The 57671-nt window shown below is 41.5% G+C and carries 41 protein-coding genes and 1 pseudogene (1 of these 42 running past the window's edge); 6 read left to right on the plus strand and 36 right to left on the minus strand.

Going from position 1 to position 57671, the window contains the following annotated elements:
* The 6 genes from ACFFK0_RS08110 to ACFFK0_RS08135 form a co-directional block, all read right to left on the minus strand.
* Nucleotides 1–1720, minus strand: a 1720-nt coding sequence (locus ACFFK0_RS08110) for a DEAD/DEAH box helicase (RefSeq protein WP_377469945.1), incomplete at its 3' end; no start/stop codon positions are given.
* 35 nt (nucleotides 1721–1755) lie between these two features.
* Nucleotides 1756–4278 (minus strand): BREX-1 system phosphatase PglZ type A, encoded by a 2523-nt coding sequence (gene pglZ, locus ACFFK0_RS08115; RefSeq protein WP_377469584.1) that lies wholly within the window; start codon nucleotides 4276–4278, stop codon nucleotides 1756–1758.
* 11 nt (nucleotides 4279–4289) lie between these two features.
* Nucleotides 4290–7772 (minus strand): BREX-1 system adenine-specific DNA-methyltransferase PglX, encoded by a 3483-nt coding sequence (gene pglX / locus ACFFK0_RS08120; RefSeq protein WP_377469585.1) that lies wholly within the window; start codon nucleotides 7770–7772, stop codon nucleotides 4290–4292.
* A 15-nt stretch (nucleotides 7773–7787) separates the two neighbouring features.
* Entirely contained in the window at nucleotides 7788–11363 is a 3576-nt protein-coding gene (brxC, locus tag ACFFK0_RS08125) for a BREX system P-loop protein BrxC (protein WP_377469586.1), read from the minus strand.
* Nucleotides 11364–11385: 22 nt separating this feature from the next.
* On the minus strand, nucleotides 11386–11931 hold the full coding sequence (locus ACFFK0_RS08130; RefSeq protein ID WP_377469587.1) for a DUF1788 domain-containing protein: 546 nt from the start codon (nucleotides 11929–11931) through the stop codon (nucleotides 11386–11388).
* A 9-nt stretch (nucleotides 11932–11940) separates the two neighbouring features.
* Nucleotides 11941–12534 carry a DUF1819 family protein gene (locus ACFFK0_RS08135; RefSeq protein WP_377469588.1) on the minus strand — a complete coding sequence of 198 codons (594 nt, stop codon included), beginning with the start codon at nucleotides 12532–12534 and terminating at the stop codon, nucleotides 11941–11943.
* Nucleotides 12535–12824: 290 nt separating this feature from the next.
* Here ACFFK0_RS08135 and ACFFK0_RS08140 point away from each other — a divergent pair, with 290 nt between their 5' ends.
* Nucleotides 12825–14681, plus strand: a complete 1857-nt coding sequence (locus ACFFK0_RS08140; protein WP_377469589.1) for an ATP-dependent nuclease — start codon at nucleotides 12825–12827, stop codon at nucleotides 14679–14681.
* 53 nt (nucleotides 14682–14734) lie between these two features.
* On the opposite strand, the gene ACFFK0_RS08145 is transcribed toward ACFFK0_RS08140, so the two are convergent.
* The 4 genes from ACFFK0_RS08145 to ACFFK0_RS08160 form a co-directional block, all read right to left on the minus strand.
* Nucleotides 14735–18088 carry a UvrD-helicase domain-containing protein gene (locus ACFFK0_RS08145; RefSeq protein WP_377469591.1) on the minus strand — a complete coding sequence of 1118 codons (3354 nt, stop codon included), beginning with the start codon at nucleotides 18086–18088 and terminating at the stop codon, nucleotides 14735–14737.
* Nucleotides 18081–21038, minus strand: coding sequence for a PD-(D/E)XK nuclease family protein (locus ACFFK0_RS08150; protein WP_377469592.1), 2958 nt, complete (start codon nucleotides 21036–21038; stop codon nucleotides 18081–18083). The genes ACFFK0_RS08145 and ACFFK0_RS08150 overlap by 8 nt, the downstream gene beginning before the upstream one ends.
* 21 nt (nucleotides 21039–21059) lie before the next feature.
* Nucleotides 21060–22013, minus strand: coding sequence for a helix-turn-helix transcriptional regulator (locus ACFFK0_RS08155; RefSeq protein ID WP_377469593.1), 954 nt, complete (start codon nucleotides 22011–22013; stop codon nucleotides 21060–21062).
* Nucleotides 22014–22092: 79 nt separating this feature from the next.
* Complete coding sequence (locus ACFFK0_RS08160; RefSeq protein WP_377469946.1) at nucleotides 22093–22437, minus strand: HIRAN domain-containing protein; 345 nt, start codon at nucleotides 22435–22437, stop codon at nucleotides 22093–22095.
* A 630-nt stretch (nucleotides 22438–23067) separates the two neighbouring features.
* Here ACFFK0_RS08160 and ACFFK0_RS08165 point away from each other — a divergent pair.
* The 3 genes from ACFFK0_RS08165 to ACFFK0_RS08175 are packed head-to-tail and all read left to right on the plus strand — an operon-like array spanning nucleotide 23068 to nucleotide 26627.
* A complete protein-coding gene (locus ACFFK0_RS08165; RefSeq protein WP_377469595.1) occupies nucleotides 23068–24588 on the plus strand; it encodes a tyrosine-type recombinase/integrase in 1521 nt (506 codons plus the stop codon).
* Between the two features lie 4 nt (nucleotides 24589–24592).
* A complete protein-coding gene (locus ACFFK0_RS08170) occupies nucleotides 24593–25687 on the plus strand; it encodes a tyrosine-type recombinase/integrase (protein ID WP_377469597.1) in 1095 nt (364 codons plus the stop codon).
* A gap of 13 nt (nucleotides 25688–25700) precedes the next feature.
* Nucleotides 25701–26627, plus strand: coding sequence for a tyrosine-type recombinase/integrase (locus ACFFK0_RS08175; protein WP_377469598.1), 927 nt, complete (start codon nucleotides 25701–25703; stop codon nucleotides 26625–26627).
* A gap of 51 nt (nucleotides 26628–26678) precedes the next feature.
* Here the strand turns inward: ACFFK0_RS08175 and darG are convergent, their stop codons facing one another.
* The 3 genes from darG to ACFFK0_RS08190 all read right to left on the minus strand — a co-directional run bounded on the left by darG (nucleotide 26679) and on the right by ACFFK0_RS08190 (nucleotide 29088).
* Complete coding sequence (gene darG / locus ACFFK0_RS08180) at nucleotides 26679–27710, minus strand: type II toxin-antitoxin system antitoxin DNA ADP-ribosyl glycohydrolase DarG (RefSeq protein WP_377469600.1); 1032 nt, start codon at nucleotides 27708–27710, stop codon at nucleotides 26679–26681.
* A gap of 12 nt (nucleotides 27711–27722) precedes the next feature.
* Nucleotides 27723–28358 (minus strand): type II toxin-antitoxin system toxin DNA ADP-ribosyl transferase DarT, encoded by a 636-nt coding sequence (gene darT, locus ACFFK0_RS08185; RefSeq protein WP_377469602.1) that lies wholly within the window; start codon nucleotides 28356–28358, stop codon nucleotides 27723–27725.
* Between the two features lie 256 nt (nucleotides 28359–28614).
* A complete protein-coding gene (locus ACFFK0_RS08190; protein ID WP_377469604.1) occupies nucleotides 28615–29088 on the minus strand; it encodes a hypothetical protein in 474 nt (157 codons plus the stop codon).
* A 347-nt stretch (nucleotides 29089–29435) separates the two neighbouring features.
* Between ACFFK0_RS08190 and ACFFK0_RS08195 the strand changes: the two genes are divergently transcribed.
* Complete coding sequence (locus tag ACFFK0_RS08195) at nucleotides 29436–33632, plus strand: hypothetical protein (RefSeq protein ID WP_377469605.1); 4197 nt, start codon at nucleotides 29436–29438, stop codon at nucleotides 33630–33632.
* A 281-nt stretch (nucleotides 33633–33913) separates the two neighbouring features.
* Here ACFFK0_RS08195 and ACFFK0_RS08200 read toward each other — a convergent pair.
* From ACFFK0_RS08200 to ACFFK0_RS08235, 8 genes and pseudogenes are all read right to left on the minus strand, one after another.
* Nucleotides 33914–34087: pseudogene (locus ACFFK0_RS08200) on the minus strand (sigma factor); the annotation flags it as partial.
* Entirely contained in the window at nucleotides 34041–35717 is a 1677-nt protein-coding gene (locus ACFFK0_RS08205) for a recombinase family protein (RefSeq protein WP_377469606.1), read from the minus strand. The pseudogene ACFFK0_RS08200 and the gene ACFFK0_RS08205, both read right to left, overlap by 47 nt.
* A 74-nt stretch (nucleotides 35718–35791) precedes the next feature.
* Nucleotides 35792–36043 (minus strand): hypothetical protein, encoded by a 252-nt coding sequence (locus ACFFK0_RS08210; RefSeq protein WP_377469607.1) that lies wholly within the window; start codon nucleotides 36041–36043, stop codon nucleotides 35792–35794.
* A gap of 389 nt (nucleotides 36044–36432) precedes the next feature.
* Nucleotides 36433–38187, minus strand: coding sequence for a DNA primase family protein (locus ACFFK0_RS08215; RefSeq protein WP_377469609.1), 1755 nt, complete (start codon nucleotides 38185–38187; stop codon nucleotides 36433–36435).
* Between the two features lie 438 nt (nucleotides 38188–38625).
* Nucleotides 38626–39573 carry a BsuBI/PstI family type II restriction endonuclease gene (locus ACFFK0_RS08220; RefSeq protein ID WP_377469610.1) on the minus strand — a complete coding sequence of 316 codons (948 nt, stop codon included), beginning with the start codon at nucleotides 39571–39573 and terminating at the stop codon, nucleotides 38626–38628.
* Entirely contained in the window at nucleotides 39570–41057 is a 1488-nt protein-coding gene (locus ACFFK0_RS08225) for an Eco57I restriction-modification methylase domain-containing protein (protein ID WP_377469612.1), read from the minus strand. The genes ACFFK0_RS08220 and ACFFK0_RS08225 overlap by 4 nt, the downstream gene beginning before the upstream one ends.
* A gap of 498 nt (nucleotides 41058–41555) precedes the next feature.
* Nucleotides 41556–43706 (minus strand): WG repeat-containing protein, encoded by a 2151-nt coding sequence (locus tag ACFFK0_RS08230; RefSeq protein ID WP_377469614.1) that lies wholly within the window; start codon nucleotides 43704–43706, stop codon nucleotides 41556–41558.
* A gap of 35 nt (nucleotides 43707–43741) precedes the next feature.
* Nucleotides 43742–45541, minus strand: a complete 1800-nt coding sequence (locus ACFFK0_RS08235) for a WG repeat-containing protein (protein WP_377469615.1) — start codon at nucleotides 45539–45541, stop codon at nucleotides 43742–43744.
* Nucleotides 45542–45792: 251 nt separating this feature from the next.
* Here ACFFK0_RS08235 and ACFFK0_RS08240 point away from each other — a divergent pair, with 251 nt between their 5' ends.
* Complete coding sequence (locus ACFFK0_RS08240; protein ID WP_377469616.1) at nucleotides 45793–46488, plus strand: helix-turn-helix domain-containing protein; 696 nt, start codon at nucleotides 45793–45795, stop codon at nucleotides 46486–46488.
* A 101-nt stretch (nucleotides 46489–46589) separates the two neighbouring features.
* On the opposite strand, the gene ACFFK0_RS08245 is transcribed toward ACFFK0_RS08240, so the two are convergent.
* From ACFFK0_RS08245 to ACFFK0_RS08315, 15 genes are all read right to left on the minus strand, one after another.
* Nucleotides 46590–47024 carry a hypothetical protein gene (locus ACFFK0_RS08245; RefSeq protein ID WP_377469618.1) on the minus strand — a complete coding sequence of 145 codons (435 nt, stop codon included), beginning with the start codon at nucleotides 47022–47024 and terminating at the stop codon, nucleotides 46590–46592.
* Nucleotides 47025–47382: 358 nt separating this feature from the next.
* Nucleotides 47383–47688, minus strand: coding sequence for a hypothetical protein (locus ACFFK0_RS08250; RefSeq protein WP_377469619.1), 306 nt, complete (start codon nucleotides 47686–47688; stop codon nucleotides 47383–47385).
* 349 nt (nucleotides 47689–48037) lie between these two features.
* The gene (locus ACFFK0_RS08255) at nucleotides 48038–48445 is read right to left on the minus strand and encodes a hypothetical protein (protein WP_377469621.1); all 408 of its coding nucleotides are present in this window, start codon (nucleotides 48443–48445) and stop codon (nucleotides 48038–48040) included.
* Nucleotides 48446–48519: 74 nt separating this feature from the next.
* On the minus strand, nucleotides 48520–49224 hold the full coding sequence (locus ACFFK0_RS08260) for a hypothetical protein (RefSeq protein ID WP_377469623.1): 705 nt from the start codon (nucleotides 49222–49224) through the stop codon (nucleotides 48520–48522).
* A 98-nt stretch (nucleotides 49225–49322) separates the two neighbouring features.
* Nucleotides 49323–49772 (minus strand): hypothetical protein, encoded by a 450-nt coding sequence (locus ACFFK0_RS08265; protein WP_377469625.1) that lies wholly within the window; start codon nucleotides 49770–49772, stop codon nucleotides 49323–49325.
* Nucleotides 49773–49873: 101 nt separating this feature from the next.
* Nucleotides 49874–50167, minus strand: a complete 294-nt coding sequence (locus ACFFK0_RS08270) for a hypothetical protein (RefSeq protein WP_377469627.1) — start codon at nucleotides 50165–50167, stop codon at nucleotides 49874–49876.
* Nucleotides 50168–50173: 6 nt separating this feature from the next.
* Complete coding sequence (locus ACFFK0_RS08275) at nucleotides 50174–50932, minus strand: hypothetical protein (RefSeq protein ID WP_377469628.1); 759 nt, start codon at nucleotides 50930–50932, stop codon at nucleotides 50174–50176.
* A gap of 272 nt (nucleotides 50933–51204) precedes the next feature.
* On the minus strand, nucleotides 51205–51900 hold the full coding sequence (locus ACFFK0_RS08280; RefSeq protein ID WP_377469630.1) for a hypothetical protein: 696 nt from the start codon (nucleotides 51898–51900) through the stop codon (nucleotides 51205–51207).
* 244 nt (nucleotides 51901–52144) lie between these two features.
* Complete coding sequence (locus ACFFK0_RS08285; protein WP_377469631.1) at nucleotides 52145–52555, minus strand: hypothetical protein; 411 nt, start codon at nucleotides 52553–52555, stop codon at nucleotides 52145–52147.
* A 236-nt stretch (nucleotides 52556–52791) separates the two neighbouring features.
* A complete protein-coding gene (locus ACFFK0_RS08290; protein ID WP_377469632.1) occupies nucleotides 52792–53463 on the minus strand; it encodes an EAL domain-containing protein in 672 nt (223 codons plus the stop codon).
* 73 nt (nucleotides 53464–53536) lie between these two features.
* Nucleotides 53537–54205 carry an EAL domain-containing protein gene (locus tag ACFFK0_RS08295; RefSeq protein ID WP_377469633.1) on the minus strand — a complete coding sequence of 223 codons (669 nt, stop codon included), beginning with the start codon at nucleotides 54203–54205 and terminating at the stop codon, nucleotides 53537–53539.
* The gene (locus ACFFK0_RS08300; RefSeq protein WP_377469634.1) at nucleotides 54192–54869 is read right to left on the minus strand and encodes a hypothetical protein; all 678 of its coding nucleotides are present in this window, start codon (nucleotides 54867–54869) and stop codon (nucleotides 54192–54194) included. The genes ACFFK0_RS08295 and ACFFK0_RS08300 overlap by 14 nt, the downstream gene beginning before the upstream one ends.
* Before the next feature lie 39 nt (nucleotides 54870–54908).
* Nucleotides 54909–55820: a tyrosine-type recombinase/integrase gene (locus tag ACFFK0_RS08305; RefSeq protein ID WP_377469635.1), complete on the minus strand. Its 912-nt coding sequence runs from the start codon at nucleotides 55818–55820 to the stop codon at nucleotides 54909–54911.
* 619 nt (nucleotides 55821–56439) lie between these two features.
* A complete protein-coding gene (locus ACFFK0_RS08310) occupies nucleotides 56440–56766 on the minus strand; it encodes a hypothetical protein (RefSeq protein ID WP_377469637.1) in 327 nt (108 codons plus the stop codon).
* A gap of 381 nt (nucleotides 56767–57147) precedes the next feature.
* Nucleotides 57148–57671: the 3' portion of a hypothetical protein gene (locus ACFFK0_RS08315; protein WP_377469639.1), read on the minus strand. It continues 757 nt past the right edge of the window; the window shows 524 of its 1281 coding nt (coding positions 758–1281); its start codon lies off the right edge, out of view; it ends in the stop codon at nucleotides 57148–57150.

The following is a 57671-nucleotide window of genomic DNA, read 5'->3' on the forward strand; positions in this document are numbered from 1 at the left end:
ATCCGCTCCTGGATGATCGCCACCGCATTCTTATGCGCTTTCGAAATTCAGGATAATTTATCATTTGGTTGCAGAATTGCAAGTTAATCGATTCTCCACCTGCATCTGTTGCCAACATGATCTGAATGTCTTTTCTAAACTTTTCCACTTCCTCCCGACGCTGATCCATGGAGTAACTGCCAATGATTTTCGCTACATAAGGAACATGCGCGAGCAATCTCCGTTCCAAATACTCAAGCGTATCCTTGGATTCCGTAAAAATGAGAATTTTCTCACCTGATAGGAGTAATCCATTCGCACCAAATAATGTTGACTCCAACTCCAAATATTTCCGTTCGGTATCTGACATACGAACCATTTGAATTTTACGAATAAGACGCGCTAATTCATCGATCTCAAGCTGAAGTTCATCAAGGTCTAAGGCGTCCGTCTCACCTTCAACCAATTGTTCGATAGCTTCGAATTCTTCACTGCTCAGTTCTTCAAACTCCTCAACGGTATCCTGTGTGATTTGATGTTTCTTCAACTCGCCGCACAATACTTGCTCCAGCCTATCTTTACGCCTGACGAGAGAGAGATAAATCGCCTCAATTGATGAAGTGAGACGCCGCTGCAGCAGCATCATAGCAAATGCCGTACTATGATTGTTATTTCTCTTAGCCCGATTAAAATGCTCTCGCACGTATTCTGTAACTTCTTGATAAATCTCCAATTCTTCCGATGACAAATCAAAAGGAAGCGTCTTTGTTGTTCGTTTAGGGAATAATGGAGTGCCATCAAAATTAACCATTGATTCTTTAAGTCTACGGATAACGTATGGATTGCTTTTCTCATACATAGAGTCTCCTGTATTGAGGCTGGAGAACACATCATGATCAATAAGGCTCATCAAATGTCTGAAGTTTTCTTTATCTCCTTTATGGGGAGTTGCCGTAAGAAGCAAACAATGCTCGCTATTACGCAACAACGCCTCTCCAAGCTGATAAAGCTTGGTTCGCTGTACTTTTTTCTTCTTAACACCTTGAGTATATGCAGCCATTTTATGAGCTTCATCAATTATCACTAGATCAAAATTAGCCGTAATGACCAAGTTTTTTACGTCTTCACGCATTGCCCAGTATAGAGAAGCCAGACATTTATCATGTTTTTCAAAGGGATTTCCATCCCCTGAATCTCGGAGTGTAAAACGTGTAATGATCGTGAAGTGTTCGCCAAACTTCTCATTCAGTTCCTCTTGCCACTGTTTAAGGACAAGAGGAGGGACCAGAATAAGAATCCGATCTGCACTTTTTCTTGCGAGCAACTCGCGTATTAACATGCCGGACATAATCGTTTTTCCTGCACCTGGATCATCCGCTAACAAGAAGCGGACTTGACCGTTTTGAAGCATACGGCTGTAAACAGCTTCAATCTGATGCGGGAGCGGAATGATTTTTTTATTCCCCTTTATTCTTGATTTAGAATAGCGTTCTTCGGTTCGTAGCACGTAATATCGCAAATAGTGCAAAAGGCGATGGGGTTCCATCGCCGCTTTCGTTTCTTCTTGTAAGGCTTCCAAAGCTTCTACTTCATGTTTTTCCAGATAGGTCTCATAGTACTGGTTGCTTTGTCTACCCACGGCCTCAATCAGTATCAGAAAATCATCAATAGGTTCACATTTTCTAACTTCAACGATTTCGGCCCAATAAGGGCCTTTAATTTTATCTCCAATTTTTAGCATTCCCATGTTCCTTTCTCTCTTAAAGAAGAAGCTTTCTAGTAAAGTGCCTCGTACATTCGAATAGTGAAGGTTTCCGAACGATATGATTCTGTTTTACCGTCACGTACGGTTTCCATTTTTAATATACAGGTCTCTCCCATTCTGTAATATTTTTCTGCCAGAATGAATTGAACTTGGATATTACGCTGCATCGCTTCTCCCGTTGAATTGAAAGTTTGAATTACCTCATTGGAGATACGTTCATCTCCTTGATAAAATGCCATTCTCAATTGCCGCGGCAAAACGTCAGAAGTTATTTTTTGTTCTTGGTATAATGATACATAAAAACGAACATTCGTAATTACCTTGTCTACCATAGCCACGCTTATACCAACCAGCTCGGCCCTTTCAGTACGACGATAATCAATTAAGGGTACGATAATTTCTTGAGGCATAGCACCGCCATGAATGAATTGCAAACCACCTGATCCAATGAACCGATTTAACCCTTTAGCAATAACAGTCTCGCAAGGAAGTGGAGTATGATCAGGTGGCAGCTTTACTGCCCCTTCTGGTACAGTTAGCTGCTCCCCTACGACAAATCGGCGATTTTTGTCAATAATACTTCCTGTGACAGCATTAACCTTAGAGTCGGCTTCAACTTTATTGTATTGAAACAGGAAACCGTGGTCTGCAGTTATTATGATTCGTTTAGCCTGTAGTCGCGACAACCTCTCTACAGCCTGTTCTAAGGCTGCAATTGTCCGATCCACCGCATCGTATGTTTCTCGTTCCGACTTGGCTGTATCGCCAACAGCATCAATTACATCATGATAGAGATAAATTAATCGTTTTCCTTTCAAACGATCTTCCGCCTCAGTACGAGACCAGTTCATCAAGTCATGCAACGAGTAACAGGCTGCATCTTGATTGTATTTTTTCAAGATGGTTTCACGATTGGACATACCTCTTGTAGAAAGACCATCAGCATAGACTGTTCCGTTGTCATCAATAGTCAATTGCCTATGAGGCAATAAGCTTGCCATGCACAGTTGTGTATAAGAAGGAAGACTTGCCTGCATCGGTGTAATTGCAGCTTCTCCATTAGGTCGGGCGTTCAGTTTACCCGCAAGTTCCTGTCCCACTTCATATCGAAGCGCATCTGAAATAATAACAAAAATCTTTGTTTGTTCTTTGTCTAAGATGGGGCGTATCGTATCTGAAAAAAATCTACGTTGCGGTGGAAAAGCTTTTCCGCCAACTAAGCTTCCGGCAAACAATAATCGATTAACTTGATCCGCTAACCATGTTAAATAAATATTCTCATACCAGTTTGAAAGCTGTTCAACAACCGGTTGAATGGCATCCCGTGCATTCAGTCTCATAAAGGATTGCATCATTTGCCGATAATGCTGGTCAATTTGATAATGTACCTCTACATAGCATCTGAGCATCTCTTCCCATGATTCTGAAACAGTTGAATACCGTTTCCACTGCATACGATACTTAGATAACTCTACAATATGTTGCATTGTTTGGTAGGTTAAGGATGTATCCCCTTTTTGGCCCCAATATGTTTGCATCCTTCTTTGAATTCGTTCCGACCATATGTCTACTTCAGCGGTTTGATTTTGCAGCTCATCTGCAAGCTTTGTAATTATGATTGCATCGATAATTGGTAGCGTTGTTGATTTTTCGTAATTTTCAACAGGGATGGTATGCAGTAAGTTGGCAACAGAATACCGTGTTTCAAAGTCTTTCACGTAATGTTCTAAAATTCGAACTTGGTCAAGTGATTCCCTGAACCAGTCCTCTATAAACAAAGCGCAGATGTTTGGAAGTGATGAAAACCATCCATTATTCGTCCAACCAATATTTTGTGCATTTAGAGACAAGTGCTGATAAATAAAAACATCCATCAACCATTGAAGCTTGTTATTTTCTTGAGGACTAGAAAGTCCAAAATATGAACAAATGATTTCCCAAATTCGATTTATGTAGAACCACTTTGCTAGATTTTTATACGCTTCATTAGAGGATTCATCGAGCCCCGTAAGCAACAAATATCTCGTAAGATCCGAAATTGATGGCGATGGGGAACCTACGCAGACAGCGGCAATTGAAATTTCCAGTCGATTCTGATCTGCTTGAGCCGGTAATAAGCGCTTTAATTTCTGTCTTCGTTCATTACTCCGGAAAAATGCACCATATTGATCGATTAACGGTCGAATCACATAGTCTTCTATCTGCAACTGTTCAGCCAGAGTGGCTACCTCATCTGCTTTAAATTCCGATGCATACAGCAAAATATCAAGTAAATAATTATCATTATCCGAGGGACGTGCGAACGGCGCATACAGAATAAATGATTGATTAGGGTGTTTAATTTCAATATCCACTTTGATACGAAAGAAATTGTCAGGTGTTAAAAGGCAAACTTCAACATCATCTGTTTCAAAGTGGCGGTGGAGCTCATCGAACTCCACCTGTGTATTTGGATCATACCAAAAGACAACCGCACGACCTTTGGCATTTCTTTCAATATCGACCTTATCACGTAAACTTTGAAAAATATCCATTTCAAATCCCCTTACTTTATCTTTGCTAACACACCCTTAAATTTTTCATAATTGACCTTTACCCCGTCATCCAAATCTATTTCGATTTGAGCATTCGCATACTCTGCTAATACCTTATCGAATTCGGTCAATTCTTCAACACGCTTTTGGAAGTCTTCTTTCTTTTTTTCTAAAGTACGTTTCTCTGTCGCAGAAAGTGATGGATTCACGAGACGCTTATCAATTGTCGATACTTCATTCAAATATTTGGCTTGAATGGCTTGCAGGTGCTCAAAACGGATGGTTGCCATTGTATCTGATTGGTAGCGATGCATGTATAATAATGTACGCATGCCTCTATGCTCACCAGAATCTACCAACCAATAGATTGGTCTTCCACTGTAAGTCTTACAATGATCTAAATAAAATTCCTCTAAAAAATATCTGCGTACTCGCTCTTCATGAGTTTCGTTCCTTCTTAGCCCCAATGATTCCGCAATCCATTTTAGGTTTATATCCACTGATTCTTTCCCAAATATAATTGCAATGAATTCATATAATCGATTTATAATGTCATTTTCAAAGTAAGCATTATCTGTAAACAAAATAATCCCATGTTTATTAGGAGCCATTTTTTTATAATGTCCTTGGTTCCAACTACCTCCTGCAAATATCAATCCATTAGTATCAAGCGAATAACGTCCCATTACGCACCCTACAAAGAATGATAAAAAGGACTTTGTATCATATTCTCTATTTGCACGTCGAATTGAAGTGTTATTAACAGATACCTTTGCCTTAAGTTCATTCTCTAGTCCATATAGATTAATAAAAAATTCATTAATTGCTTCTTCATTTGCAATGATTTTATTATTCCTATATTCCGTAATTTTTGCCCATTCATCATAAGCATCAGAAATGAGATTACTATTAGTTTTAGTCAATACGAAGGGATGACTAATAAAATCCCATGAAATTTCACTAGAATCCCAGTCTTCCTTAGACAAACTTATATTTTCATTTACAATTTGGTTTATTTTATCAATTTTGTTTTTATCAGGGTATATGACTGGAACTTTAGCAACATCCCCAACCGTGAAGTTAATAGTCGGAGCTATAGTTTCTAATATTGAATTAACTACTACAGAATTTCCGAGTGCTAGTATATAATTCCTATTTTCTTTGCTAGGGAAACAATTAGGCCCTCCTTGATCAAATAGGGAATTAGGTGAACTGATTCGGAAACTAAAGCTATTAGTGGAAATAACACCATAAGTCAAACTATCCCTAAAATACAATTTTTCATTCCTAATATTTGCTTTCTTAAGTTTGTTTTTTAACTCGAAACCATTATTTTCATAGTTAATAATATCGAGCCTATTCCCATACCATTTTCTAGCCCCCCCACCTTTATCAATTTCAAACCATTTATAATAATCCTTAGAATCACTTTTATTTAACCACACTTTTCGAAAATCAACTTCAAACCACTTTCTAAAAAACTTCCCGCTTTCACCGTTTGTATCGAGACCTTTCTTAGGTGGAGCTGCACTACCAAAAGTATCCTTTGATTCAAAACACTTTTTCAATTTTTCCGAAGCCCAATAAGATATTGGGTGGCCTGTTATATTGGAAAAGCTATCTTGACTTGATACATATTCGCCATGTTTACTTATAAAAGCTTTTTCTTTTTCATCGGCCGTTGAATAATCAGTTAACCTATAATATTTAGCTTTGTAATTAAACAATTTCACTCTCCTAATAATGTAGGAGGTACTTTGGACCACTTCTCCATTAATATCCTCAAATGCATGAGCACCTAAATGTAGCATTGAGATAATAGTATGATCCTGCAACAATTTCTGTCGTAAGCTTTGATAACTACTTAAAAACATCCAAGAATGCTGGTTGATCTGAGCGTGGTATCCACCATTATTTAGAAACTCATTACATCTCTCTATAAAGACTGCAAATAAATCTGACTTTGAATTCGGAAAGATCCCCTTAATATAATTATTAAGTTGATCATTCATTGCCCCAGCCCCCATATAGGGCGGGTTTGTAATGACAACATCATATTTTTCTACAAGCAATTTGGTTTGTCTTAACAAAGATTCAAATTTCGGTAGTTGACATATAGCTTCAACATCAAATAAACTACGAATTCCTTCATCATAAATTTTCTCTATACGTTTCAAGTATTTATCTGAATCTATCTTTTCTGGTACCAATATACTTCCGTAATTTTTTGCATCTTTATAAAAATTTATTAAAATTTTTAACTCTCTCGATTCAGTTTCGTTTACTGATAATAAGCGAACTAAATCATCAACTGACAATTCATTGGATTCTTGAATAGAATATACGTTAATAGTTGGCGGATTTCGAAATATACGTCTTGACTTTTCACGTGCTTTCATTAATAAAGAAAACGCAGATAATTGAGCGGCACGATCATCGATGTCTAGTCCATAGAGATTGTTTTCCAAGATAAGCGTAGGTATTTCGTTTGAAACATAACCACGTTCTTCATATATAGAAAAGAGTATCTCAAACGCATAGACAAGAATATGTCCTGATCCACAAGCAGGATCAATTATTCGGATTTTTTCAGGTTCCAGATTAGTTTGTCTTATCGCATCTAACCGCATCTGCACTTCTTCCGTCTGAGAAACTGGTTCAATATAATATTTCATTTGTTTTTTTAAAATAGATTCTGGATAGGCATTTAACCATTTTGATCCAAGTGAATTTTCTACCATATAACGTACTATCCATTGTGGAGTGAACAACTGAGTCTTAGCTGGGATTTCAAATTTATCGACTCTTTCTCCGTTTTTTACTTTTTTGTCAACCATCGCCTTCGGCTCTATATTATAATATTGATACAACCAACCTATTACCTCTACCTCTGCAAAACTTGAAGTCAATTCATCATTCTGTACAAGCTTATTTATAATGGATTCGCTGTCCAACAAAAAATCAGGCAACAATAATTCAGTGTAATCATCAATCTTCTCAAATAAAAACGGTAAAACAGGTTGCAAAGCGTTACATTGTGCAATAAAGAGTTTACGATATGCTTCTTCATAATTCCCATGATCTATAATGTCTCGGATATGCACTTTGTCTACTGCCAATTCCATGGACTGATAATGCAGCAAAATATCCGGTTCGACTTTTCCAGTACTACTGGAGAGAATGTTAACACGTTCTGGTAAATAATCGTGTACTTCCATATAGCGTATAGCAATAATGCGGTTAAACCAAGTATAAGCTGCTTCCTCAATAAGTTGTTCGTAACCCTTCGATTCATATTGACGTTTTAACGATTCAAATGCATTCCTCATAGTGGAAGGATACTGTTTACCGTTAACGATCAATTGCTCCCCATTTGTTACAATGGATATGTTGCTCTTCTTATCCATCCCAAAGCCTTTAGCACGAAGAGCTACTTTCTCAAGCAGCTCTCTGCGTGCATAAGTAGCAAATGATTTCAATTCAGATTTATTCATAAAAATAAACTCTCCCTATTCTGTCATGTGCAGCGTGTTTTCCTGAAGTTGCTTCATTAATGTTTCACGCAAACTGCGCAGTGCTTCATCCAGCTCATCCAAGGTCTCAATTTTTGTCTTCTTTTGGAAGAAGAAATGATAAAGCTCTTTCTCAGAAATGTATTTAATCTTCTTCTCGCGCAAAGCAAGAGGCTTTGAATTACCCTCTTTGTACTTCTCCTTCTCTCGGGATTTCTGCTCAACTTCCATTCGTCGCGCTTCATCATTCATCTTTTTAGAGCACTCTGAAATTTCTTGTTGTAAAGCACGCATAGCAAGCAATGAGGTCTCGATCGAAATACGATGCTTTAACTGATCATGCTCTGCTATTTGCATTCTTATCATATTTGCTACAGATTCATTATTACGATAGTAATCTAACAAACTATTATTTTGAGTTTCCAGCACCTTAACCTGATTGAGAATCTCTTCCCGCTTCTGCAATACATATTTATCTATAGCTTTCGTTAATTGATCTTTAAGTTCGGGTAATTGCGGGATAAGAGAATAAGGCTTCGGATTTGACAATATATCCGTAATCCTTCTTCGGTATCCGAGAATTTCCTCACTATTCATTAAGGCAAAATCCCGGTCATATTTGCGTAATAACGCAACCGCTCCATCAAAGTATTCAATTGGTTTCTTTTTATAAAATGAATTCAGCCTGCCCAACTCTTCAAGCCACTCATCGAAATCGTCTACCGCTTGAATGAACTGGTTAACTTTTTCTTCTGCATCTAAAATTTGAATGATCCGGAAAACACCAGTCGTAATTCGACTGATTTCAGTATCACCCGGGTAAGGGTAATCGTTTGATTGTTTCCTTCGTTCTTTAATATCGTCAAGAGGGTCTTGAAATACAGATTTTAACGTCTCGTTAATTGCCGCGGCCATCTCTTCATAACTTTCACCTACCTGATGACGACCGAACAACTCCCGGAAAATAGACAGGCAGTCCCTACGAACTTTCGGGTCAACTTCTCCGACTGGTATGACAAGAATGCGATCGCGCTCTTGCAGTTTTGAAAATCGTTCGAAAAATTGCGGATGCTCCGGTATAAAGGCTTCGCGGGCATATGTAAACTTCACCTTTCCCTCGCTAAACAATGCAAAAAGAAGACCAATAATATCGCGATCATTCCAGCCATAAGGAGCAGTGCTATACTTTTCGATTAACGATTTTAAAGGTACATTTTCGTTCAAACGAAAAGCTTCTTCCATACGCATCTTAATCTCATCATAAGCATGTTGATTTTGTACTCCATCCGTCGTCAGTAATAGTCCGTCTTGGGCTAAGCGTTTCCATTCATTACGCTCATCCTTAAGGTTAATTGGTTCATTCACATAGCCGAGTTTGCTATATGTGCTGCGAACAAGCATTTCCATAGCAGAATTTACTTTATTTTCAAATGAGCCACTGAATGTACGTTCTTGGCCTTGAATAAAGAACTTAGCGAGGTCGCAAGCACGTTCTAAAAGACGTTCAGCTTTTTTCTCGAAATCTGTAATTTGCGATTGTTTCGCTTCGTAAATTTTTATTTGATTTTGTGTAGAATTAGGCCCTTTTTTACGCCTTACGTAGGTCTGCACTTGCTGTACGTAACGAACAGCACTTTCGGCTTCAGCAATCAACTCCGGATCCAGACAGAGAACCAGTCTACCTGAATTGGCTTCCAGTGATGCTTCTGCGTCGCTTATGTTCACACTGTATACTTGCATCGTTAAAGGGTTTGTCATCTGGCCATGGATATAATTATCGTAACGTTTATTAAAACTAAATGAAGTATTTTTGTTGTAATCAAACTTCGGTTTTGCATACATTCTTTCATAAAAGAGTTTCCCTAGGTGTTCCCTAACTGCAGTCTCGTTGACTGACTCATTACGAATTTCCCGATTGATTTCCTGCTCTTCATCCGATAAGAATGTGTATGTCTGATCTGCGTTTTGCTCGATTAACATGGCTTGCTGCAAACGGGAAAGCGATTCTTTTACTCGATATTCAAGCGGAGAACGTTCCGTATCAACGGTTGGCATTAATAAGGTGGCTACATTGGTCGCCGTAGACTTTATCACATCGATCCCTTTAATCATATAGAGTACTTTTAATACATCGACATCAAACATCTCTAGGCCTTCATGGTTACGAGCTCGATCTTCTGCTTTTGCGATGGTACTTGTAATTGAGCCTTCAAGGAAATTTCGAATCGATGGATAGAATTCGGCCATTGTGACCAGATTGGTTATATCTTCATCAGCATTCAATTGACAAGCTTCTTGAAATGCCTTTAACAAGGAGCGTTCACCATGGGCCAGGTGCGCCCCACCTTCCCCTTGTGTACGTATTTTGTTAAATACTTCTTTTAGCAGTTCCACTTGATATGGAATGAAGGGATACAGTTCCACAAATTCTTGTGATGTACGGTAAGCATGTCGAAGCTGAGTCGAGTTCGGTTCAAAGGAGAGACGGTTCCGAATCATTTGTTCTTCTTGATCGTAACGCACCTCAAGACTATTTGCTGCAACATCCGTTTTTTCCAGAATGCGCCGTTTGATAACTTCATCTGTGTTGGAGCTCGATAAGTTAATACGGGTTGCAAACCGCCCTTGAATTTTTGAAAAATCGGTTGTGCTATGAAGAGTAGTTACAGACTCGATTTTCTCCTGTGAGGTAACGAAGACCCATGCTTGACCTCGGCAACGATTGCCAATATCCTCGACAACCGTTTGCAAATTCAACATTAATGCAGAATCCGTTCCAATATATTGACCTACCTCATCAACAAGGAAGATAAGCCGATATTCCGGTCCACGCGCTTGACAATACTCTGCAATTAACTGCGAAAGTTTCTCGGATGTCATTTCGAATGATTCTTTCCCGGTATCCAGCAGTTTTCTTGCACTTTCTTCATCAATTCCAATATTAACGAGCGATTGAATAATAACTTTCTGCTTCAAACGAAATTTAACACGTATCTCCTCCCACGGAGAACCCGAGCATTTTTCAATTTCGCGTTTAAATTCTTCATATTTCCCTTCACTATCAATCTGTCTTTCAATTTCTGCAACCCAAAGTGTATCGGAGTAGCCAAGATGGCCATTAAAAACTCGTAAAAATACTTCAACTATTCTTTCTTTATCAGTAGAGTTTGCGGACGATTTAGAATCAATGTTAAACAGAATGGCATCGCTAGGTTTCGCCGCGGCAAAATGCATCATATCCAGTAACTCAATGTCAGAAGTTTTTTCAGTAAAATAATCAACTGGACGACGTCCGGCTACTTCTTTGTTATCCAACAAGTATGATAGTATTTTCAGAAAGTGTGATTTACCTGAACCAAAGAAACCGGAAATCCAAACACCAATATTCGTACTTGGCTGGTTATAAACGGCTAAATAATTTTTATAAAAGGTTTTGAGATAATATGTACCTTCCTCCGTCATGACATATTCATCAAGTTCGTTTTTTATAGTATCAAGGTCGACTTGTCCAGCCTGAACAACCCCGTTAATATTGCGAAATATATCCTTTTTAAATATTTGAGCGATTTTCATTGTTTATTCTCATCTCCCATTACTAAGAAATTCTCGATAACTGGTATTGATCTTCATTCGTTATTCGGTTAAATAAACGAAGCTGCAGACCCGTAAAGTACCCTGGATAAAAGAGAACGATAGGTCTTCGATATGCATTATTAGCTAGCAACTTCAGCAACTGACTGGAGCGAATAAAAGGAAAAGCCGATCCTACCCCCGTTATAAAAACAAGTTCGGCGTCCTGCACTCGATCCATAAATGCATTAATCAACGTTTGCTGATGATCAAGTACGGTCTCTGTTGCCTCAATTAGTCCTTCGTACCCTTCTTCGTCTCCTAGTTCAATTAAGTCATCAATTTCGTCTTCGAATAATTGAAGGAAGAGTTCGAACAGATTTACGTTACAGATTTTCAAGCTGGATTGAGCAACTAATCGTTTTACGAACGAACGCACTTCCAGTTCGTCTTCTGCTGGATAGTCAAAGACAAAGTGGGGGATCTCACTTCCTATTCCTCTCGGTGTCGTGAAGCCAGGTTCGTGGATTCGACCCTCCAATTTGCAAAGACGTTCATAAGTTGTGGCCAAGCAATTCACCTACCTTAATGTCGTCAGCTTATATAGTAACGGGTATTTTTCTTCGACATATTGCTTCAATTCCAAACTAATGTGAAGTGGGTTTACTTGATATTCGCCATTTCCGATATCGACAAAAAGTCCACATTCTCTAAAAAACATCGTGATGGATTGTCGCATCCTCTTTTTGGTTTGTGGAGTCCAGTTTTTCACTTCATTCGACTCCGATTCTTTACGTTCGAAAAAATAATCCAAATCGCTCATTCGGATTACTGTTTTGCCCTCATTGTAGTTATACAAAACAGATTCTATAAAGAATTCATAAGGGAAACGATACGTAACCAGATAGCTGTACAAGATTAACGCATTTTCATCATAACGGGTACCGTGTAAATAAGCATGAAGTAGAGTCTTATCAAATGTCTTTATACGCTGATTCACTTTTTGTAATCGTTCTTTAATTCCTGATTCACTTTGCAGGTGAAATGGATTATGTTCGATCAGATAATCTAGTATTTCACTGTGAGAGAGACCTTGATTCTTCAAACGCAAAACTTCTCTTATTTCTTGCCTAAATAATCCTGCACCGGTAAAACCAGCCGCGTATTGTTTCATTCATATATCTTCCTTGCCTTATTTTTTATAGTTCGAAAGGTTCAAGCTAATCTAAGTTTGAATATGTTAATTAATTCGACAGAGACGTACAATTCACCTTCTTAACTAATTATACGATGGTTAAGTGCCATTATTATGTCAGCGAATACATGTTCTAATCCCAAAAAATTCAGTACTACATGGAGGAAATAAATGGAGGAAATAAGTACTTTTATATCGAAATATTAGGAAATGCGTTATGGGAAAATTTTTAATCTGTACTATCTTGAATTCAAGGAGTTGAATATTTTTTGCTAATCCGTTATATACGTGTTACAAATTTCAGAGGTATAGACCATTTCGAAGCAGTAATGAACAAAAACTTGTTATCTATTGTAGGTCAAAACGATGTAGGTAAATCGTCTGTTTTACGCGCAATATGTATCTTCTTGGATAAGGAAAAAATGCTTATTGAAGATTTCCCGAACGATGAACCAACTAAGCAGTGCAAAATTGAAATACATTTTGAATCCACAACAGTTACCGACGTTTCAGATGATAATAGCCTTATAAAATTAAAGCGGACTTTCGAGGTTCAAAATGGAAGAATCGCAAGCAAACAATTTATTTATAAGCAACTTTCCCTCCCGAGCGAGGAGGAGCTAAATGACTACAAAATTCTCAAGCAGGTCGCTAAGACCTTAGGAATTGAAGTTCCATCTAGAAAACCAAGTGAATCCGATATTACTCAAATTAAAGAAACTGTGATAAACAAAGGAAATCAGCACTTATCATTTGATTGGTATGAAGATGATTGGGGAGATATTGGAGATCGATTGCCCGAAGTTATATTCATACCGGCATCACAAGATCACCTTTCTGAACAAAAGATGACCAGTGATTCATCTTTATTTGGACGACTGTTTCGTGTAGGTTTGCGAAAATGGTTAAATGCCGATCCAGAAAGCAAAGATGCGATAAGCACTGTTAACCAGCGTATCGAACATATCAATAAAATATTTATTGATAAAGTCGAAGAGAAACTAAAAGAACAATTGCCCTTAGCTGAAAATCTAAATCAAAAAATTGACCCTCTTGATGTCAGCAAAGGTTTCTCATTTACAATGACCGTAAAAGATGCTCAAGGTATTGAAACAGCTTTAAACCACCGCGGTAGCGGTTTGCAGCGTTCAGTTTTGGTAGCTGTTATAAGGGCTCAAACGGAAATAAATAAAATGATTGAAGAACTCGCTTCAGGTTCTAACACTGACGAAACCACTTACGTACGGCCAACATTATACATTTTTGAAGAACCAGAAGCTTTCCTACATCTCTCAGCTCAAAAAGAACTCTTTTATTCTTTGAAGGACCTTGCTGATGCCGGAAATCAAATTATTATAACGACGCACTCTACACTATTTATTGATGAGTCCAATCGGGATGACATTGTACTATTGACACGAAGCAATGGACATACGACTTCACTTCAGCATCTCCCCGATGAAGATATTAGGGAGCACCTTGGTGAACGAATCAAAATAAGCGAGCTATTAACTGGAAAAGTGTGCTGTTTGGTCGAAGGCATATCGGACAAGCATGCGTTTGAGAGTTGGGCTGATAGGCTTGGGCTTAACTATAAACGTGATGGGGTTCATTTTATTTCAATGGATGGATGCAGACAATTAGACTATTATGCGAACGTAAAAATCCTGCTCGATTTCAATGTACCGTTCCGAATTATCTTAGATAGGGACTCCCATGGAGAAACACAGCCAGAAGCCAGAAAGAAGGAACTGGAGCAAAAGTACCCCAAACTTAGAAATGGATACATAAAAATTCTTACCAAGGGTGAGTTAGAAAACTATTTTTGTTTAGATACAGTTGCCTCCGTACTAAAAATAGAAAGACATATGATAAATGATACTGATTATATTACTGATCCAAAAAAAGCTTTAAGAGAAGCTACACAAATTGCCATCGCGCAGGGATTGACCGCAAGAAGATATCGCGAAGGTGAGCACAGTCGAGAAATAAGCAGTAAAATGCCGTTAGAAAAATTGGATGATGAAATAAAAGGAATTATCATGGAATTAGCTGAGTTATCAGGGAACAACAATCGTATTCTAGAACATTTCAGAACCGCGATTGCCGAAGCGGCAGCAAATTAGTCATAGTAAGAGGAGCCTTTCATGGTTTAAGGCTCCTCCCCCAATCTCACGAGTTACAAGTTCAAATTCAAAGTTATCGGCACAAACTTCTGCAAACTGGAAAAATACAAACCAGCTTCCTTCACCCGATAACCAAACGTCCCCGACCAAGCTTTCGCGTAAGCTTGCACCTGTGGCGCGTAAAACTGAACAAACTGCTGCAGCTTGCCCTCATCAAGTTGATCCGTCTTGAAGTCGACAGTCACCCAGCCGTCCTCTTCTTCAAATGCAAAATCTACGACGCCCTTTATCAGGATGTAATGGTTGTTGGAATGACGTTCAGATGCTGAAGATGCTGTTTCCGAAATCGTCTCATCATTTGTTGTTGGCTCCATTGCCACTTGATTGCGCTCTACAATTATCATCGGGATTTCAAACAACCTCTGTTTCGCTCGCAGACTCCGCTGCCAAAGTTCACTCGCCAGTATCTCTTGCAGCATGGTTAGAGCATCCGCTACATCTTGGTCTGCAACCCCTTCGCTCTGGCAGAGGTATTGAACGTATTCCTGAAGTTCGCTCAAGGCTAATCCTTTTCCGACCGCCTCAAGTCCCTTATGAATCACGCTGCCGAAAGATGGGCCCCTTCCCGTGGCTGACCATTCAGGCACGTCGCCAATACTCTTCGTAAGCCCGGTAACCGATGCCTCCGCATAAGTCGATTGACGAAGGTGGTTGAATATTTCTTCTCTCCGAGCTAAATAAGCATCCAGATCCACTGACGGCGCTTTGGGTTCGGATAATATAGTTGAAAATGTCCGAGATATAATGTCGATATCACGCTGTTTGTCTTTCTCATCCGACTCAGGAACATCCAATTCACGTATGAGCTCCATCCCGTCCATGAGCGAACTCCATGGGCATTTCGCAGGTTGATCCGGATAGAGACTGACGACTAGCATTTGTTTGGCCCTCGTCGCCGCGACATAGAGAAGCCGATCCCGCTCCGCATTCATGAATGCACGCTCCCGCACACTCATCATTTCCCAGTCTACAGGTTGCGCTATCGTTTCTTTCTGAAATCCTCTAGCCTGCTGGATAAGGAAATAACCGAAAGCCCCTGCCTCTGTACGATCAATAAACTGCTCTGCATCATAATCCTTTTCTCCGCAAGGACAAGCCAGAAACACGACAGGCGCTTCGAGCCCTTTAGCTTTATGCACGTTCATGATCCGTACCGCTTGCCCTTTGCCTGCGTACAGGCTGGCGGTTTCAATGCCTTTATTTTGCCGAATTGCAGAGATAGCGTCCGCCAATGCATGCCAATCAGATGCGAGCATAGCGTCACGCTGCAGTGTCTCCATCACCTTCAGCAAGGTCCCCGACCGATTCGCCCCCGCTTCCTGTACGGCGGAATAAGGCAGGAGGCTGGTATCCTCTATGATTCGATACAAAGCCGCCCATGCGGGTAATTCTTTCACCCATCCGGCATATTCCCGCAATTTCCAACATGCAGCCACAACACGACTTATCGTTCCTGCGCACTCCCCAGGCTCTGGCAACCGATAGATGGACCAAGCATGCCCCAAAGCCCGGTACTGCATCAACTCAGAGTCGCTAATGCCGAACAGTGGGCCTCGCAGTACACTCAGCATCGCCACTTGATCGGAAGGATCGGCTAGGTAAAGAACCAACTGTCCCAGCGTATGAAGCTCGGGATATAGAGCGGAGCTTCCTACAGTTTCCGCTGCAACACCCCTTTTCTCCAGCTCTTCCGCGTACAGATGCAGATAGTGCCTTGTTCTTGTCAAAATCAGAAAATCGCTCGGACGGGCGTCTCTAACGACCCAAGCCGCACCGCTTCGCTCCTGAATTTGCAAATTTCCGTCACGGCAAGCCCATGAGATGTATGCGGCGATACGCAGTGCGTCAACCGCCGCCACCTCATCCTTGCCACCTGGTATCTTCGGATACGTAAGCGCATAAATCCCATGGTACGCTTGCTTGTTCGCCTTGGGATTCGGCGTATTCGTTTCCATCTTTACATAAGCGGCTTGAACATCGGTTTCCCGGACAGGAAGTTTCCCGACAAATTGCCCGTTCACAAAAGCGCCGATCGAATCGACGGATCGGAAATTGCTGGTCAAGTGAAGCACATCCCCGCATGCCTGAATCCGCGATTTGACCTCGTTATAGATCGAAATATCCGCGCGGCGGAAGCGGTAGATGGATTGTTTCGGATCGCCCACGACGAACAAGGAGCCCGGTCTTGGCGTAAGCTTCCGCCAATTCCGTTCGTTCGGGGCATCCCCGGTTCCGGTCAAGAGAAACATCATTTCCGCTTGGACCGGATCGGTATCCTGAAACTCATCGACCATCAGCCTTTGATATCGGCCCGCAAAATAACGGCGAACCTCAGGGTAATCACGCAGCAATCGGCTTGCATGCAGCAGCAGATCCTGAAAATTCAGTTTTCCTGCTTGCAAACGCCGCTCTCTGCAATAATCCAGGACGGGCAAGACAAACTGGATGACTATCGGATATAGGTATTCCCGCCACGATTGAAGGAAGGGGAACAAGACGGTGATTTGCCAATCATGAAATTGTTCACCAATTGCCTTGGCCTGTTTCTTATCCGGCCAGCGATTTTGCGTCACATCCAGTTTGGCGTCAAACAATTGCGCGAGCGTCAGCATGTGCATATCGTCTTGCATATCAAATAAACGCAGCATCTGACTTGCTGAACGCAGCTTGGTCTGCAGCTTATCCCATCCTTTTTCCGGCTCGGACGTCGGAACAAACTTTATGGCTTCCTCGATCATCGGAAGGAGGGAAAGGCGGATCAGGTCGAAATCAGGACGGTTAACCGGTTCGTAAGGAATATGGACGTCCGTAAAAATCGATATCCGATCATAGACATCCTTAAGTGTGCTGACGTCGATGTTCAGTTCGGCAAAGGATGGAAGGATCCGGCTATCCTCCTCTTGCAACCGAACGAGATATTCGTCCCAGCATTGATCGTGAAACGCACGATTCAGCTCGTCATCCATCTCTTCGAAAGAAGGATCCAGCCCGGCTTCAATCGGACGTTCGCGAAGAAGCGAGGAACAGAAGGAGTGGATCGTTCCGATGAAGATTTGATCCAGATTGGCCAATGCTTCTTCCATACGCTTTCTGGATTCACAGGCGGAATCCGCCGCTTTACGTTCCAAAGCGATACGAAAACGCTCCTTCATTTCATCCGCCGCTTTATTCGTAAATGTTATCGCCGCGATATGCTCAATTTTCGCCGTTCCGGTCTCAATTAACGCCAGCAATCTACCTACCAAGCTGGTTGTTTTTCCGGAACCCGCACCAGCTTCCACCAAAAAAGTCGTGTCTAGCTCCTCCAGGATTCTCGTTCTGGCGTGTTGATCTGATCGTTCATTCAATGTACTCCACCTCCAGCAACGTACGCAGCAACTCCCTATTCGATTCTTCGTTTCTTTTTTCGGCCATTTGCTGTGCGTGATCTCCGCATACGGCCGCATAGTCGCAATACCGACAGGTTCCGGGATCTGCGGTAGGAATAAACAATCCCTGCTCCATCGAATGAAGAATCCCTTGGATCACCTCAGTGACTCTATGGCGTTCGGTTTGTGACCGCAAAACCACTTGCCCGCGCCCCCGTTCACTTGGGAAGACATAGGCCGATTCCAGCACAGTCGCTTCCCTATCCACTCCCGTTTGCCGCATCCAAAGCTCTGTACCGATGGCGTACAACGCGTGTTGAAGCTGTGTGCCGCCAGCGAACATGCCATTCTCCTTATAAGGGCGAGGGCTGCCGGTCTTGTAATCGATAATCCGATACTGGTGAGGGGCGACTTGATCAATCCGATCTACAATACCGCGCAATTGAATTGTCATTTCATCGTTTAAATTAAGATGCAGCGGCAAGCCGTCTACGATCAGTTCTTGTTCAAAAAACCGTGGAGTTGACTTTACCTGCGCCTCCATTCGATAGAACACCTCGACATCCCGTACGATCGACTTTCGCTCTTTCTCAAATACATGCGGGCTCGGTGCCGGAATCCGCTCGGCATACGCGAGAATCGTCTCCTCCGTGATGCGAAGCAGCAGCGCATGGTCATGCACAATAGGCGACGGATTTCTTGCACTTACTTCAGTCATATAACGCCGGAAAACCTCATGCAGCAGCGAGCCCCTTTCATTCGGCTTCAGCCAGGAGGAACGATCGAATACCACCTGATCTTTAACACGGATTCTCAATACATATTGAAAAAAATAACGCATCGGGCATTCCGCATACTTCTCCAGTTGACTTGCACTGAGCGCCTGATCCGATTGTTTCTTCCAATAATCGGACCACACATCCCCCGCAATATATCCATCAAATTCGGTTATTTGAATGCTGCCGCGTGCTTCGAGCGCATTCCTTCCATGACGAAGCGCAGGATAGACCGATTCGACGAGAGATTGCAGGTCCGAAAAACCGCCATTCTTGGCATGCAAAAGCTGGAAGATGTAATGAGTGCCATCGACTGCCGGTTCATTCTGTTCGGCAGTGGACTGCTGTCCCGCCCCCAAATACCCGACCGGTTCCCCTAAGCTTCGGTAAAGCATCTCATAGTCTGCATTCGGATCCCCGGATACTCTGCGGTATAGCTGCAGAAGCTGAAATGCCGGGCTTGACGTCGTTCCGTCCGCCAAATCATAAGACGAGAAACTAAGGGTGACGCTGCCATCAATCATCCCAAGCCGCACATCCCGCTGACGCTGCCGCTCCCGCTTCTTTTCCGCGGCGGATTGAAGACCGGAACCGATTCGTCTGCACTCTTCGTCGAGTAACATGGGATTTTGCTGAACACTGCCGGACCACGAATGTTCATCCATCCCGAGAAGAAACGTATATTTTCTCCCGCTGACACCGCCGTTCGCCATACCCGATATATACAGGAAGCCAGGCTTTGGAAGCGGCTGCACCCCGACTCTTATATCCTGCAGCATATCTCGTGTATACGGCAGCGCTTGTTCCAACAACATCGGCGAAGGGACAGGACATTCCTTCAACTCCTGCAGCATCCCTTTCATCTCTTGCAGGACCAACGCGTCTTCTTCCGTTCTACATATGCCAAATTGATCTAGTACCTGAACTAACCAACCCAATATCCCTGCCGGAGATGAAATCGCCGATTCGTGAGGAAAAAATCCCCTTATGATGTTCGTAAGATGCTGCTTTATTTTGTATTCCTGCTGCTGTTCTTCTGTCCTCTCCCGTCCATTGCGGGTTTCATCCGATTGCTCTTCGAGCAAAACACGATTCGGATCAAGAAGTTTTACATATCGCTCTTTTCCCCAGCCGATTCCGCTTCTCTCCAGAGTTCGGATACAATCCATATTCGATATATCCTCTTCACGATCCGAGAAAGAGAGAAGCTGCTGCTGAAGCATCGACACCAATAACTGAGACTGATAACCGGATTCCAGCCAATTAAGCAGCGAATGAGCGGCTCTTCCCATTCTAGATGTTTCAAAAGCAAGCCCTTCCGCAAATGAACAAGGAAGATTCATGGAGGCGCACAGTGTCGAGATGGCAAGCGCATATTCGGCATCCGAAACGATCATTTCCACTTCATCCAGCGGAATCCGAGCGGAAATGATGCGTCTTAGCGCTTCACGAACTTCCGCCAGCTTGCCAGTGGCATGAAACATATGTACATCATGCAGGGAAAGCGTTGACTGTTCGGCAAAAAAGAAAGGATCCACTTGGATTCGTGTGATCCGTCCATTCGATAACCGTTCTACCATACGAGCGGAAACCGGGCTCAGCAGCATGGGATCAGGCATCAGCAGTTCGACGTTTTCGGGCAATGCGGCTGTTATATACGGCATCAGGCCGGGGAAATCCGTCCAGTTTCGTCGCTCTAGCCAACGCTCATAGGCGGACAGCAAGTTTCGTACGTAGCTCCCTTTTTCCCGGCTCAAAAAATGATCGTCTCTAAGTTCCTCTGATCTAACCCCCGCATGACGTAAATCCATTATGGACTGATGAACGTGCATCACGATGCCAGGCTTTACTTGGTCCATGGAAATGTAGGCATCCGGTGCGGCAGCCATTTGTTCCATAAAATGATGAATCATCCAGAAAGAACGCTGCTCACTGATTAAGGTAATCTCTTGTTTATATAACGAAAACTGCACATGGCCTTTCACGAATGATTGGACGGTCTGTACCTCTACATTCGTAACCGGCCCTATTTCTCGGCAAATTCGCATCAGCCAAGATTGTCCTTCTGTGAAGGAAGGGGCTAAAACGATCTTACGACGAAAAGGTTCTTCCATGATCGCCTGATACAAACGGTTCAGAAACGTGCCTTCCAAAACGGACACCTTCCTTTCACATTACTTTTCGTACAGCTTTCCCCAACGCGCCAACTGCTCCTTGAACGTTTCTCTGATAGATACAGGTTCCAATATTTCTGCTGAAGGGCCATACTGAACGACCCAATTCATAAACTCTCGTTCGTGGTTGACGGTGACCTCGAATAATAAACTTCCGTCAGGCAAATCTGTCATTTTCGGTCTTACGAACAACTCCTCTTCTTTCACATAGCGGGCTACATCCGCATGGAACCTGATCTTAAAGGTGATCAAGGAATCCCCGCGTTCAATCGACCAGGTGTGCTTCATGTACTGCGCGATGTTAAAATCGCCCTTATCGAAATTGCTTCCCGTCATCTCTACATGGCGAAAACGGCTTAAACGAAACGTGCGAATTTCCTGTTTGACATGACAATATCCGATTAAATAAAATCGTTGATCGCGAGGCACCAGATAGTACGGGTCTATTTCGCGTTCCGTCAATTCATTTCGACTCTGTGTATGATAAACCGTTCGGAGCGTCTTCTTCGCTATCATAGCTTCCATAATTGGGAGCAAGAAGTTCGTACTGTTTTCCCGATAAGCCGGCGTACCCATTTGGATCATATCCGCGACATTTTCCAATGTATCGTAACGCTTCCTGGTTTCTTTCACATGAGTAGCCATCACTTTGTCGTAGGCGGAATCAAAACCCGGCGGCAATTTGCTTGTGTCCAGCACGGAGGGAAGGACAGAAAACACCAACGCTTCCTGTTCGGTGAAATTCAACGGATACATCGCAAAATTCCCGACAAAACGGTACCCCTTCCCATATCCTTCATTCGTGATGGGTGCGATCAGATCCAATATCCTTAAATCTCTGTAAATCGTTCGTTCGGTCGTCTCGCATTTAGCCGCCAGCTCCTTGGCCGATATTCCTGGATTCGCTTGGATAGCCAGAAGCATTTTAAATAGCCGTATCATTTTATCCGTCATGCTCGTTCTCCCATCCTTGACATACGTTCGTAATTCCCTAAATAATTGGGAATTCGACACATTACCTAGTTCTTCCTGCCTATCTGCAAGGGGAGAACGAAACATCCTCCATCGTTTTGATGATGTATACTTCTTCTATACTTGGCACAAGTTCGACAATTGCAGTATCTTTAACTACAAATCGGACAAATCCGCAAATATTATGATCAAATGTGTCATAAATACGGCCGGCGCTGCGACATCCTTTCGGTACGGTATGGGCACTATTAGCGACATAGCCAATTTTGCCGATCGGAATCACTTCAGCCTTAATTGCCTCTTGATCATGCGGATTATCCGGGTCCTTGATTAGATGAACGAGCTGCCCCGGTTTAAGAAAAGTTGATCCATAATAGTGCTGCGTACCCGTAATTGCGATGTATATCGGTTGTTACATTGTGCATCACTCCTGCCAGAATGTACGTCTTTATTCCATTATGACTGTCCGAAGCGACGTTAGATTGTCAGCGAATGTACGTTCTACACAAAAAAACATTGCTATCTCTAAGTTTGAGACTGCAATGCTTTTTACTGTCACACTTGACTATCTATGATGTTTCTATGATGTTTCAATTGACAAAAAAATAACGCCTGAAATATACTAGAAATGTCGACATTGTTATATTGACTTTTCCTATGGAAAACTCCTCTGTCGATTTCTTAGTGGTTTAACCTCTAAGAATATAAGATCTCTGGCCTGGGCGAAAGGGATCCAATTTCTCACAGCATATTGCTGTGGATTTTGGGTTCCTTTTTTTGTTTTCTACTTCTTATTTACGAATGCTTATCTTTTTACAAACCTCTCCGGTATGAGCATCAGTATCATTTTGAAACTAGTGATTTTTTAGATTGTGTAACATTTTGCGTTTTATTTGCCTTCTTTACTAGTTGACGTACGGCAGAATGCATTGAATGTTTTGCATGGTTACCAAGGATTAAAACAAATTTTGTTGGAGTTACATTTGCCATTAAAAGCTCTCCCTTCAGAAAAATTCCGAAATCGCAGGAGGCCTCCATGAAAGAAACTGAGTCAATCATTGAAAAAAATGACCCTCATATTCATCCAATTCGCAATCACGAATTGTGGAAAGGGATTGAATATCTTCAGTGGAGTGCTTCTTCCACTGGAGAAATTGCAAATGGAATAAAAAATCCTCACATTGATCATCCTAGAACTGACGTTTGGGACGTCAGTATGAACAAAGTGAGGAACATTATGGAAACCCTATTTGATTATGATTTATTGGATGAAAATAACTTACCAAAAAAGAGCATCTCAAACTGGCTATGGGAATATAAAATCGAGCCTGATATAAGATTGGAAACTGTGAAGTCTTTTTTTAGATGGGTTAGGGATGCCAAACCGCCAATAGAACTATATCGAAACTACATAGAAGCGATGGAATTTCAAGAACGGATTTCTGTTTACTGCAAAAAGCCGATGTGGAAGCTAACTGATCTTGACGTTACAGAATCGAGCCTTGTTCATTGCAGTAATTTCGTTAATTCGGAGCTTAAAAAGTCATTTCTATCTCGGATTTCCAAATTGTATTTCCCGTGTCGGAAGTTCACTATTGTCAAAAAAAGCAAAATAAAAAGATCTAAACTAACCGAAGATGATCTACACCCTTTTTTACTAAAATTCAACAATCATCTTAGATCAGAAGGTATATCTGAAGGTCACATACGTGATATTAATCAAAATGTTATGTTGTTTCTGAATTGGCTTGAGGAGAACTTTGCTGATTTCAATGAATTTACAGCTAGTATGATTCCTGTTTGGTTGATTGAACGGGATCATATATTGGGATTTGAAAACCACCTTAAGCGCTGCCACTTAAAAGGCAATTATAGTGAGATTACCTGCAGTAATAAGTTTTATTGCGTAACTGCTTTTTTTAAGTTCCTATACGAACACAAAATTATCCCTAAAAATATCGGATCCATTCGTGGAATAAAAGTGAAAAGGTATTTATATCGGGACATCCCAACCGAAACACAAATATCACAATTTTTCAACACCATTGCTTGTTATTCAGAACAACCCGATTATGATACCGCGTTCTTTGGATGCCTTCTTCATTTGGGACTTCGATTCTGTGAAGTTGAACGATTGAATTGGAACGATATAAACTTTCAAGCAAAAATCATCAAAATTCGCGGCAAAGGCAAGGCTGAGAAACCCGTACCAATGAACTTACCAAACAAATTACTTCAATATTTGGAGTCTTGGTTTAACAACCGGGATCATGATCTATCTGTTTTTAAGGGAGATCTTTCTAGAAGTGTTTTTTATGGAAAAATGCTGGATAGATATCGGCTATATGCAATGATATCCGGATGGGATTTTCCAGGAGGATTTCACCTTTTTAGACATACTTTCATAACTAAACTCAGCCAAAAGAAGAATGTGCATCCTGATATCATTAAACGCTTAGCAAGGCACAACAGACTTGAGACCACATCCAAATATTTGCATCGGCAAGAACAGGAACTCAATAATGCTATGCGAAAAATCGATGGAATTTGGAGCTGATCGTATGTTTAGAAAAGAAGGGAACTCGCCTGTCGCTAACATAATGATTCAATTACAAAAGCTTGCCGCTTCGAACAGTCATGATCATATGAAACAAGCTTTAGAAAAAAGTAACCTCAGCTTTTTTAAAGAGCCGAAGCAACCAAAAGATGTAACCTTAGATGAAGCAGTAAATTGGTACTTACAGAGTTCTGATTTTATTCAGAAGAGTGACGATACCCAAAAGACATATCGTTCCGAGTTAAACCAATTTGTTACTTACGTCAAGTCGTTACCTGAAATCCCTTCTTTACTTTCATTTGAACAGAACCCTAAAGTATTACTGGACTATCTAAAACCAGTAAAAACCCAAAACACAAGGTCAAAAAAGGCATCATTTTTAAGGCATTTCTTTACTGTTACGTATACACGTTTTTTTGAAATAGACATAAAGAAGATAAAAGAAACGTTATATGTACGTGTCGAATTCGATGAAGATCTACCAAGAGCCTTTACGAAGGAACAAATCGAGGAACTCGTAAATCTTTCCCGCCTAAGTAACGATGGATTCAGAAATTTTGTTATTTTATGGACCTTTCTTGGCTCAGGAATTCGGTTGAACGAACTAACACAACTTCAAATCGGAGATATTTGTTTCGAAACGCAAACTATAAAAGTGCGCGCAAAGGGAAATAAGCTTCATAAAGAGCACCGACTAATTACAAACACTTCTTTAGAAATACTGCGGAAATATATTAATTTTAAATATGGTGCGCTTCGAAATCTTCCCAATTATCCAGACCTATATGTATTTTCCGCAAACAAAGGCACATCTTCATTGGACGATAGTACAGTACAGAGAATGTTCAGTCAATTAATCTCTGAAGCCCAGTCTATTAGTGAAGAACAGAAAGAACGCCTATCGATCCATTCGTTACGCCACTCGTTTGCATTGTTTGCTTTAGAAGAAGGTGTAGATATTGTCGCTATTTCAAAACTACTTGGGCATAAATCCTTGAACACAACAACAATATATTTACAACTTTTTAACAACATGCTATTACAAGCAATTGAAAAACATCCATTTGCTCGTTCGTTGGCTTCGAATTTATTTGATTGAGGTGTGAGACGATATGTCACTTTCCGGAGTTGTGTTTGATTCTCCATATTTTCAGACTTGGCGTGAACACTGTGGTCTAAAGAAACCTGCTTTTTTAGCAACTGTGAAAATCCTCGGTTCATTACAAGAGTATCTAATTGAAAGTGGATTTGAAGGAAGTTTGGACTTTGAACGGTTTACGTATTATCTAGAATCCAATGATTTTGAACCGATTAGTAAGGAGTTTATTGACCAATTTGTACAGCATTTTGTAGCATCTAATCCATCACTCTCAAACAAAACCATTTATAACAAAATCAGTTCGCTAAAAGGCTTCTTTAATTTTTTAGATAGAGTTAATATGATTAGTCACAATCCGATGGCCAACTATACCAACAAATATTATGAAAGGAATATTAATATTAATTTCCTGTCAGAAATGGAGTGCAAGGAAATTCTGAAAATAGCTTTATTAGAGGAACCATTTTCAAAGTATTACTATTTATTGTTTTGGACTGCGATTACGACTGGTCTAAGAAACAATGAACTTTGCAGCCTTACATTTAGCCAAATCAACTTTCATAATTGTATGGTTGTAGTGAATAAAGGGCAAAAAACAAATGCAAAAGGTATAGCCATCCCTAAATTCCCCGCTAAGGAATTATTGCATTTCAAAAATTATAAAGAGACAATCGATAATGATTTTAGTCAATTTGTTTTTTCAAAAAATGGACGACAACTTACCAAGAATAAATTAGTTACCATTGTTAAATCATTAGCTCAAAAAGCTGGAATCTATAGAAAGGTTATTCCACATGATCTAAGAAGAACCACAGGATTTCTACTCCTTAAAAGCGGAGTAAATCTGAGGGCAATTCAACAACAATTACGGCATGAGCTTATTGGAACCACACTTGAATATCTTTCTATTTCAGAGAGTTTGATTTTGGATGAGGATTAAAAAGAAATGCCCTTCCAATTCAATTCTGGACAGGGCGATAAAAGAATTGATTTAGTTAATTACTGCTAAGTGTTTCCATGCCATCTCAATATGAGCTTCTTTAAAAACCCTCTTTTTTCGTTCATTCCATGCTTTAAAATGGTCAACTGCACGTTTTACATCAACTTTAGCATCCGGATGGTGCTTGATTATCCAATCTGTTGTAGCTAGCAATTCAAGCCCGTATGGAGTTTCGTACCCTTCGATAATTCGTTTGGTATCCTGTAGTCTTTTATTCGTACTCTCATCGTTTAACTGACTCAAATACTCTGCAGCTTCCTTTGCTACTTCAGGTAAAAGATAGATCTGAGCATCTCGATTTCGATCTCCATATCCCCGTATATAGTGCCCTTCAAGTCTTTGAAGAACATGGTTTAAATTATCTGCGTATGGACCATATTGGGCACTTACAAATCTTAGTTTTAAATCTTCACCAGACTCTTGTAAAAAGTAGGCGAGCTTCTGAATTTCTAACATTGACAATTTGTATCCCGGTGCAGCATAAAGATTCATTAGCATTATGAGAAGGGCCCTAGCCCGAGTTAACTTTGGCTTTTCAGTTCCTACACGCATTTTATCTGGTTCTGGACTCCCAACAGGTGGGTAAACCATAAATAAGACATCTGGAACCTTCATTGCCGATGCTTCAATCAATGGTTGTACCTGATTCCAGTCCAATCCACCATTACCACAACCTAAAGGTGGGATTGCGACTGACTTGATTCCATACTCTCGGATTTTCTCAACAAAATCGATAAGCCCGGACTTTATATCCTCAATCCTTGATTTCCCTTTCCAATGACGCTTTGTTGGAAAGTTGATAATATATTGAGGATTAAACATAGATCCCGTATGAACGACAAACATTTTTCCTGGCATAACTAAATTGTTTTTGCACGCTTTTTCATACTCTTTAAAATTATCAGGAAAGGCTTGTTTGAATTGAAGCGCTATGCCTTTCCCCATAACTCCTACACAATTCACCGTGTTTACTAAAGCCTCAGCCTCGGATTCCAACAAATTACCTTTCTTATACTCAATCATAATCTCACCACCTTAATAATACCATTCTCGGCGTACCTTGACGGGAATATTAACCGAGTTACCTTGTAAGATCTTCAATACCTGATCCTGAAAAGCATCGTTAATTACACCGACTTCAAGAACAGAGTCAATTGGGAAGAACTTGAAAGCCAAGAATTCCGCCTGACGTTTCCGTTTCCTGTCAGGATATTCTGTAGTATCATTCCAATATCGGGAACTCATTATTCCCCAATCAATTTGTTTTAAATCAGCCGGATCATTAAAAAATTCGGAATAACTAATGATCGCATGGCCGTCAGTAAACACAAATGGGATCTTCTTTAAGAGCACTTGTTGTACGGTTGATACAAGATAAATAATCTGTTTTTGCCCACCTTGATACTGTGGTACATTCCCCTGATTAATTGTATACAGCATAGGAGATCGCGGCGCAAAGTAAAAAGGAACGTAATCATGTAAATTACCATATGGAGGTAACGGAACTTGTTTTTCCGAGCGTCTAGATTGAATTTGCTCATAAGCGATATTTACGAAAGAGCTTCCGTCTTTATGTAATTGATTAATACAGATGAGACCATTATTGTTGAGTATCGAATGCAGATTCTCAACGCTCGTTATATGATAAATAAATGTTGGATTCGGGACCATTTAGCTACACTCCAAGTCTAATCACGTTAGAGTGTTATTTCGACAAAAGATATAGATTTCCTCTCAGACAATAACAGAATATATGTTCGCGTTAATTATAACTAAATAATTTCGTCAAGTCAAAAAGCCACATGTCCAGTCTAAGTGGCTCCAAAGATTAACTTCGCGGGTAAAATAACAATGCAAAAAGTAAAATTAAAACAGCCGTATCCACAAATTATGAATTGATGATGTTAGTGAAGAATTTAGTGAGGACTTACTCGAGGTCATCAGAAATATGTAGTTCACGTTCACACACATCACATCTTACAATAATATATGTACCAAGGCTCGAGGGTATAAAAGTAAAAGCAAACTTTGCCCCGCTTACATCGACCGCTTTACACTGATCCCACTGATTAATTCTTTTCATGATTTCTTCATTAATTGTAAATGTTAACGAATTCCCCATTATTTCATTCTTCCGAATGCGTTCTCGTAGATGGCCTATATATATGTGATCAGGGTTATTAGGATCAAATTCACGTTGAACTGCCCTATGTAACTCATCGATTTCTTTAGCAAAATCATAAGTGTTTAAATAAAACCCCCAAATATCTATGATATCATCAGAATAACGATTGAAAATCATTTCCGCGTCTGCCTCAGAATAGCCCATCCTTTTTAGTTCCTCAATGACGCCCATGAAATATTGTTTGTATATTTGTTTTTTTGATTTCTCATCCTTCAATTTTCAGCACCTCATAAATTATCATTAATTTTTATCCGAACAATTAATTATACCCGTTAACAGTAATGTTCTTTCACCGTGCTTCTTGATTTGGCAAGTTCTTATATCATCTACATCCAGAGTATGCTGTACTTCAAGTTTATACCTTTGAGTCGTCAAGTTAAAGCTGAAGTCATTGTATCCTGCTAATCTACTTGGTTCTAATTGGCAGATGAAACATGCGAGTGCTATATTACATTTATAGTTGACTGGAGACTATTGTAAGAAGTTTAAAAAATGCTATTTTCATAACATCATATTGACGTTACTTTCATAGAAGTGACTTTCCTTTACGAGGAGGATAGAGAATGGATATCTTTTCTCTAAAAAGAGACCGGGATGCTTGGGCCACAATCCGCGGTTATGTATATCAAGTCGATTTAACACTCGAACATTGGATCCACTTGAATGAAAATGAAGTGCTTGAATTGGAACGTGGGGAAGATATAGATGTTGTTGAAGTTATGTCCGGGGTATCTGGACGAACGATGAATCAAGTGAAGCATCGTGAAAAGAAGCTAACACTTAGATCATCGGAAGCTCAAGAAGCTATGATTAATTATTTTGAACATAGACAAGAGAATCCTAGCCTTCAGATAGCATTCCGATTCATTACGAACTCTGAAGTCACTGTCGAGCGACCTCCGTTGTTTGCAAACAAAACGCCCGGGATTGCAGTATGGGAACATCTTCGAGTCAATGGTATATCTGATGAGCAGTCTCTCGAACAACTGCACAAAATAAGAAGCTTTCTGGCTTCATCCACCAAACCCAAATCCGCAGATCAAGAAAGCTGGAATAAATGGTACAAATTCCTTTTAGAATCTACAAATGAAGAATTAATTGCTTATGTTAGAAAATTTTCATGGAGTCCTCTTCATACATCATTCAGCCATATGGAAAGTATTATTGAGGAACTTTTAGTACGTAAAGGAATCGCCAGGTCTTCACGGGAGGCCGTAGCGATATATGAACGTCTCTTCCTTTATGTATTTAAAATTCTTTCAAATCCGGGTATCAAACGCTTAACCAAAACGGACCTGAACGAACAATCACATCGAGTTATACATGCTGAGGAAGAAGAACTGTTGGCTAGCCTTCGCCTCGTCTGGAAAGAGCTTGAAGAACGAGTTGATGTGATAGAACGGGCTATTGAAGATCAACAAAGCCAGGTTGAAATATTGAACGCTCATATGGCTAAGCTCAAGGAAGAGGTTGGTTTTCATGCATCCATTAGTCTAGATGTCCAACGCCCCCTATTAGACATTCCGGAATTCCATCGTTCTATAATGCGTCATGATCTTGTTAACTCCATCCTTGAACAGATGCAAAGGATATCTTGGCTTGCCCTACAAGGTGACCTGGGGTGCGGTAAAACACAGCTGGCCGCGCTCGTCGCAAGACGCCAAGAATTTTTTCTGGGATGGGTTCGATTGTCTCACCTTTCTCCAACCCAGGCCAGCTTGCGAATCGACGATGCTCTTGCCGTTATTTCAGGTATCGCCCCTACGAATCAATGGCAGCGCTGGTATCTGGATGTATGTGCTTCCCTTACGAAAGATTCCCTTTTGGTCTTAGACGACCTGCCAAGAACCAATGGCAAAACGATTCTTGACGAAAAACTACTCATGCTCTCTAACGCATGTAGGATAACTGGAATTAAAATACTTTCAACTAGTGCCTTTTCCTTATCTCCAGCTTTCAATGCCCTCATATCGGAAGGTGCTATCAAACATATAGAGGTTCCGAAGTTAGAAAACCACGATATTGCAGAGCTTCTCACAATCTATCAGGCGCCTAATTGGTTAATTGAGAACGACAAAATGCTAACCCTTATTACATCACTAACTAAAGGTCATCCCGTTCTTGCCACCGCGGCGGTTCACTATTTGCTGGCACGTGACTGGAAAGTGGATGAAAAGTCGTTTTCAGCACTTTTCACTGGAAATTATATTGGAAATTTGAATGAATACGTTCAACAAGAACTCTTGGATCGTCTTGAAGATGCTGATACAAGGGAGTTTTTATATCGCTTGACACTAATTCAGGCCCCTTTTGAATTAGAAGAAATTCGCATGATATGTGAAATTCCCCCATCGATTCCTCGCCCTATGGAGAGATTAGCAGAGGTATCAGGGCTTTGGATTCAAAGAGACACAGATATTAGCTACCAGGTTTCACCATTGTTAGCGCAGTTGGGGCCCTTGAATCTCGATACCCCGACCAAGAAACAAGTTCGTTTCAAGATTGGTCAGAATATTATCAAAAAGTATGAAATTCACCCCTTGGATGCTATTCGTGCTATTGGGCATTTTGTTGCTGCTGAAGCTTACAGGGAAGCTGGATTAACATTATTAGTTTCTCTTGAACAACTTGAGAAGCATGAAGCATGGAACGACGTTTGGGGTTTTACACGGATATGGGTTGAAGCTCCTTTGCCTGAAGCGATGGACTTAAACATGAAATTAGCAATTCGTATGAAACAAATCACCGTCTTAAATAAGATGAATCAACCTGTGGATGATCTCCTTCACAAGTTAGACATTATATTGGCAACAGCAGATATGCAAGATACATTTGCAGCTTCTATCTCTATAGTTGCAGCCAACTTTCTTGCACTCCGTTCACCAGAGAAGGCAAATAAATATTTATCTCAAGCCTTAAATGTTGTAGAACTGGAAATTGAACAATCCAAGCAGAAAGGTCCATCTTTGTTCGATACCTTTCATCCGGCTGAATTGATCTGGTTAACTGGCGCGGGTGTGCGTACCGGAACACAATTAGCAAACTGGTTGCATACTTTGGAAAGTTTCACAGAAAATCAATTGCAACATGCTAAGCAAAGTAACTTGTATGCAGACACTGCTATCCATCTTTGTGATCGAATTTGGCTTCAAGAAGTGGATAAACCGGAGAACGAGCGCGATTGGAGTGGGGTAATTGCTCAACTTGAACAAGTTGCTAGATGTGCCTCTAAGCTAAACCTAGACCTTTTGTGGGCTTGCTCTATCAGGGGTACCATTATTATAATGGCCGAATATCAGAAAAATCTACAATCCGCCGAGCAATTTGCTAATAATGCATTGAACTGCGCCTCGGTTGATCCAATTGTCCAATACCTCATTCGCGAGGCTATGGGAAGACAATTTGTTTATCAAGGTCTACCAACTGAAGCTATCTCATGGCTATCGATCGCTTTAGAGACTGAAATCAGTAAATATCCTACACAACAAGTATACAGCTACATTGAATTAAGCAAGGCTTTTGGTGAACTAAATCCAATTCAAGCTACTTACTTTACTGGAAAATCAGTGGATATTTCAACCAAAAATAGAGTTCCAGAGACATTGGTCGTCAAAGCACTTGGAGAGCATGTGATTGCATTATGGCTCGCTGATGCAATTGATGATGCTTTTACGTACTATGAAACTGCTGTAGAGATATTGTTAAAATCTGATAAAGATCAAAAGGAATGGAAAAGTCTATTTGTCAGCTTCGGACATGCGTCTGGATACATCATGTCACTCGTCACAAGTGGCAAGCCACCTGAATCAACCAGAGATGGCGATATATACGTCGCCCCTGAAAGAGGTTTCTTTGTTGTAGATCGCCCGTTGGTCGCATCAGTTTATAAGCCTGAAAATGACTTTTTCCTAGCCGCTCACCTTGCAAAGCTTAGTGAATTACTAAATCTTACAGATAAAGCCTCCTACTGGATTTTACAAGCTTTCGACATTGCCCGTAACCGAGGCGCTGGCAGGAATATAGGACTGTTGGGCGCGCAAGCTTTACCAACACTTTTGCTGGAGGGACAATTTGCTCTTGCGCTTGATGTCGCGCTAGAGATGCAAACGATCTTTGCTATGTATAGCCGCGGCTTGGACTATCAAGCTGACCCAATAGTAGCATTAGGGTCTAAACCTAACGAGAATTGGGATTCCATTGAACAATCTGCCGCAGAAGATAGTATCGTTTTAGCTTCATTACGAACTTTGCAATTACTTGTTCAAGATCCAGAACGAGCTAGTGATTCTACTATGGAAATTATAGCTCTGTGTAAACAGATGGCGCTTACAGCTTCATCCACGTCTTTCTGGAAGTCAATGGAGGTTGCAACTGAAGCTATATTAAAAAATGATCTTTCCTTCTCGGAGCTTGCACAACGAGGAAACTCGACGATCGATAATTGGAGAAGTGTTAAATTCCTTTATTATGTAGGTGCATCATTAAAAGCCTCCCCTGGCGATTCTCTGAGAATTTATAGAGCTATGTTGCCGTTCTTAGAGGGAAAATACCAGCATTGGGAAGAATTATACAAACGGATCATCGTACCATTTGTGACAGAATACTGGATCGGAATTCTTGCACAATATCGTTACGATTTCTTAGCTCCGGAATATGTGTACACAAGCTTAAAGGAATTTAGTGATAATTCAAATAAAATGACCCTTAGTAAACTACTTGATTCAGTAAAGTTTGGGCTGGATATGGAAATTAGCCCTTAATGTTTGAAATCCATGTTGTATAGTCGTACCTTGATTCAATATGACATTAACAGGCTCATTCAATTGTAACTGTCTTTGTACAAAAATCATGTAACTGTATATTACCATTGTGGAAGTAGTGATCCACCAGCGATAAAAAATTAACATGACATAGTTTAAGTCTGATCTCATGTTTTACCTCAGCGACCTATCATCCTGTTTCCCTTTACAAGCCAAAGAAGCCACATGCTGCATGTGGCTTCCTCATTTAATTATGTTAAGATCCAATGCAATACTTATGACATTAGAATATCGTTCTCAATACACCGCGCGGCAAAAGTCGCTAGCTTGGTCCCTTTGTCTGGTGAAAATGACTCGATTGCCTTGATCAGCCCAATCGTCCCTATTGAGATCAAATCTTCCATATCCTCATTCGTATTGTCGAATTTCTTGAGGTTGTGAACAAAGTCCGGCATCAATTTGTGGCTGATTTAGTCTGTCAAAAAGCCCAATTGACGTAATATTTAGCTCCATGCCGTCATTAGGGGTAACGCCATCACCTCCTCCTCCATTGTTAACAGTAACGATTATTTCATCAAACAGCATCTCGATAATATTTCGCTTAACCTCGAATGAGACTTCCTCTCCAGCAAACAGACGTTCTCTAAGCTTATTGACCATGAACGTGATTTGCTCGACCGAAAGTTCCTCCATTCGATGAGCGTCAATTTTCTGCTGATAATTTTCAATTTCTTTTTCAATGCTGGAAATCTCAGTAAGATAATTTCTTCGGTGCATATCGAGACGCTTCCGATCCGATTCGGTCTCTGCTTCGAAGAAAGAACGCTCAATGTTCTCCAAGGCAAATTCTTTCTTTTTTAGCTGTTTCTCCAGCAATATAAGGTTTTCTCTAACACCTGCAATGGAGTCATCACCTTTCCCCCTGATTCGGGTGACGAATTTCTCCGGATCAGTAATGACCTGGATAACTTGACTCCAGATATAGTCCTCAATCTGTTCAGCATTCAAAGATGGAACAATGCACTTTACAACATCTGGCCCATACTTCTTAGGAACTGTATTTGGACAGCGATACCTTCTGCTTTTACCAATTATACCAGTTTCCTTGTCCTTCGCTCCTTTTGAAGTAGTAGCGTCAAATGTCCTGCCACAATGACCACATTTCAACAGAGACTTCAGGAGATATTCGTATTTTCTATTACCGACATGCTTGTTGGTGTCGTTCTTTTCTCGCTGTATTTGCGCCAACTTCCATAACTCAATATCTACTAGTGGTTGAACATCAATTGTTAACCATTCACTCGAGTCACGAAATGAATATGTCTTCTTAGGCTTACCACCTTTAGTTAAACCGCGAATTTTCTTGGTCTGTCTGCGATTATAATAATATTTTCCGATATAAATTTCCGACGTCAAAATTTTACTAATACTTGAAGCGCTCCAATTAGGACTTTCGCCGCGCTTTGGCTTTACCTTTCCATAGAGTCGCTCTCCTATTTGACGTAATGTAAGTTTCTCAAGCACATACCACTCATAAATCATCTGCACATATCGATGTTCCGTTCGGTTTGGAATCAATTGACCATTTTCGTCTTTGTCATACCCAAATGGAGCTACTCGCATCGGCATAATTTTCTTATCGTTTTTTACCTTACGAAGGCGTCCCCTGATGGTTCTTTTTCTGATTAAAGAAAGCTCGTATGATGCAATTGATGACATCATGTTGAAGTATAATTTGCCTTCTTCGGTATCCGGAAAATCGGTATCAGTGAAAATCAACTCTGCATTGTTCTTCTCTAATTCTCGGCAGACGATTAACTTATCAGCGAGATCACGACTAAAACGGTCTGGGGAAGTGCAGATTACTGTAGTCACCAAACCGTTAGCCACGTCCTGACGTAGCTTGGAAAGCTCTACTCGGGTATCGATATCTCCACCACTTCTTACTTCGGGATAAATCCTTATGTTGGAATCGAAGCCGCCCTTTTCAAAGGCCTTCTTTTTACAGAGTTCAATTTGACCTTCAATACTTGTATTGTCCAACTGACCATCTGTAGATACGCGAACATATATCCCAAACGCCATCTCATCACCTTGTTCACAATAGATTCATTTCATTATAAACAAAGTAAAAAAGGGAGTAAAGAAAAAGAAAGCCCTTATTTTTCTAGGGCTTTCTGAGGGAGAAGGTGTTCAATTACGTAATTTATAAGTTGCTGTTCTTTTACAATAAAGTCCGCTTCTTGCTGTGGAGTATATACCGTTCCACTAGGGATGTAGTTGAAGGTCAACTTGGCCGGCTTCTTTTTCTTCATCTTGGTGACCACACTCCCATCACCAATCCCTATGCCGCATGATTTTTGTCCTATGCCGTTTACAGGTTCAACTGTCATTAATTGTTTTGCACCCATTTGTCCCACGCTCCAATAAGGTTATTGGGAGCCAAAAGCTCTTGGGTGTTGTAAAATAGATCAGAAATTTACTGCAGAAATATCCTTGAGAATGCAGAAATCAATAATTTTTTTTCGGATAGAGATTTCCTTTCTGCAGTTAAGCGTCTTTAAAGTCCTCTGATAGTTTTGTCTCAACCCACCAACCAATGAGAAAATGCTTTTATAAACGATGATTCGAATAACAATTTCTCTTGATGAAAAGAAAAAGCCTGTCCCTTTGATTTATAAATCAGTAAGGAACAGGTTCTGTATGGCTTAAAAACATCCTCATCCCTCAGACAAGAGAGCAGGGGGAGGAACAGGTCTTGAATCTGGTAATAGTTTAATATCCTCGCCCCTGATGACCTTTAGTAGAAGTAACCACAAAGCTGCAATCCATCGACCACCATATCGCCATGCAACTTTTTTACTCTGAAGCTAACGCCTTTATCACGCAACACTTTGTCAAGTAATTCCAAAAATACTTTTGTACTCATTGTAGCTAGCTCATTGTAATCATTGTCACGTGCCCATTCGTCAAAATCCTTCTTGAAATTTGAGCGGCGCGTTGTTGCACTTGGGTCGATCAGAATCACTTTTTCTTCAATACGGGAATTGAAGTATTCAACAACAGGATTTTGTTTCGCCTTGTAATCCTGCAAAGCTTGCTCACAAACTTTACTCTCAGTGAGGTTGAATTGATTGTTAATCAACCGAGTCAACCCCTCCATCGCGAAACGAAGAATCCCCGGCATTTCATTAAGAAGTTTACCGATCAAATTCTTATCCGCATAACTTACGCCTTCTTCGGGAGTTTGACCGGCTTTCAACTCTTTGAATGTTTTGTTAAACGGAATGATTTGCAGTCTGCGAAAGAAACCATACGACAAATCTTCGGTTTCCATTAACCGATTGAGTAAGATTACTACTTTTGCTGACAGTACTGTGTTGTAACCTGCATGGTATTTCGGCTCAACATATACTGAATCACCGCTAGTCAACATCTTGAACTTTTCTGTATTAAATTTCTTTGAAAATTCGTTCTCAGCTGACATGCAAACAAGCTTTCCCGGTAAATCCTGCATACCAAAGCGACCACTCATTGCACTTAAAGAAATATTTGAAACATTCTCAGGGCCAACCAAGTTGCGAATAACTTCCGCTAAGATGCTTTTTCCATTCGATCCAAGCCCAACGAAAAAGAAAGCTTTTTGGATCTTTATGTCAGGGAGGAAAAGGTAACCCAATATTTCTTGTATCAACATAATACGCTCTTTGTCACCTTCAAACACTTCTTCGAGGAAGGAAATGAATGTTGGACACTCGGCATCAGGATCATAAGCAAACGGTACTTGAACCGTAGATAAGAATTCCGGGCTATGCTGAACCAACGCCATTTTGTACAGGTCAAGCATGCCATTTGTTAAATTTACAACCCCCTTCTCGGGGTTCATTGACTCAACAATCGGAATCTCGCGTTTCAAAGCCTCAATGTATTCCGTCTCCATCGACCGACACCAAATGTCGGGTTCTGCTTCATGCAGAATGTTACGACAAACCGTCTTAAGAACAAGATCATTTATTTCAAAAAAGATTCCATTTTTACTGTAAACAAACAACTGGCCGTTCTCATGTTGGACGAGAGTCATCCTCATAAGTACATACCGAGCAAAGGTATTATGCCATAAGGATAGTTTTCCTTTTTCACTGATAGACAACCCTCTATTTCTCCAGCGTACACTCTTTATCATTGCTAGTTCTCTACATTCTGGATTTGAAAAGTAGCTAGCGTAATCGAATTTTCCTAATATGGCAAATCCAGCGGGTAGAAGCGAGAAAAATTCTTTTTCTCTCAAATATGAAGCAACTAAAGAATTGGATAGCAAACCCAACCTTCCTTCTTCTTCCAGTCTAAGGATTATCTGATCCAAAATTTCCTTGCCATCTTCTCTTAATTTAACAAGGTCAGTTACCAGATTCCCAACAAATTCTTCATTAGAAGCATTCTCAACAACCTTTTGAAGCAAAGCGTCTTTAGCCTTTGCATAATTGATGTCTTCAGCCACAACATTTACCACACAGTTATCCCAGACATAATCAACAACCGAGAGCTTAGTTTTCATGATAATTATCCCTCCAAATGAATTTTTGGAAAAAAGCAGACGCATAAAAAGAATAGACTGAGTGTAAATTTCCCAAACTGAGATCTCTAATTAGTTTTTGAAGAACGATTCAAGCGATGCGGATTACTAGGCAGACGGCACCCCTTTCTGAATAGATGCCAATAGTTATCCTGCTGCAGATGAAACTGCAGGCTTGGATAAATTTCTGCAGCTCTCTAAATCCATCGCTGAAAAATAAAAAACACCTATTTTGTAAAGCGCAGACCGATAAAACAGTCATGCTTTACAAAATAGGTGTGAAATTTTTGAACCGCCTACTGTAGCTCAAAGATAAGTTGAATATTCAAATTCAAGTGGAAAGTTAATATGGCCCTAAAAACCTGACTCCATTAAAATGAATAAGATGGGAAGGGGCATCAGCAACCCAAAAGTGGAAAGTTAATATGGCCCTAAAAACCTGACTCCATTAAAATGAATAAGATGGGAAGGGGCATCAGCAACCCAAACTTCTGTTTCCCAAGCGATTACACTTAGATAGCGAGCCATTACTGCGCGATTCGGGAAGGCTGTTACATAAACGATTCCGGCTGAAGAATCTTTAAATAGTCGCGCTAATTCATCATGACGTTTTCCGTCAACTGGCCCGTGGCTCGTGACAGATTCGATCAGTAGGAGCCAATCTTTATCAGGATAATAGATAACTACGTCTGGCATTTTTCCGTGAGAGTCCACTGTTACCCCAAGACTGCTCAACAAATCCTCATCAAAATAGCCAAGTTTTTCGCCAGTGTCGCCAGCATAAATCAGAATTCCACCTGGTACATAACGCGCGGCGAAATCCTCAATAATTGCTTTTATCAATTCGCTATGCTCACCCTGGCTAATATGAATCTGCTTTCCGGGAGCAATTTGTACAGGAAGTCGGTTCTGTTCCCTTTCTCTGGCATACCGTTCAATGAGTGTTTGCCTTGTGGCGAGGTAAGCTTCTAAAGCTGGCTCCCATTGATCAGTCCCGTATTTCCGTATTAATTTAAGTGCCTCGGGTTCAATCTGATACACAGCTTTAGGACTATTGACAGGACGAGTTGGCTTATCGGGATTATATAGCGAGATACCGGCATCAATAAACTGATGCATCGTCTGGCGTCTAAAAGTTTCCCGAGTATTCGGCGCATACTCTTTTCCGTAATGAATTCTGCTAAATTCCATCATAGGCGTGATGCCAACTAATGGATTTTCTGATTGTGGCCATGATTTATCAGGTGTCAGATTCAATATGGCCAATAGGCAAAGTGCCGAACGCTCGTTTAATTGCGCTCTTGGTAAGCCAAGAGCTTTTAGTATCTCTAATGCTCCTTCAAGATTGGGATGGGTGCCCTCAGTCATAGAATCTCCTCCAACTTCTGATCTATTTCTTCTTGTCCTATTTTATCAGAGTTGGCCATTACCCATCTACCAAGGATTTCAAGTTTCTCCCTGCTAGGATACTTCATGGTGCGGAGATCGGTTGCATTTACCTGTGTGTGTCCATTAAACACTCTAAAATACTTGTCCACTTCGGTAGAGTTTAAATAAGCATACAAGCCAAACGCCATTTCAGGAAGTATCCCTTGTTTTTGATAGTGGATGACATTAAGGCCGTTTTCAAACCCCACCTCTGAATAATCAGTACTTTCTGGAGTCAATACCCCTGCTACAATCCGACGTTTTTCCTCTTTAGACGAGAACCTCTTTACCACAGTATAATACCCGTTTGGATAAAGCCATTTTTTCATTGTTTCGTCTACAAAAACAGCATTAGGCTTTTTCATCACCTTCGGCCATTCTGTGGATGTACCAACAAAATGATTTGGATAGAAGAGGGGGACTGTACCTTCTTCTGGCATATCACGCAAATGACCTTTCACACGAAAGTCAACGACTGGCCCAGTAGAAACCTCAACGCCGATTTCTTTTAGTGAATAATGGACGGAGGGAAATCTCTCGATAAAACTAGGCTCATTTGACGTAGGGATATGAATAAAAAGTTCCGAATCATTCGGTTGAACGATCTTTTCAAAAGGATAGCAGTTTTCTTTGTAATCAGCAAAACTATCGTCACGAGATGTGGATACCGTTACTTGGGTTTGACTTGCACCTCGTTCAAGCAGCATGATCACGTTTTCCTGTAGTACTTCATCGTCTTTGAAAGCCTTATCTCTGGAATCGAATAAATGCATGTGCTTTATTGCAGTTTTTTCAAGAAGCAGTTGACGAAAAGGGCGGAAGTATGGGCCGTTACAAAAACTTCTTGGAATAATAGCGACGATCTGGCCGTGTTCTTCCATCAACTCAATTGTCAGTGCGACGAATGCAGAATATAAATTTACTGTCTCTATCCCGACGCCGCGCAATACTCTACGATGTCGCGATGAACTAGCTATTTTCTTATAAGGCGGGTTCAATATTGCGTGGGAAAAGCGGAGTATTGAACTTCTCAATAAGCTATTCTCGTCAAGAAGAGCATTTGTAGCCCATTCAATAAAATCCTCTGTTATAATCTCTTTTTGAAGATTAAGTTTATCCTCGAATAAACCTAGTGTTGTTGTAAGACGCGATCTTAAAACCTCATCAATCTCAACGACAGTCACAGAAGCCTGATCACTGAGGTTCTCCGACACAAGACGCTCTAAGAATGCGCTTGTTAATGAACCAATGCCAGCACCAGCATCAAGAATTTTCGGATCAGGCATCATCTTTTTATCGAATAGTGAAGCCATAAACTTTGCGACACTCGAGGGAGTAAGAAACTGCCCTAATTCGGACTTGTTCTTCAGTAAAGGGTTCACTGCCAATCTTTCTTTATCTATGGACTCAAGAATTTGCGTCATGTTTGCACCTCTTGCTTGCGAAATGTATTTCTTTATTTTAATATGAAAGGTTACCCGCTTTCAAATGGTATATAACTTTGAACAAAATAAAAATCCTCGCGGGTGCTTCCCGACGAGGACTGCCGATGCTTTCGGACAAGTATTATTTTATCAGCATAAGGGGGAGGAAGCAAGGGAAGATTTCTGAACGGAGGAGAATTCTTCAAAACCCATGCCCCCGCTGCCCCCAATTAACCGCCACGGCAAATTCACCAGCTCCTTTCATGGCAAAAGAAAATGCACCTATGTCTGGAGTGACCGTTCAATAGTCACACCATCACGACTAAGGTGCAATTTTTATCAACGTTCTACGGAAGGGAACCGTTAGCCCCGTAACCCTCTTGCGGATTATCAAATGGATGGGGGATAGATGCAATATAGATTTTTGAATCAGTTTGCTGAAACCCATGCCCCCAGTGCCCCCATTTGTACATCGTAACTGCGGCTTAGTACTGAGAATTATAACGCATTAAAAAGCCTTTTCATCGTAATAATAGCCTGTTGCTTCGTATAACTTGCTTTTGGGCTGAAATTGTTATTGCCGGTGCTGCCCATAACCGGACTCTGATTAGTTTTGTCCTGAATAGATGTTACCGCCGCTATCGACTCCTTAGCCCAACTAGCAACATCATCATTGTCAGCAAAGCTAAGGACATTGCTTTTAGAAGTTATGCCTAATATGTTGGCGGTTCTCGCTAACATAACAGCGGCTTCTTGGCGAGTGATGTCTCCGTCAGGATCGAATACCCCGTCTCCTTTTCCACCTACGATACCGAGAGAGTAAGCAGCCAGAATGTCAGGATCACTTGTATCGGTAAAGGCCGATGAGTCAAGCTTTTTGTTTTTCTCGGTCAGTAAAGTAGCGAATGATTTTCCGGTTTTAACCTCCAAGAGATGAACGACCAGTTTGCTGAAGTCGGCTCGAGAAATGTTGCTGATATAGCCAGACTTCATCTCGTCGGGAATAAGGTTAAGCGAAAACGCCTTTTCAACTTCTGGCTTCGCCCAATCGGATGGGATGTCCGTAGGATTGGACAGAATACCCCACATACCATTCTGCTTAACAGTTACTCCTTCTGGAGAAGCAAATGCTTCTGTGAAATACTCATCATTGGCGGTTGGAAATACCCGATTGCCTTGCAAGTCAATAAAGAAAAATTTATGCTCAGGATCACCTGCGGAGGAGTATTCCGGCTTTTTGGCAACGAAGGCGTATCCTTCCGAAATATACTTGGGATAATAGAAGACTTCAGCTTGACCTGTGTGAATATCAATTAACTCGGAATTTTCGCTTGTAAGAATATGCCATACCTTATCATCGGAGTATTCAGAAAGCCCTACATACTTGTCTGGCTTGATAAGTACATTACCGCCAGCATCCGTAACCCCTACATAATAGTTTTTATACTTGTCAGCCAGCTTCTTGATAAAGATCAAACCATTCTGATACGGCTCATATTTTACCGAGCCATCACTAGAGTCATAAGAGGACTTGACATAATCGATTGAGTTATATTGCACAGGAATAATTAACTTCCCGGATTTATCTATTAATCCACTGAGGTAGCGCTTGGTTTGCGCATCATACTTTGTAACTACAGCGCGACCGTTGATAAACGGAGAAACGTCTGAAAAAACACCCAAGTCTTTTCCTAAGACGTCTTCGCCTGTTTTATCTATTAAACGGAAAGTTCCTGACTGAGTTGTTCTATCCCAATTTTCAGATACCGCAATAACACCCTCGGAGAAGTAGGTGCCAACCTTTCGATACTTTGGAGGGATTACGGTCTTGCCGCCTTTATCGATGAACCCTAATCTCCAATAGTCGTCTTCTTTGCTTTCTTCTCGAAGTTGTGCCAGTCCGTTATGAAAAGGGGCGTCAATCAGTCGGTCTTTCAGAGCCGAATAAGGGATAACAACTTGACCGCTCATATTTACAAAATTGTTTTTCCCGTTCTTCCTAACTTCAAATAATCCGTCGCCATATTGAATATCGTCATATGTATCCTCATTAAGGATGAACGTTCTACTGACCTTATCGTAAACTCCTTGGCTATAATCCGCACTAACTGTTACCCGGACGATCTCGCTGGTGATGTCTTTCTTTTGTGCATACTTAAATGGAAGGACATTGTTGCCCTTTTTGTCGATATACCCCCAATTGCCGTTTTTCTTGACCCAAGCAAGGCCATCTGAAAACGATTCTGCATCGTCATATATGCAAGGAATGACGAGGTTCCCGTGTCCATCTACGAACCCCCACTTATTATCTTCATTACGAACTGCGCCAAGACCTTCAGCAAAAGCCTTTGCATTAGTATACTTCAAGGGAATTATTTCGCGTCCGAGTTTACTTACATAGCCGAACTTTCCGCCCTTAATTTCCCCTGTATTCAACAGCACTCCACCAATATTTGCAACGGCCAGCCCTTCTGATAAATCCCGAACATATGTGTATGACATTTGAGGTTTAAGCAGCCAAACGAAAGGGGCGGTGTCTGAACTTGTCGGTGTTTGATTGTTTTCCTGCGCCATTGTGATGGGACTTGACAGAACTGTACACAGCAAACAAACTATCAATGTTAATCCAACTTTCGGGAAACTACGCATCAAAAATACCTCCTAGAACTAAGCGATCAAAGTCATTAATTGGCGTTAAACAGCCTTTTCATCGTAATAAAAGCCTGCTGCTTCGTGTAACTGTCCTTCGGACTGAAGTTATTGTTGCCCGTACTGCCCATCACCGGACTCTGGTTCGATTTATCCTTGATGGAGGAAACTAGAGACACCGAATCCTTAGCCCAACTTGCAATATTTTCGTCGTCTGCATAATTTACGTTTCCGCCAACATTGCTGATGCCCAGTACTTTGGCTGTTCTGGCTAACATTACAGCGGCTTCTTGGCGAGTGATGTCGCCTTTAGGATCGAAAATGCCGTCACCTTTACCGCCAACGATTCCAAGAGAATACGCGGCGAGAATAGTCGGGTCGATAGTATCACTAAAAGCTTCTAAATCTAAAGTCTTGTTCTCTTCAGATAGTAATGCGGAGATTGATTTCCCTGTTTTAACCTCTATGAGACGGACAACCAAACTACTAAATTCTGCTCTAGTTATGTTGATTTCATACCCAAACTGCAGTGGGTCAGGGATTAGTTTCAAAGAAAGGGCAGTCTCAATCTCTGTCTTTGCCCAATCGGAAGGAGTATTCAAAGGATTTGAGATATATCCCCATAATCCGTCGACTTCTACACCTGCAAGGCCTTCAGCGAAAAACGAGGCTTTACTAAATTGTGGAGCTATAATTTCTTTGCCCAATTTATCGATATATCCCCATTTCCCATTTTTCTTTACGGCTGCTAAACCTTCTGCGAACCCCCCAGCATCTTCGTATTGAGGTTGAATAACGATTTTCCCCGTTACGTCGATGAATCCCCATTTATTTCCCATTCTTAGCGGCGCATAACCTTCTTGGAAGTTAAAGTATTCACCAAAAGTAACGAGGATAATGCTTCCCGTTTCTCTTTGCTCCTTTTTTTCATTTAATATTTTGGGGTATATCACTGTGGTTCCGCTTCTATTGATAAAAGAGGTGACCCCTCTACTATCGGCAACAAGTGCTAAGCCGTTATTGAACGAATACGCTCGGTCAAATTGAGGGGGTATTACTTCATTCCCGGACTTATCGATATATCCCCATTTCCCAGACCTTTTTACTGGTGCCAGACCTTCGCTGAAGTCAGAAGCATCATCAAATATTGGGGCAACGATTTCCTTACTGTTCTTATCAACATAACCCCACTTCTTGCCCTGTTGTACAGCAGCCATACCTTCACTGAAATCACCTGTAGCATCATATTGAGGTTGGATGACTACTGACCCTGACTTATCAATGAATCCATATTTGTCACCCACAAGTACTGAGGCCATTCCTTCCTTGAAGTCATGGGCATCATCAAATTTGGGAATAACCGCTAGTTCACCTTTTGTGTTGATAAAACCAAACTTATACGGAGAGTAACCCCCGTATATAAGTTTCCCGTTATCTTCCGCATATACATTGAATCGAATCATTCCGTCACTTACGAGGTATAAATGGTCAAATCTGCTCAGTTTGTTGACTTTATCAAATCTGCCTAACGCAAACTCCTTCCCTTCTAGTCCGGGATCGATCTGGATTTCCGTAAGCACATTCCCACTTCTGTCGACTATTTGATATCCAGATTCAAACGCCCAGCCTCTGTCGAACTTCCTTGCTTTTCGCACAATAGAAACCCCTTCTTCAAACGGGATTCGGCCGATAATATCCATATAATATTGCGGCTCAATTGCGAAGTTCGGCGTGCCACTGGTACCACTTTCTTGAGCCTGAACTGTAGATAAGCAAAACAATTGAGCCAAAAGTATGCTGATTCCAATGATTATAAAAAATCTTTGAGCTTTCATAATGAGTTCCTCCTGTCTTCAATTGTTAGAAGGTCAAGGATATTGGTTCTTGACCCTGAATCGTTAGTTTGCCTAAAGTTCACCGCGATCCGGCGGAAAACACCTACGGTTTTTGGCATTTCGAGACTAAGAGTACTGGAAAGGAGAAAAACTTTCCACGGACTTTAAGTGACATTTAGCAAGACCTAAATCCCCATACCTACTGTGCCGATATTTTTATATAGATTGGTCGTTGTCGGGAGGTCATTGATTTGCAAGATATACGCCATCATTTTGGTCAACGAGTACGCGAACTGCGGCTGCGTAGCGGAATGTCGCAAGAAACACTGGCTCACAGAGCCGGGCTTGATCGGACATATATTACGGATGTAGAGCGCGGCGCACGGAATGTTAGTCTGGTGAATATCGAAAAGATCGCTGCCGCGCTGACAGTCTCAATTGAATATATGTTTTCTGGGGAAAGGTTCTCGGCAACCCCCACATATCAACAAAAAGACTTTACGGAGCCGATTCAGGAACGGTTTAAGTACCATCTTGATCCTGAAACACGAGTGCTGGCCTTTACCGTAAAAGGCCTTCTGACCCCACAAGATGTGGCATACATGGATAGAACGCTGATTGGGCTTTGTACTGGCTTTGACAGAGGGGAGATAAGCTTGCTGGTCGACCATAGATTCATGCTCGCTGCAGATGGGGAACCGGCTGTGTACTCGCCGGAGGTTGTGGAGAAAGCGGTCGAGTTCCAAAAGAAATTATTGAACTATTCGAAAAGAGTTGCCGTCCTGTGCAACTCCCAATTTATGGTTCAAAATCTCAATCACGTCACAGCGATTAGCGGAATTTATAATAAGTCTTTTCAACTGTTCGGCAAAGACCGTGATATGGTTCAACAGGCATATGAACTTCTCGGCATCAACGGCAATGAACTGATTAAGGAAAAGAAATAGTAGAGCCGCCTTTGCTTTTTGCTAGGCGGCTTTTATGTACCCCCATGAACGGTACGATAGGGATACCGTACTGCAAGAATAACTTTTGAAAAATGGAACCTTTATCTAATTTGATCGAAATACTGAGGGGAACGCGGCTGTTCACTGGCGTTTTTCCAACGCTGATCCGCTTCGGCACTCTTAATGAGGTGCGGAATCGCGGCGCGAACCAAAGCATCCATTGAACCGAACCGTTTGCCCGTGAACGGACATATGTACTGTGTTTTCGTCTCGACTTTCGCCACATTCTCTCCGTCTGGAAACAAGAGACGGAACGTGGCATCTTTTGCCTTCTCAATCACTTCCGGCGATGGTTGCTGCTCTGTGGTGCGCAGATAGATTTGCCAACGCTCTTCGACATGGTGGCGCTCATAGGCAACCGATTCTTTAACCGGCTCTGGCTCTGAGACTGTCGGCGGCTGACGAATGACATCGCGGAAGAAAGCCGATAATGTCTTGCCAGACGCTTCGAGTTCGGCCCATTCTTCCTCGGACAACGTGAGCGATACCTTGCGCGTAATTCCAATCGCTTTTCGACCAGCACCTTTCCGTTTACCCCCTCGGGGCATGAACGTCACCTCTATGATTTAAGTTACCCGTATCATAGCATGAAGTTGATGGGTATGAAATAGGTAACTTAAATCTATGGACTAATATGATGGTTGCCGCCCGCGCCGTTCTGCGGCGGATTCTGAATACCCCACAAACGGAAGGAGGGTTACCGCCGTAAAAACAGTGGTAACCCTGTGACCGAACATGGAATAGTCGGGATAATAGAAGGTAACTGGACGTTTTATCGCGACCTTCGTGGCCGGACTGCCCCCGGATCACGGATTGGCCGCTTTACCAAGTTACTCACGATTTATCAGCATCAGCCGACATAAAACCAAAGAAATGCTTGCTGATGAGTATGCCGTCCTTGATTCCGGCGAAGTACATCTGCTCTTTCTCTATCGCGTTACGATAATTTGCCGCCTCGTCCCATTCGAGCAATAACTTGAGCTGTTCTTCCGACAATTCGCCGCGAAGTCTCTTCATTAGCGTTTCCTGATTCTGGCGAACTTCTTTATTGATCTGATACTCTCCAGCCGCAAAAGCTAACTCATCGAAGCGTTGTTTAAAAGCGGGCTTTAGCCAGTCTGGACAAGGAAATTGTGACATAGGTATGAGCCTCCCCTCAACAGTTTCGTTGATGGTAGCGTAAGAGGGAGGATGCTTTCAAGTAGTTTTTGAGGAAGTGGGAAGAGTGGGAAGAGAGGTCAGAGCGGGCGGTGAGGTCTGGAGGACATATAGACAGAAAAAGAGCCAGTTGGCTCCGTTTTGCTTGCGATTGGACTTTTGTTGACTTTGTGTTCTCGGACTTGAACGCATGATGAGTATTATTCTTTGGTTGCCGATGTCATATTCCTACTTCTTGTGTTAATACTGAGTTTTTGTATGTTATCGAAAATTTTGAACTATAAAAACGAATGAGCTCGTTCCAAGGCACTATCCCAATATCCGTTCCTTCTTAGATATCCCAATCGTTTGGGTTTTGAAGTCTGAACTTAACGCCGCAAAGCTCGAACACTCCGATATGGTCATACTCTCTACATTTTGACTCGATGCGCCCCCGAATGAACTCAACTACTGCATCGTCAAAACGTGGTTTAGTGTAGAATGAAGCACCATATCCTCCATTTGATTCACGTTCAGACATAGTTGACTTTCCACCAGTGGGCTTACAACGATCAGAATAAAACTTTACGATGGCATCGATAAGCCGTTTGTTAGGTTTACTATTTGTGGTGTTAATGACGCCCAACATCTCGGCTATCTCCTCAGTATAGTAACCCTTACCATATTCTACTGGCGTGTGAATAGTGACCTTTAAATCATGAGTTCCCCGATAGAATGTTCTTGTCTTCTCGCCATCCATAATTGTTCCTCAAGGAATATGGTTAATTGTTGGAAAACTCAAACCTCGAAACTTCTAAACTTCGAAGAAGCTTTCTATTTAACAACCTCAAGGTATTCTTTTACGGCACTTTCTCTGAATTTAGAATTAATGCTGATTTTGGTAATAAGCTCCTTCTCTTTTAGAGTTAGCATGTCCCAAGCTAACTTTCCTCGTTTTCGTTTTAATAACAGGCTAATATAAGAAGGGTCGACATCTGCTTCTTCTGCAATTTGTCTATAAGACTTTTGTGGTGAGGATAGAATACTAATCAATATTTTATAGTCTCTCTCAGCATTATTTAATTTCTTGCTTGTTACCGAAGATCGGACATCCTTTTTTCGATTATTTGCTCCAACAATCTGAATCCTCTCTTCAATTGGAAGAGAATTAAAAATGTGGTAGTAATTTTGACCTTCTACTATTGCTTTTATTACACGCACTTTGACACCATATTTTTCTGCTAATTGCCGCGGAGTCATATCAGTATGAACATGTTCTTTATAAATTGCTCTGACTTGTTCTTCGGTTAGATTCCCTCTTACTTCATAGTTAGTTATTCTTAAATCTTTCAATTTTAACTCTTCTTCAGGAGTTAAATCAGGCCTAAGGCGTACATACATTCTCCCCTTTAAAGTAGCTTGAGCCGACTCTCTTGTCATACCAAGTTCTTCGGCTGCTTGAGAAATATTCTTCTTCTCATGTAATACCCCTCGAAAGAGTCTTTCGATATCTTCTTTTGAAAATCTTTTTCTCGCCATTATTAATACCCCGCTGCACACATTTTCTTCTAATTTTACCTCATTGGGTTGAATGGCTCAACCGGAGGTAACTACTGTACAGAATCGGGAAAGCTGGTTCAGGTTCGCAAATACATCTCGTACACATGCCAAATTATGTAGAATAGAGCGCCTAAGATAAATGTCCTTGTTTGATAACGTCCAAACATCATTACTTTTTTAGAGTTTTTCTCTATGGCGCTTTTGATTCCTTCGGAAGCAGCTTGTATGTAGTCCGGATGATTGCCGTAATCAGGGTGCGGGGATAGTCCTAATTGAATGCGCAAAAGCTCTCCATTAGCAAATAAAGTTGAATTGTAGTACTCCCGATTTCGGCAACCTAGAAAAAAGCTTAAGCCCCAACTAACAACACCCAACGCTAATGGAATTTGACTGAGATCGAGTTTTAACGACTGTGATTCCTTTATGGCGAAGGCAATAGAAGCTAAGGTAGCGGCTAATAAAAAATATACATACTTGTCTTGACTCGTTAGAAGTTGTTTGTATACCTCTTTGAAATTCTCGTTCATTTTGCGATTCTCCTAATTTCCAACGAGAATGGACAGAACACCGATATCCCTGCAAGGAGAGATGGCTTGTTGGCTGCAAAAAAATATCGGAATAAATATGGTCAACTCTGTCTAGAACCCAACTGACTTTTCCTGACTTCCATTTCGCGTCTGCGTTCCGCCAATACCTCATCTACTGTTAAATCTTTGATCATACCTGACATTCCTTTCTGCTGTTTCCGCTTTCTAGTCGCCACGATATCAAACAGTTTGAACTGCTGCCGTTGCTCAGGATAGATAACATAGGCGACATGCTCTGCTGTTGGAGCAAGTCCCATCCGGCTTAAGCGGCTCTGTGTGAATAGATGATCGGGAACTTCTTCGGGTAAATAGTGCATTACATTCTCGGCAGACATTCATTTTCAACTCTCTTTCTCGTCATCATTGCTGTAAAGGTTCTGATTAGGAGATATTGCATTGATAATAGCATGCTCTGTTCCCAATCTTATGACAAATTTGCCTTCATGTTCAAAGAATAGTGCGTCCTCTTTTCCTGGCTCTAATTCAACAAGGATTGCTTCTTCATATTGCATTTTTTCATACCGCAGATTCGATAACTTCACTTGCCCATACATTCTCATCTCATGAATAAGTGTAGTGGCATCGGTCAAGGTTCGGTAAAAGTCATCATTATAAAGCAGATAAATTGCAGTGACATTGATAGCTTTGTTCTGCTTTGGAATAACAAGGTAGTGTGACTTATTAAACCCAATTGTTATTTGGTACCTTTGCGACTTAAAGTCTTTATAAAAGTTAACTGCCATCTTTGACATAACGTCTAACCGATCTTGATCGTAAGTGAACGCTTTAGACTTGTTAATACGATCAGGAGCGAAACTAAGATTACTAATTTGGCAGTCAAACCCCTCATTATTATGGTGCTCAACAATGAATCCCCTTTTTCTAGACTCAGCAAATGCATCTTCTCCATACCAATGAGCCATAACAACTTGATGGAGTGATCTTTTCAGTGTCGAAGAATAGAGGTATCTCCCTTTTGCTACTGACCAATTCACTGCTTTAATTTTTTCAAAGAGTCCCTCATCGAAGTCGGTATAACCAAGGCTTTTCATACCGTCCTCTCGAAAATAAATTTTGTTATCTGCACTCCAAATATCCATATAAACTCTCCTGCGTTCCATTATTCGAGTAATCCTCGTTTACCCCTGTGACTTTGTTTGCGATAAATTGATTGAACTTCTCCCTCAGTTCAGCTTCTCTATCATATGAAAAGTTCATAGAGCCTCCTGCTGTACTTGGTAACATTATCCTTTAATGATACCCTACTAGGCCAAAAGGCTCAAGCTGAACTATTTTTCCCGAAGATATATATCGCATAAAAAAGGATTCGCTTCCCTGCAAAGAGAGCGAACCCCTGAGTAACTGGCTTTACTTATTGAATTTCATATTTGTTACCGTTCACTTGCTCGGTGATCCACGAACCCATAAAGCCGTCCCCGGCGTACTTCATTAAATCGAAATCTTTTTTGCAGTTAACCCCGGATACAATGAACTTGACACCTAGCTTCTTAAAGGGAGATAAGATCAGGTCGACAAAACTTTCGTCGCCACCCTCAATACATTCAGTACGAATAAATGGGCGGTCTCCATCCCCGCTCCTAAGCTTAATAAACGAAGGAAAGGTCTTGATGAATGCAGGAATCGTCCAATTGCTCGAGAAAGGCCAAGCAAGGACTCCTTCGCTATTCTCTTCCAAAGCGAACGACGGATTGAGTTGAAGAAGGTCTAAATAGTCGTAATCGATGTTTCTCTTCTTTAAGAGAAAAATGATATTTGCATTATTCTCGGTCGCAGAGGGTAGAATCTCAGGGCAAGCTTCTCGACCATCGGCACGAATGAGCAGGGGAACAGTCCCTTTGTAGCTTGAGATGGCCTGGTACTGGTAGTAATAGTCCCAGATATCCGTTACCTCGTTGTCTTGAAAGCCGCTCAAATCGAAATCTCCATGTTCTGCGCCAGTCTCAACATGCTTTACCGCTGCTTCATACGCGATAATGTTGAACTCGTGGTCGACAATCGGAAGGTATACTCCTACTGTTTCCGCTTCTCTGGAAGGCCGATCATTCATTGAAAAACTCCTCCTTGAATTGAAATGGGACTTGGTTAGCCAACTGAATGTACCCACTGGGGGATCAGAACAGCAATACCGCATCCATACAAGCTGTATTTAAGCTCCGTTGCATACTGCCTGTAGAGAAATGAGTATGCGGTATACGGGATAACTTTTTTGCCAGTAAAAAAGAAGCAGCAGTACCAGAACTCGAGTAGTGAGGGTCTGTACTGCCGATTTGTGAACATTCGTCGCGTTTCACTTACTTGGTTCTATATAAACTCCTGTCGAGCCACACTTTTACTCTTCTTCTCAGGCGATGCTCATTTGCTTCAAATTTCTTCATAAAGGCTTGAACCTCTTGAATAGATGTTGCTTGGCCGACGTTACCACATACCCTCTCTAATTCAATAAAATTAAATAACCTGGACTGAACTTCAGTGAAGATTCGATCCTCGATCTCTCTTGAATTACTGAACTCCTCAATTGCCGAGGAACAATCCTCGATTGTGCGACATTCCTTCGTCATGAGATACTTCTCAAGGGAATATTCATAAAACATAATGAGCATACGCGCGTAAACAGCCGTCACAGCCCTAAGCTTTGCAAGTTCAAGCGGACTCAATCCTGCCATCTCCACATACTTGTTAATTTCAGGGGACGGAACGTTCACAAAAACTCCTCCTCAACATCTTCATTTTGGAAGCAGTATGGTTAGAAAAATATGTACCCCGGAGACAATACCGCATCCATACAAGCTGTATTTAAGCTCCGTTGCATACTGCCTGTAGAGAAATGAGTATCCGGTGTACGAAAAAAACTTTTTTCCAGTAAAACAAGCAACAGCACAAAAACGTCTCGCCAAATAAAGAGTGCCGTTTTATCGGCACCTTCAACGGAATGTTACTTTTATGCTTTGTGCATAGATTGTTGCCGCCCATTCTGAGAAAACCAGAACCCCTGAAAGGCATCGGCAACCAATTCTACGCGCTCAAACCGATCTCGATTCTCGATACCGTCAACAATAACCAAAGTTCCTGACTCTTTAAGCGGCTTCAACAGATTGACTAAACCATTCATTGTGTCATCGTCTGCGCAGGACTGAATAACATCCCAAGCCAACTTAATAAAACTTGGCCGTAAGTTGATTAAGAACGGCAAATAAAAATAGCATTGAAAAAAATTTTCAATTACAAACTCAACCCCGTATCCTGATGACTGATTTATCTGCTGCATTGCCGTTTCATCAGGAAATAACTCAGCTTGCTTGATTGCAAAGATGATACCTCCATTTGCCCATGACTGCGATTTTGGAATCGGAGCAGTAACCCCCAACTGCGTATTAAGGATCAGCGGAACCGTTCCCTTGTAAGTCTCGACGGACAACTTTGTATAGTAAAAATCCAGATTGGTCTGAACATTATGCCGATCTGAAGCAAGGTACGAAAACCGCTCCTGATAGGAAGCATCGAACTGCATAATAGCTTCATAAGCGATAGGCTGAAAATCCCGATTAACAACCGGCGCAAACTCAACTTGAACACCAAACTCGCTCCATTTTTGCTTTTCAGTTATGTGCATTGTCGGAACCCCTCACTTAAAATCCACAACTTGTAATGCGCGGCGCATGATCCATTAAACGCGCCGCGCTTCTTTATGCTCCAAGCAGAATTTTGGGTCTAGAAATCCAAAACCCCTGGAAAGCATCAACAACCAAAAGCAAACTCTCAAATTGTGCTTCCGACTCGATACCTTCGGCAATGATCTGGATACCCATGTCACGGAACGGCTGTAAAATCCTTTTCAATACGTCCTGAGATCGCTCATCCGAGCAGGATTGGACGACTTCCTTGGCCAGCTTGATATATTGCGGCTGGAGCCGCATGATGAACGGCAAAGAAAGAAAGCCATAACCGAAATCGTCTATGGCAAAGCTAACCCCTCTGGCCGACAACCATTCGACATTTTTCAACAACAGTTGTTCTTCCTTCACCAGCGCATGCTCGGTGAGTTCTATGACCAAACCATGCCGTTTCGGAAGCGAGAGCGGCTGCGGGAACGGATCGCAAGAGTACGGATGTGAATTTAGAAATAGGGGGGCAGAACCCGTATACTTTTCCAGCGCCAGCTGCTTGCATAACGAGTCCAGCGAAACGATCCGATCCAGCCGCTGTAAGGAAGGAGAGAGGAAGTCGGTTAAAACTTGATTCGCATCTGTACCTCGGATAAAGGACTCATATCCGACGACCGATAGCTGGCGGTCGACAATTGGTTGGTACACCGGATGCAACTGTAATGTGGAGACGGGTTTATTCGGCTCCATTGTGAACCTCGATTTTTCGAGACGCCACCTGCTCCGAAATCCAAGTCCCCATGAACGCGTCGGCAACCGGCTTCATAAGCTCAAAGTCCTCTTCGGAAAGGATATCGCAAGCGATGATACGGATACCCATGTCTTTGATCGGCTTATAAAAGCACTCGAACAAGTTGTTCAATGCCCACTTATCTCCCGCATAGTCAATAAGCATTTGATTGCGAGGAAAACGTCGATCCGGCGATATCTTAATAAACTCCGGGTGAGCATTAAAGTGAAAAGGCCAAGGCATTACCCCTTGCACGTTTTCCGCCAAAGCATACGAAATCCCCTCGCCAGCGTAGAGTTCGAAAACGCGATCAAGATATTTTATATCCATCCATTCTTTCAACAGAAGAACGATTTGAACCCCTTCGGGTCTTGGAAACGAATCGGGAAGTGGATCAGCACAGTCGGCTTTAAGAATTAACGGAACCGATCCTCGGTAGTTCTCGAGAGCAAGTTTTTGAATGAAATAGTCCGGGTTAGCGAAAAGCTTGCTCAAGTCGATGCCGTCGAGACTGAAATCGGCCTCTTCCTTTTCCAACTCCATTAGCTCAATTCCAGCCTCATAAGCAACAATTTTGAATTGCTCGTCCACCACAGGAATAAACTTTCCGCCGATAACGTTCATTGAATACCACTCCGTTCCTTTTGATTTGAGTAACAAAATTCATTCAAATTCCACCCGTTCAATGACCGAACCCATCTCCTGCATTGAAGGCTCGATGTACCGCCTGGTCGTTTGAATATTGGCATGGCCAAGCAGAGATGCGACTGTTTCGATCTGGCCGCTTTCTCGGGCAACCCCCTTAGCATACGTGTGGCGGAGCTGATGTACCGTGAAATCGATCTTCGTTAACTCCGACAACTTCTCGATCATGTGCTGAATTGCACGAGTTGTCATACGGTCACTTCGCTGCGAATAGAACAGGTATGGCGATTTCCGATCATGATAAAATAACCAACGCTCGAGGGTGTTCTTCGTCTTTTGCTTGAACGGAACATGCCGATACTTTCCGCCTTTTCCGCTTCTGACAACAATCAGGCCGGATTGTAAGATCACATCGGTCAACATTAGATTGGCGGCTTCATCGACACGCAAACCGCAGTTGACTAAGACGGAAACGACCGCTTTATAGAGCGCCTTTCTTTTGTCGCTGGTGCGCTTTAATAACTCAATGGCATGGAAGATTTTTGCGACTTCATCTTGATTGAGCCATCTGGTCTCGTTCTGTTTGGCGACCGGGATCAGCTTGATCGCGCTGATCGGGTCGGAGCGGAACTGTACCCCGAGGGTCTTGGCAAATACCAACAACGTCCTTAAGGCAATCAAATTTTGGTTTATCGTCGCCGGGGCAAACTGCCGCTGTGTCCGAACATCTATTCTTGATTGAAGAAACGCCTTGAAGTCCCGGACAACAGTCTGCGTCACGTCCTCGATCTCCGTAACCTCACCCCATGAACCCGCCAACCAATTCAGAAACCGCCTGAAGCACATTTCATAGCCTCTAAGCGTATTTGCCGATTTCCCATCGGCTTCCAAACGCTTTAGGCACAGCGCGGCGACCGCATCGATTCTCAAGATTAGCACCCCCTTGTCAATCGTTATACGACGAGTTGTAAACGTGCATTGTACGACGAGATAAGATCGATCAAGAGCCACTAACCACCAGCCCGAAGACCAAACTCGTCATATAATGACTATTGTGCGACGAGTTAGAAGAAAGGGGATTCTGGGCATAGTGAGCCTCATGTCGATCAGAATAGAACCCCCTGACCGAGCAAAGAAGGAAACCTGTTCTTTTGAGCCGACTTTTGATGACTGTGTCATGACTGTCGGTACGGATGCGGATCGCTAAGAACGAGAACCCACGTAGGAGGGATGGGAGTACACATCTGGTTAGCGATACCGCATCCATAACAATAGTAATTGGTCTCGGAGATGTACTGCCGAAAAGAAGCCGAACATGCGATTCCCGGAGCATTATTTTTTCGAGTTACAAAAAGAAAGACAGCACACAGAACTCGTAGGGCGAGTCCTTGCTGCCTTTTTCTGAATAGTATGAATAAATTAGTGCGACAGAGCCGCTTGGTTAATAAGTAAGATCCACATTGTTAACGAAATAGAGCCATGCTCACAACGTAGAGAGCTACCTCGATCTGAGGTGGATCACCGTTGAAAAATTAAACTATCGTATCCGTTAGTTCAAAAATGGAAACAGCGGATAGAATAGCATGTTACCTACATAAACCACCATTAAGGTTCCAATTAAAGTTCCTAAGCAAAAAGAAAAAATGCTGTGTCCTTTGTTTTTTATCCATCCCAATGAATAGCCGATTGCCAAAGTTAACGGAATAAAAGTTAAACCAACTGTTAGTTGCCCTATCGAAAATCCCGCTAAAAAACTAAAGATATAAATTCCGATGGCTGAAATCCAGTAAAGTTGATGTTTCCCTTTTATTGCGAAAATTAATGACACAATTGATAAAACCAAGGAAGAAAATGCTATTACAGAAAAAATTGGCATCGTATCCCCCCATTCAAATTACTATCATTTTACCATGACCATCATATCCATTGTTTAACATATCCCCGTTAGCTTAATCCCCGGCTGGCTCTGTATAATAACATGGCTCTACTTCCTTTAATCCCCGAGATGGGGAAGTTTTTGGACACCTGACCGGCAGACGATTTATGCGTCCAAATAACAGGCAACAGCATACCATTAAGGGCGAATACCCCAATTTAGCCGTGAAACGGCTTGTAAGCGATCAAACCCCGATCACAGAAGGACGAGTACAAGAAAATCGATTTGTGAGCCTCGTAGAGCGGATTTTTATGAGTTAACAAATTACGGAAAATAAAAGCTCAGAGAGGGAGTCCTAAACTGTCAATTTTCTGAAATCATTTACAGCGAATACGAAAACTGCATGTAATCGTCCAAGGATTGTATCTCTTTACCGGAGCTTTTATCCGCCCCGAATTTACCATCATCCCAAGAAGCCATTCTGTTCGGGATAAACGTTGTTCCGTCGAAAAGGAATCGGACTTTCATGTTAAAAATACTCCGGCCTTCATTCCTTGCACTTAACTCCGCCGTAATTGCTAGTTCCTTCTGTGCTTCATCTAATTCGAAATGTCCGAAAGAGATCAAGTCAATTGGATACACGGTATTAGGAATACCGCCTGTGGTACTTACTTCATGTGTCAGACGATGCTCGCTATCGATAAACTTTCCTGATCCATCAGAAGCAATCTGAAGCGACAGAGTGCCATGCAGGATAGAATTATATTTTTCCGGTGAAAAAACACGTTCCCAACGATTGCTTGTTCTCTTTAGAATGATAGCATCTTCATCCAAATTTATTTTCAGAAGCTGGTTTCCTCTAAAAGTAATGGCTTCAACAAAACCGTTCTGATAGTAGTTGGAAC

It is taken from the genome of Paenibacillus chartarius, from assembly GCF_042432825.1.
In the GTDB taxonomy this organism is placed as follows: domain Bacteria; phylum Bacillota; class Bacilli; order Paenibacillales; family NBRC-103111; genus Gordoniibacillus; species Gordoniibacillus chartarius.

Bases quoted from the DNA above. Each gene is read 5' to 3' on its own strand.
- ACFFK0_RS08290 (WP_377469632.1), bottom strand. From the start codon at position 53,463: ATGCACATAACTGAAAAGCAAAAATGGAGCGAGTTTGGTGTTCAAGTT.
- ACFFK0_RS08300 (WP_377469634.1), bottom strand. From the start codon at position 54,869: ATGAACGTTATCGGCGGAAAGTTTATTCCTGTGGTGGACGAGCAATTC.
- ACFFK0_RS08265 (WP_377469625.1), bottom strand. From the start codon at position 49,772: ATGAACGAGAATTTCAAAGAGGTATACAAACAACTTCTAACGAGTCAA.
- pglX (WP_377469585.1), bottom strand. From the start codon at position 7,772: ATGAATAAATCTGAATTGAAATCATTTGCTACTTATGCACGCAGAGAG.
- ACFFK0_RS08235 (WP_377469615.1), bottom strand. From the start codon at position 45,541: ATGAAAGCTCAAAGATTTTTTATAATCATTGGAATCAGCATACTTTTG.
- brxC (WP_377469586.1), bottom strand. From the start codon at position 11,363: ATGAAAATCGCTCAAATATTTAAAAAGGATATATTTCGCAATATTAAC.
- ACFFK0_RS08260 (WP_377469623.1), bottom strand. From the start codon at position 49,224: ATGGCGAGAAAAAGATTTTCAAAAGAAGATATCGAAAGACTCTTTCGA.
- ACFFK0_RS08280 (WP_377469630.1), bottom strand. From the start codon at position 51,900: ATGAATGATCGGCCTTCCAGAGAAGCGGAAACAGTAGGAGTATACCTT.
- ACFFK0_RS08210 (WP_377469607.1), bottom strand. From the start codon at position 36,043: ATGGGTGCAAAACAATTAATGACAGTTGAACCTGTAAACGGCATAGGA.
- ACFFK0_RS08250 (WP_377469619.1), bottom strand. From the start codon at position 47,688: ATGTCACAATTTCCTTGTCCAGACTGGCTAAAGCCCGCTTTTAAACAA.
- ACFFK0_RS08220 (WP_377469610.1), bottom strand. From the start codon at position 39,573: ATGACTGAGGGCACCCATCCCAATCTTGAAGGAGCATTAGAGATACTA.
- ACFFK0_RS08215 (WP_377469609.1), bottom strand. From the start codon at position 38,187: ATGAAAACTAAGCTCTCGGTTGTTGATTATGTCTGGGATAACTGTGTG.
- darG (WP_377469600.1), bottom strand. From the start codon at position 27,710: ATGATTGAGTATAAGAAAGGTAATTTGTTGGAATCCGAGGCTGAGGCT.
- pglZ (WP_377469584.1), bottom strand. From the start codon at position 4,278: ATGGATATTTTTCAAAGTTTACGTGATAAGGTCGATATTGAAAGAAAT.
- ACFFK0_RS08225 (WP_377469612.1), bottom strand. From the start codon at position 41,057: ATGACGCAAATTCTTGAGTCCATAGATAAAGAAAGATTGGCAGTGAAC.
- ACFFK0_RS08155 (WP_377469593.1), bottom strand. From the start codon at position 22,013: ATGACGGATAAAATGATACGGCTATTTAAAATGCTTCTGGCTATCCAA.
- ACFFK0_RS08135 (WP_377469588.1), bottom strand. From the start codon at position 12,534: ATGAAACAATACGCGGCTGGTTTTACCGGTGCAGGATTATTTAGGCAA.
- ACFFK0_RS08205 (WP_377469606.1), bottom strand. From the start codon at position 35,717: ATGGCGTTTGGGATATATGTTCGCGTATCTACAGATGGTCAGTTGGAC.
- ACFFK0_RS08195 (WP_377469605.1), top strand. From the start codon at position 29,436: ATGGATATCTTTTCTCTAAAAAGAGACCGGGATGCTTGGGCCACAATC.
- ACFFK0_RS08165 (WP_377469595.1), top strand. From the start codon at position 23,068: ATGAAAGAAACTGAGTCAATCATTGAAAAAAATGACCCTCATATTCAT.
- ACFFK0_RS08230 (WP_377469614.1), bottom strand. From the start codon at position 43,706: ATGCGTAGTTTCCCGAAAGTTGGATTAACATTGATAGTTTGTTTGCTG.
- ACFFK0_RS08170 (WP_377469597.1), top strand. From the start codon at position 24,593: ATGTTTAGAAAAGAAGGGAACTCGCCTGTCGCTAACATAATGATTCAA.
- ACFFK0_RS08270 (WP_377469627.1), bottom strand. From the start codon at position 50,167: ATGTCTGCCGAGAATGTAATGCACTATTTACCCGAAGAAGTTCCCGAT.
- ACFFK0_RS08295 (WP_377469633.1), bottom strand. From the start codon at position 54,205: ATGGAGCCGAATAAACCCGTCTCCACATTACAGTTGCATCCGGTGTAC.
- ACFFK0_RS08310 (WP_377469637.1), bottom strand. From the start codon at position 56,766: ATGCCAATTTTTTCTGTAATAGCATTTTCTTCCTTGGTTTTATCAATT.
- darT (WP_377469602.1), bottom strand. From the start codon at position 28,358: ATGGTCCCGAATCCAACATTTATTTATCATATAACGAGCGTTGAGAAT.
- ACFFK0_RS08175 (WP_377469598.1), top strand. From the start codon at position 25,701: ATGTCACTTTCCGGAGTTGTGTTTGATTCTCCATATTTTCAGACTTGG.
- ACFFK0_RS08275 (WP_377469628.1), bottom strand. From the start codon at position 50,932: ATGGATATTTGGAGTGCAGATAACAAAATTTATTTTCGAGAGGACGGT.
- ACFFK0_RS08255 (WP_377469621.1), bottom strand. From the start codon at position 48,445: ATGGATGGCGAGAAGACAAGAACATTCTATCGGGGAACTCATGATTTA.